The 56,357-nt window shown below is 72.1% G+C and carries 49 protein-coding genes (2 of these 49 only partly in view); 12 read left to right on the top strand and 37 right to left on the bottom strand.

The window, feature by feature from the left end:
* Positions 1-1,261, bottom strand: the 5' portion of a protein-coding gene (gene lnt / locus WMF44_RS20160) for an apolipoprotein N-acyltransferase (RefSeq protein ID WP_437300745.1). 455 nt of this gene lie to the left of the window's left edge; 1,261 of the gene's 1,716 nt are visible here — the first part of the coding sequence; its start codon is at positions 1,259-1,261; its stop codon lies beyond the left edge, outside the window.
* 294 nt (positions 1,262-1,555) lie between these two features.
* On the opposite strand from lnt, the gene WMF44_RS20155 reads away from it, so the two are divergent.
* Together WMF44_RS20155 and WMF44_RS20150 are read left to right on the top strand one after the other, a co-directional pair.
* On the top strand, positions 1,556-2,830 hold the full coding sequence (locus WMF44_RS20155) for a hybrid sensor histidine kinase/response regulator (RefSeq protein WP_437300744.1): 1,275 nt from the start codon (positions 1,556-1,558) through the stop codon (positions 2,828-2,830).
* Entirely contained in the window at positions 2,830-4,002 is a 1,173-nt protein-coding gene (locus tag WMF44_RS20150) for a cysteine desulfurase family protein (protein WP_437300743.1), read from the top strand. The genes WMF44_RS20155 and WMF44_RS20150 overlap by 1 nt, the downstream gene beginning before the upstream one ends.
* Positions 4,003-4,478: 476 nt before the next feature.
* Here WMF44_RS20150 and WMF44_RS20145 read toward each other — a convergent pair whose 3' ends face one another.
* Genes WMF44_RS20145 through WMF44_RS20135 form a run of 3 tightly spaced genes read right to left on the bottom strand, consistent with a single transcriptional unit; the run spans position 4,479 to position 6,788 of the window.
* The gene (locus WMF44_RS20145; protein WP_437300742.1) at positions 4,479-5,225 is read right to left on the bottom strand and encodes a TrmH family RNA methyltransferase; all 747 of its coding nucleotides are present in this window, start codon (positions 5,223-5,225) and stop codon (positions 4,479-4,481) included.
* Complete coding sequence (gene pyrF, locus WMF44_RS20140; RefSeq protein WP_437300741.1) at positions 5,222-6,004, bottom strand: orotidine-5'-phosphate decarboxylase; 783 nt, start codon at positions 6,002-6,004, stop codon at positions 5,222-5,224. The genes WMF44_RS20145 and pyrF overlap by 4 nt, the downstream gene beginning before the upstream one ends.
* A 19-nt stretch (positions 6,005-6,023) precedes the next feature.
* Positions 6,024-6,788, bottom strand: coding sequence for a hypothetical protein (locus WMF44_RS20135; RefSeq protein WP_437300740.1), 765 nt, complete (start codon positions 6,786-6,788; stop codon positions 6,024-6,026).
* Between the two features lie 526 nt (positions 6,789-7,314).
* On the opposite strand from WMF44_RS20135, the gene WMF44_RS20130 reads away from it, so the two are divergent.
* On the top strand, positions 7,315-7,530 hold the full coding sequence (locus tag WMF44_RS20130; RefSeq protein WP_437300739.1) for an acetyl-CoA carboxylase biotin carboxyl carrier protein subunit: 216 nt from the start codon (positions 7,315-7,317) through the stop codon (positions 7,528-7,530).
* A 129-nt stretch (positions 7,531-7,659) separates the two neighbouring features.
* Here WMF44_RS20130 and WMF44_RS20125 read toward each other — a convergent pair whose 3' ends face one another.
* The gene (locus WMF44_RS20125) at positions 7,660-8,682 is read right to left on the bottom strand and encodes an MlaD family protein (RefSeq protein WP_012236328.1); all 1,023 of its coding nucleotides are present in this window, start codon (positions 8,680-8,682) and stop codon (positions 7,660-7,662) included.
* A gap of 221 nt (positions 8,683-8,903) precedes the next feature.
* Here WMF44_RS20125 and WMF44_RS20120 point away from each other — a divergent pair, with 221 nt between their 5' ends.
* Positions 8,904-9,644: an ABC transporter ATP-binding protein gene (locus WMF44_RS20120; protein ID WP_437300738.1), complete on the top strand. Its 741-nt coding sequence runs from the start codon at positions 8,904-8,906 to the stop codon at positions 9,642-9,644.
* Positions 9,645-9,669: 25 nt separating this feature from the next.
* On the opposite strand, the gene WMF44_RS20115 is transcribed toward WMF44_RS20120, so the two are convergent.
* Positions 9,670-10,527, bottom strand: coding sequence for an MlaE family ABC transporter permease (locus tag WMF44_RS20115; RefSeq protein ID WP_437300737.1), 858 nt, complete (start codon positions 10,525-10,527; stop codon positions 9,670-9,672).
* Positions 10,528-10,542: 15 nt separating this feature from the next.
* Positions 10,543-11,433, bottom strand: a complete 891-nt coding sequence (locus WMF44_RS20110; protein ID WP_012236325.1) for an MlaE family ABC transporter permease — start codon at positions 11,431-11,433, stop codon at positions 10,543-10,545.
* A 290-nt stretch (positions 11,434-11,723) separates the two neighbouring features.
* Between WMF44_RS20110 and WMF44_RS20105 the strand changes: the two genes are divergently transcribed.
* The gene (locus WMF44_RS20105; protein ID WP_437300736.1) at positions 11,724-12,662 is read left to right on the top strand and encodes a DMT family transporter; all 939 of its coding nucleotides are present in this window, start codon (positions 11,724-11,726) and stop codon (positions 12,660-12,662) included.
* 59 nt (positions 12,663-12,721) lie between these two features.
* Here the strand turns inward: WMF44_RS20105 and WMF44_RS20100 are convergent, their stop codons facing one another.
* From WMF44_RS20100 to WMF44_RS20085, 4 genes are all read right to left on the bottom strand, one after another.
* Positions 12,722-14,467 (bottom strand): cation:proton antiporter, encoded by a 1,746-nt coding sequence (locus WMF44_RS20100; RefSeq protein WP_437300735.1) that lies wholly within the window; start codon positions 14,465-14,467, stop codon positions 12,722-12,724.
* Between the two features lie 127 nt (positions 14,468-14,594).
* Positions 14,595-15,269, bottom strand: coding sequence for a glutathione S-transferase family protein (locus WMF44_RS20095; RefSeq protein WP_437300734.1), 675 nt, complete (start codon positions 15,267-15,269; stop codon positions 14,595-14,597).
* A gap of 57 nt (positions 15,270-15,326) precedes the next feature.
* Positions 15,327-16,298, bottom strand: a complete 972-nt coding sequence (locus WMF44_RS20090; protein ID WP_437300733.1) for an NAD-dependent epimerase/dehydratase family protein — start codon at positions 16,296-16,298, stop codon at positions 15,327-15,329.
* Positions 16,295-16,954 (bottom strand): class I SAM-dependent methyltransferase, encoded by a 660-nt coding sequence (locus tag WMF44_RS20085; RefSeq protein ID WP_437300732.1) that lies wholly within the window; start codon positions 16,952-16,954, stop codon positions 16,295-16,297. Before WMF44_RS20085 ends, WMF44_RS20090 begins: the two co-directional genes overlap by 4 nt.
* 422 nt (positions 16,955-17,376) lie before the next feature.
* Between WMF44_RS20085 and WMF44_RS20080 the strand changes: the two genes are divergently transcribed.
* Positions 17,377-20,013 (top strand): S8 family serine peptidase, encoded by a 2,637-nt coding sequence (locus WMF44_RS20080; RefSeq protein WP_437300731.1) that lies wholly within the window; start codon positions 17,377-17,379, stop codon positions 20,011-20,013.
* 9 nt (positions 20,014-20,022) lie between these two features.
* Here the strand turns inward: WMF44_RS20080 and WMF44_RS20075 are convergent, their stop codons facing one another.
* The 13 genes from WMF44_RS20075 to WMF44_RS20015 form a co-directional block, all read right to left on the bottom strand.
* Complete coding sequence (locus WMF44_RS20075) at positions 20,023-21,150, bottom strand: RtcB family protein (protein ID WP_437300730.1); 1,128 nt, start codon at positions 21,148-21,150, stop codon at positions 20,023-20,025.
* The gene (locus WMF44_RS20070) at positions 21,147-21,470 is read right to left on the bottom strand and encodes a ribosome-binding factor A (RefSeq protein WP_437300729.1); all 324 of its coding nucleotides are present in this window, start codon (positions 21,468-21,470) and stop codon (positions 21,147-21,149) included. Before WMF44_RS20070 ends, WMF44_RS20075 begins: the two co-directional genes overlap by 4 nt.
* A gap of 325 nt (positions 21,471-21,795) precedes the next feature.
* Positions 21,796-22,512: a hypothetical protein gene (locus WMF44_RS20065; RefSeq protein ID WP_437300728.1), complete on the bottom strand. Its 717-nt coding sequence runs from the start codon at positions 22,510-22,512 to the stop codon at positions 21,796-21,798.
* A gap of 72 nt (positions 22,513-22,584) precedes the next feature.
* On the bottom strand, positions 22,585-23,958 hold the full coding sequence (locus tag WMF44_RS20060) for a 3-deoxy-7-phosphoheptulonate synthase class II (protein ID WP_437300727.1): 1,374 nt from the start codon (positions 23,956-23,958) through the stop codon (positions 22,585-22,587).
* 172 nt (positions 23,959-24,130) lie between these two features.
* Positions 24,131-25,033 carry a hypothetical protein gene (locus WMF44_RS20055; protein ID WP_437300726.1) on the bottom strand — a complete coding sequence of 301 codons (903 nt, stop codon included), beginning with the start codon at positions 25,031-25,033 and terminating at the stop codon, positions 24,131-24,133.
* Positions 25,034-25,183: 150 nt separating this feature from the next.
* Complete coding sequence (locus WMF44_RS20050) at positions 25,184-26,899, bottom strand: serine/threonine-protein kinase (protein ID WP_437300725.1); 1,716 nt, start codon at positions 26,897-26,899, stop codon at positions 25,184-25,186.
* Between the two features lie 317 nt (positions 26,900-27,216).
* Complete coding sequence (locus WMF44_RS20045; protein ID WP_012236312.1) at positions 27,217-27,387, bottom strand: hypothetical protein; 171 nt, start codon at positions 27,385-27,387, stop codon at positions 27,217-27,219.
* Positions 27,388-27,643: 256 nt separating this feature from the next.
* A complete protein-coding gene (locus WMF44_RS20040; protein ID WP_437300724.1) occupies positions 27,644-28,474 on the bottom strand; it encodes an RNA polymerase sigma factor in 831 nt (276 codons plus the stop codon).
* Positions 28,471-28,848 (bottom strand): hypothetical protein, encoded by a 378-nt coding sequence (locus WMF44_RS20035; RefSeq protein WP_437300723.1) that lies wholly within the window; start codon positions 28,846-28,848, stop codon positions 28,471-28,473. Before WMF44_RS20035 ends, WMF44_RS20040 begins: the two co-directional genes overlap by 4 nt.
* Positions 28,849-29,065: 217 nt before the next feature.
* Positions 29,066-29,383, bottom strand: a complete 318-nt coding sequence (locus tag WMF44_RS20030; protein ID WP_437300722.1) for a PEGA domain-containing protein — start codon at positions 29,381-29,383, stop codon at positions 29,066-29,068.
* Positions 29,384-29,385: 2 nt separating this feature from the next.
* Complete coding sequence (gene guaA, locus WMF44_RS20025) at positions 29,386-30,960, bottom strand: glutamine-hydrolyzing GMP synthase (protein ID WP_437300721.1); 1,575 nt, start codon at positions 30,958-30,960, stop codon at positions 29,386-29,388.
* Between the two features lie 69 nt (positions 30,961-31,029).
* Positions 31,030-31,308, bottom strand: coding sequence for a hypothetical protein (locus WMF44_RS20020; protein ID WP_437300720.1), 279 nt, complete (start codon positions 31,306-31,308; stop codon positions 31,030-31,032).
* On the bottom strand, positions 31,305-31,694 hold the full coding sequence (locus WMF44_RS20015; RefSeq protein ID WP_437300719.1) for a hypothetical protein: 390 nt from the start codon (positions 31,692-31,694) through the stop codon (positions 31,305-31,307). The genes WMF44_RS20020 and WMF44_RS20015 overlap by 4 nt, the downstream gene beginning before the upstream one ends.
* A 70-nt stretch (positions 31,695-31,764) precedes the next feature.
* Between WMF44_RS20015 and WMF44_RS20010 the strand changes: the two genes are divergently transcribed.
* The 3 genes from WMF44_RS20010 to WMF44_RS20000 are packed head-to-tail and all read left to right on the top strand — an operon-like array spanning position 31,765 to position 34,440.
* Positions 31,765-33,045 carry a glutamate-5-semialdehyde dehydrogenase gene (locus tag WMF44_RS20010; RefSeq protein ID WP_437300718.1) on the top strand — a complete coding sequence of 427 codons (1,281 nt, stop codon included), beginning with the start codon at positions 31,765-31,767 and terminating at the stop codon, positions 33,043-33,045.
* Positions 33,046-33,101: 56 nt separating this feature from the next.
* On the top strand, positions 33,102-33,995 hold the full coding sequence (rsfS, locus tag WMF44_RS20005) for a ribosome silencing factor (protein WP_437300717.1): 894 nt from the start codon (positions 33,102-33,104) through the stop codon (positions 33,993-33,995).
* A gap of 7 nt (positions 33,996-34,002) precedes the next feature.
* Positions 34,003-34,440, top strand: coding sequence for a 23S rRNA (pseudouridine(1915)-N(3))-methyltransferase RlmH (locus tag WMF44_RS20000; protein ID WP_437300716.1), 438 nt, complete (start codon positions 34,003-34,005; stop codon positions 34,438-34,440).
* Between the two features lie 306 nt (positions 34,441-34,746).
* Here WMF44_RS20000 and WMF44_RS19995 read toward each other — a convergent pair whose 3' ends face one another.
* Both WMF44_RS19995 and WMF44_RS19990 read right to left on the bottom strand, forming a co-directional pair.
* Entirely contained in the window at positions 34,747-35,706 is a 960-nt protein-coding gene (locus tag WMF44_RS19995; protein ID WP_437300715.1) for a lipase family protein, read from the bottom strand.
* A 1,214-nt stretch (positions 35,707-36,920) separates the two neighbouring features.
* Positions 36,921-37,874, bottom strand: a complete 954-nt coding sequence (locus WMF44_RS19990; protein WP_437300714.1) for an SDR family oxidoreductase — start codon at positions 37,872-37,874, stop codon at positions 36,921-36,923.
* A gap of 187 nt (positions 37,875-38,061) precedes the next feature.
* Between WMF44_RS19990 and WMF44_RS19985 the strand changes: the two genes are divergently transcribed.
* The gene (locus WMF44_RS19985) at positions 38,062-39,135 is read left to right on the top strand and encodes a helix-turn-helix transcriptional regulator (RefSeq protein WP_437300713.1); all 1,074 of its coding nucleotides are present in this window, start codon (positions 38,062-38,064) and stop codon (positions 39,133-39,135) included.
* 290 nt (positions 39,136-39,425) lie between these two features.
* On the opposite strand, the gene WMF44_RS19980 is transcribed toward WMF44_RS19985, so the two are convergent.
* The 9 genes from WMF44_RS19980 to WMF44_RS19940 all read right to left on the bottom strand — a co-directional run bounded on the left by WMF44_RS19980 (position 39,426) and on the right by WMF44_RS19940 (position 52,433).
* Positions 39,426-42,359: a tetratricopeptide repeat protein gene (locus WMF44_RS19980; RefSeq protein WP_437300712.1), complete on the bottom strand. Its 2,934-nt coding sequence runs from the start codon at positions 42,357-42,359 to the stop codon at positions 39,426-39,428.
* Complete coding sequence (locus WMF44_RS19975; protein WP_437300711.1) at positions 42,352-43,722, bottom strand: metallophosphoesterase; 1,371 nt, start codon at positions 43,720-43,722, stop codon at positions 42,352-42,354. Before WMF44_RS19975 ends, WMF44_RS19980 begins: the two co-directional genes overlap by 8 nt.
* 314 nt (positions 43,723-44,036) lie before the next feature.
* On the bottom strand, positions 44,037-44,714 hold the full coding sequence (locus WMF44_RS19970; protein ID WP_437300710.1) for a putative quinol monooxygenase: 678 nt from the start codon (positions 44,712-44,714) through the stop codon (positions 44,037-44,039).
* 411 nt (positions 44,715-45,125) lie between these two features.
* Positions 45,126-46,538 (bottom strand): hypothetical protein, encoded by a 1,413-nt coding sequence (locus WMF44_RS19965; RefSeq protein WP_437300709.1) that lies wholly within the window; start codon positions 46,536-46,538, stop codon positions 45,126-45,128.
* A gap of 82 nt (positions 46,539-46,620) precedes the next feature.
* Positions 46,621-48,627 carry a potassium transporter Kup gene (locus WMF44_RS19960; protein ID WP_437300708.1) on the bottom strand — a complete coding sequence of 669 codons (2,007 nt, stop codon included), beginning with the start codon at positions 48,625-48,627 and terminating at the stop codon, positions 46,621-46,623.
* Between the two features lie 191 nt (positions 48,628-48,818).
* Positions 48,819-49,319, bottom strand: coding sequence for a hypothetical protein (locus tag WMF44_RS19955; RefSeq protein WP_437300707.1), 501 nt, complete (start codon positions 49,317-49,319; stop codon positions 48,819-48,821).
* Positions 49,320-49,398: 79 nt separating this feature from the next.
* On the bottom strand, positions 49,399-50,541 hold the full coding sequence (locus tag WMF44_RS19950) for a hypothetical protein (protein WP_437300706.1): 1,143 nt from the start codon (positions 50,539-50,541) through the stop codon (positions 49,399-49,401).
* On the bottom strand, positions 50,542-51,813 hold the full coding sequence (locus tag WMF44_RS19945; RefSeq protein WP_437300705.1) for a tetratricopeptide repeat protein: 1,272 nt from the start codon (positions 51,811-51,813) through the stop codon (positions 50,542-50,544). It abuts the gene before it with no gap.
* Complete coding sequence (locus WMF44_RS19940; protein WP_437300704.1) at positions 51,810-52,433, bottom strand: RNA polymerase sigma factor; 624 nt, start codon at positions 52,431-52,433, stop codon at positions 51,810-51,812. The genes WMF44_RS19945 and WMF44_RS19940 overlap by 4 nt, the downstream gene beginning before the upstream one ends.
* Before the next feature lie 329 nt (positions 52,434-52,762).
* Between WMF44_RS19940 and WMF44_RS19935 the strand changes: the two genes are divergently transcribed.
* Positions 52,763-53,590 carry an SPOR domain-containing protein gene (locus WMF44_RS19935; RefSeq protein ID WP_437300703.1) on the top strand — a complete coding sequence of 276 codons (828 nt, stop codon included), beginning with the start codon at positions 52,763-52,765 and terminating at the stop codon, positions 53,588-53,590.
* A 57-nt stretch (positions 53,591-53,647) separates the two neighbouring features.
* Here the strand turns inward: WMF44_RS19935 and nikR are convergent, their stop codons facing one another.
* Positions 53,648-54,073, bottom strand: a complete 426-nt coding sequence (nikR, locus tag WMF44_RS19930) for a nickel-responsive transcriptional regulator NikR (protein ID WP_437300702.1) — start codon at positions 54,071-54,073, stop codon at positions 53,648-53,650.
* Positions 54,074-54,086: 13 nt separating this feature from the next.
* Positions 54,087-55,205, bottom strand: a complete 1,119-nt coding sequence (locus tag WMF44_RS19925; RefSeq protein ID WP_437300701.1) for a hypothetical protein — start codon at positions 55,203-55,205, stop codon at positions 54,087-54,089.
* 298 nt (positions 55,206-55,503) lie between these two features.
* Here WMF44_RS19925 and WMF44_RS19920 point away from each other — a divergent pair, with 298 nt between their 5' ends.
* A protein-coding gene (locus WMF44_RS19920) for an SPFH domain-containing protein (protein ID WP_437300700.1) crosses the window boundary here: on the top strand, positions 55,504-56,357 show its 5' portion. The gene runs 382 nt beyond the window's last position; 854 of the gene's 1,236 nt are visible here — the first part of the coding sequence; the start codon lies at positions 55,504-55,506; its stop codon lies off the right edge, out of view.

The raw sequence follows: 56,357 nt of genomic DNA, 5'->3' as shown, positions 1-56,357 counted from the left end.
GGCTGAAGCGGCCCGAGTTCGGCGACAGCTTGTAGAGGTACGGGACCAGCTCGCCGAAGGGGAGGTACTCGCCGAACGCGAGCAGGTACTGCTTGTCGTATCGACCGAGGATCTCGCCATCCTTGCCGGCCATGAGCGCGGTGTTGAAGCTCACGCCGCGCTCGTTCCGGTCGGCCGCCTGCCGGTGGATGACCGTGCCGACCACCGTGGGGACGCCGAGGCGGCCCGTGAGCGACCGCTGGACCTCGCGCTGGTAGGCCGACTCGCGGAACGCTTGCGGCACGCCCGCCTCGCTCCACACGACGAGCTCCGCGCCCTGCTGCGCGAGCTCCCGGGTCCGGCTCACGTGGATCTTGTGGGCGTTTCGCCGGTCGAAGAGCGCGAGGTTCGGCTGGACGATCCCGATCTTGATCGGCTCGGCCGCGGCGACGGCCGCGTCCACGGCGCGGATCCGGAGGACGCCATACACGGCGGCGAGGGCGGGGGCGGCGATCCCCACCGCGACGACCGCGCGGTTCAGCGGGCGACCGCGTCGCGGCGGGCCGGCGTCGCGGCCGGCTTCGCCCGGCGCGGGGCTCGCGCGATCCAGCCGGTGCGTCACGAGCTCGGCGATCGCGAGGTTCGCGGCGACAAGCACCAGGCCGACGAGGTAGGGGCCGCCGAGATCCGCGACCTGGCCCATCACCGGCGCGTTGTGGACCGATGCGCCGTAGTACCAGGGGAAGAGGAGCGGAAAGACGAGCTCGCTCGTCACGAACGCGAGCGCGAAGGCCACCGAGCCTGGCCATCCGCGCGCCTCGGCCCGCCCGTAGAGCCACCCGCACAGGGCGATCCTCCCGGCCTGGTAGCCGCAGAGGATGGCCATGAAGAGCGCGCAGAGGATCGTGGGGAATCCGCTGAACACGCGCAGCATCTCGAGCAGCCAGTAGAAGCCGGTCATCGTCATGACGAAGCCGGCGATCCAGCCGAGCAGCGCCGCGCGCCCGGGCGTCTGTCCGCGCAGCGCGACGATCAGCGGGGCGAGGCCGAAGAACGAGATCGGCCAGAGATCCATCCCAGGAAACCCGAGAAAGTAGAAGAGCCCGCTGAGGGCCGCGAGCGCATAGGCGAGGCGCGCGGGCAGCGCGCGCGCCGCGCTTGCTGCGCGCGCGGGGGGGTCGCCCGCGCTGCGCGGCGCGCCCGGCAGCGCGAGGCCGGCGGTCTCTCCACCCCCGGCGTCTGCGACGGCAGCCTCGCTCTCTTGCTGGTGCGCGGTCGTCATCGGGAGCGCCCGACGAAGGGAATGGAGCGCGCCGTCGTGACGGCGGCGCAGCGGAACCTGGAAGGGCCGAGCATGGCGGCCCCGTATTGAAGGGACGCTGTCCCTCCGTCAACCCGCTCGGCGCGAGCCTGGCGACCCGCACGGCGCGAGCCTGGCAACTTGCACCGCAAACGAGCGCTCCGAGCGGACGAGCCCGGCATTGGGCGCGCCCGCGCAGCCTGGCCAGGTGGTGGAAGTTCGCGCAGAACGTGCCTGAACCCCCACGATCGCGACTACTATGCGCACGCAGAGCCCATGTCGAAGATCCTTCACATCGAGGACGATCCCGCGAACCGCCTGCTCGTCCGCAAGCTGCTCCAGAACGCGGGCTACGAGGTCCTAGAGGCCGCCGACGGGCTCGAAGGGGTACGTCTCGCCTGTACGCAGCACCCCGACCTCGTCCTCGTCGACCTGAACATCCCGGGCCTCGATGGGTTCGAGGTCACCCTGCGCCTGCGCGGCGAGGCGTCGCTCGCCGGCGTCCCCATCGTGGCGATCACCGCGGAGGGCGACCGGGACACGAGCCTCGCCGTCGGCTGCGACGGCTTTCTCCAGAAGCCGATCGACGCGCGCTCCTTCCCGTCGATCATCGCCCGCTACCTCAGCGGCGCGCGCGAGGAGCTCCCCGCGTCCCAGGGGCCGCTCCGGCTGCGCGAGCAGAGCCAGCGCATCGTCGCCCACCTGGAGCAGAAGGTCGCCGAGCTCTCGCGCGCCAACGCCCGGCTCCGCGAGCTCGACGCCGCGCGCACCGAGTTCTACCGCAACATCTCCCACGAGCTCGCGACCCCGATGACCCCGATCGTCGGGTACGTGAAGCTGCTCGCCGACGAGGAGCTCGGCCCGCTCAACAAGGCGCAGAAGAAGGCGCTGCTCGCGATGGAGGACTGCGTCCGCAGGCTCCGCTCGCTCATCGACAACCTCCTCGACGTCACCGGCATCGAGACGGGCCGGATGCGCTTCATGCACTCCGAGTACGACTTCCTCGACACCACGCGGCGCGCCCTCGCCCAGGTCGCCGACCGCTTCGCCGAGGGGAAGGTCCAGCTCGTCGAGGATCTGCCGCGCGGCCCGCTCCCCGCGTGGGGCGACGCAGGCCGCCTGCAGCGGGCGATGATCCAGCTGTTCGAGAACGCGGCGAAGTTCACGCCGGCCGGCGGCACCGCGGGCGTGCGGGTCACCGTGCTCCAGTCGGGGCACTACGAGCTCTGCGTCGCCGACAGCGGGCCCGGGGTCAAGCCGGACCGCCAGTCGCGCATCTTCGAGCCGTTCTACCAGGTCGACGGCTCGGCCACGCGCGCCTACGGCGGCGTCGGCGTCGGGCTCGCGATCGCGCGGCGCACCGCCCGGGGGCTCGGCGGCGACGTGCGCGTCGCGTCTCCCAGCAACGAGATCATCGAGGGGGAGACGCTGACCGGGGCCGCGTTCTACCTGACGGTCGCCCGGCGAGCGCCCTTCCAGGACGACGGCAGCTCCCCCGGGCGGCTCGGCCCGCCCTCGTCGCCTCCCACCGATCCCTCGTCGTCCATCTGATGCACCCGGCCGCTCGCGCCATCTACCTCGACTGGAACGCCACGACGCCGCCGCACCCCGAGGTCCTGGCCGCGATGCAGTCCGCGGCGGAGGTGGCCTGGGCCAACCCCGCGAGCGTCCACGGACCCGGGCGTCGGGCGCGCGCGTTCATCGAGCAGGCGCGGGAGGCGGTCGCCCGGCTGACGGGCTTCGACGCGCGCGACGTGATCCTCACCTCGGGCGGCACCGAGGCCAACAACCTCGCGCTCTGCCACGCGTTCGACGATCGATCCGGGGCGCTCGTCGTCTCGCGGATCGAGCACCCGTCGGTGACCCGCGCCGCCGAGGCGCTCGCCGGCCGCGGCGTGCACGTCGCGTGGATCGAGCCCGAGCCATCCGGCCGCGTCGCGCCGGAGGCGATCGCGGCCGCCGTGGATCGCGCGGCGGCCGTCGCGCCCGTGCGGCTCGTGAGCCTCCAGGCGGTGAACCACGAGACGGGGGTCGTCCAGCCGATCGCCGAGGCGGCGGCGATCGTCCACGCCCGCGGGGCGCGCCTCCATGTGGACGCCGTCCAGGCGGTGGGACGCCTCCCGCCGGAGGCGTGGGCCGGGGCGGATCTCGCGTCGATCGCGGCCCACAAGATCCGCGGGCCGAAGGGGATCGGCGCCCTCGCGGTCCGGCCTGGCATCCGGCTCCGGCCCGTCCTGCTCGGAGGCGCCCAGGAGCGCGGGCTGCGGCCCGGGACGCAGGACCCGCTCGCCGCGGCCGGCTTCGCCGTGGCCGCCCGGCGCGCGATCGGCGGTCCTGCCCGCTACGCAGCGCTCGCCCCGCTCCGCGATCGCCTCGAGGCCGAGCTCGTCGAGATCGGGCGCGCGGCCGGCGCCGCGCCGATCCGCAACGGGGACGGCGACCGCGCCCCCCACATCACGAACCTCTCCTGGCCCGGCTGGCGCGGCGACGAGCTCTGCGCCGCGCTCGACCTGGAGGGGGTCGCCGTGTCCAGCGGATCGGCCTGCAGCGCCGGGACCGCCGAGCCTTCCCCGGTCCTCACGGCGATGCTCGGGCCAGAGCGCGCGGCGTCCGCCGTGCGCTTCTCGATCGGCGAGGACACGGCCGAGGCCGACCTCGTCGAGGCCACGCGCCGCGTGGCCCGCGTGCTCTCCCGCCTGCGATCGCTTCGAGCCGGAAGCTGAGCCGATCCCGTCGCTTACCGGGAACCCGTCGATTCTTGAACCATCCCTCGAGCCATTCCGGATAAGCGCGCAGAGAAGGGTGAGTCCACAGGGGTATCTCTTCGCAGCGATTGACCTTTTCGAGGGGGCTGTGGATTCTTTTGGTCGATCCATTGAATGGATCGATTCGGTCGTCTCGCTGTGAGCCTGTTCAGCGTTCGACGAGGTGCTCGACTTCGCTTCAGGTTTCGTTTGTATCCATTCGAATTTATTGTCAATTTTGTTGATGTAACGAGTCGTCCCGCGGCGCTGCCCGGCGATCTCGCGGCGCGCGATCACGCCGGCTCCGGACGCATCGATCGAGGGCTGTCCAGGCCAGCGCTCGGATGAGCTCACGCTCGACGTGCGGCGGTGCTGCCAGGCCACGTCGCGGCGCGCGCGCGTGCTGGTGACCGGGACATGGAGGCGCGCCGCGAGCGGCCGAGCGCGCTGTCCGGCTACGCGCTCGATGCGCGGCGCTGCCGGACGACTTCGTAGAGCGCGATCGCCCCTGCGACCGAGGCGTTCAGCGAGGCGATGGGGCCGGTCATGGGGAGCCGGGCGACGTGCTGGCAGACGCGGCGGACCGAGCGGCGCGTGCCCTTGTCCTCGGCGCCGATGACGATCGCGACAGGGCCGGTCAGGGGCAGCTCGCCGAGCTCCACCGGACCCTGGGCGTCGAGCGCTATCGCGGCGACGCCTCGGGCGGCGAGCGCCTCGAGGGCGTCGGGCAAGGAGGGGACGCGGCACAGCCTCGCGTGCTCGATCGCGCCCGCGGACGCCCGGAAGGTCGCCGGGGTGAGCGGCGCCGAGCTGTGCTCGGGCCACAGGATGGCCCGGGCGCCCAGGGCGACGGCGCTGCGGATCACCGCGCCGAAGTTCTGCGGGTCCATGACGCCGTCGAGCGCCACCGTGATCGTGCCGGCGCCGGGCTGGCCCTCCTCGACGACCGGGATCTCGTCGACCCCGACGATCTGGAGCTCGGGCGCCGAGGCCACGGCCCCCTGGTGGCGCCCGCCGGCGCTGCGGCGATCGAGCTCGTTGCGGGGCGCGCGCTCGGTCGGGATGCCCTGGCCCTCCGCGAGGCGCGCGAGCGCGTCGAGCTTCGGGCCGCCGTCGCGCTGGACGAGGACCCATCCGACGCGCGCGCCGTGCGCGCGGATCGCCTCACGAACCGGCTGGAGACCGTAGACGAGGCGGCTCACGGGCGCGGAGGGTGGAGCGTGTGCGCGATCTCCTGGACGATCGAGCGCGCCGTGGCGAGCGGATCGGCCGCGTCGCGGATCGGCCGGCCGACGACGAGGAGATCTGCGCCGGCCGAGATCGCGGCCGAGGGCGTGGCGATGCGCTTCTGATCATCGCCTTGTGTGCCGCCTGCGCCTGGACCGAGGCGGATGCCCGGCGTCACGATGAGCTCGCCCCGCCCGAGCGCCTCCCGCAGCGCGGGGACCTCGTGCGGCGAGGCGACGAACCCGTGGACGCCGGCGCCGCGCGCGAGCTGCGCCAGCCGGACCACGTGCTCGGACGCGCTCCCCTGCACGCCCTGCGCGGCGAGATCGCCGTCGTCGAGCGACGTGAGCACGGTGACGGCGAGCAGGATCATGTCCTGAGAGCGCGCCGCCTCGTGGGCCGCGCGCCTCAGCATCTCGGCGCCGCCGGCGGCGTGCACCGTCAGGTACCGGACCCCGAGCGCGGCGGCGCCCGCCACGGCCCGCGCCACCGTCTCGGGGATGTCGTGCAGCTTCAGATCGAGGAAGACGTCGAGCCCGAGCGACTTGCCGATCTCGACCGCCCTCGGCCCCTCGCGGACGAACAGCTCCAGGCCGACCTTGAGCACGCCGATCGAGGGGGCGATGCGGGTCGCCGCCGCCCTGGCCTCGTCGAGGTTCGCGTAGTCGAGCGGGAAGACGAGCCTGCGGCGCGCCTCGTCGAGCGAGCCGCCGCCGAGGCTCGTTCTCTGCCTGACGGAGCTGTGGTTCGCCATTCAGGGACCCCGTTCCGCGTCAGAGGCAGCTGCAGAGCGGATCGCCAGGGGCGCAGTTGCAGGGCGCCTTGGCGCCGCCGCCGCTCGCCGGCGCGCCGCCCGCGGCCGGGCGTCCGCCGCTTCCGCGGCGCAGCTGCTCCTGCTTCTGCTGCTCGGCCTCGAGCTGCTTCTGCAGGGCGAGGCGCGTCGCCTCGTCCTTGGCGGTCGCGAGCTGATCGCGCAGCCCGGCCATCTTGCCCTCGGACTCCTTGAACTGCGCCTCGAGGCGCTTGTTCGCCTCCTCGAGCTCGCGGGCCCTCGCGGCCTCGGCCTGGATGCGCGCCTCGTTCTTCTGCGCCGAGTCGACGGCGACGACCGTGACGATGCCGATCACCAGCACGCTGGCGATGGCGCCGCCGATGAGGAGCTTGCGCAGCTTCTTCTTCCCTTCGTCCTGCTGCAGCGCCGCGAGCGAGCGCTCGTGGTGCTGCTGCGCGGCCATCGCCTCGAGCCGCGCCTTCTGCTCGGCCTCGACGCGCGCCTTCTCGATCTCGGCCTGCCGGATCGCCTCGAGCCGCGCCGCCTCCTCGCGGGACCGGCGCTCCTCGTTGCGACGGCGCTCCTCCTCGGTGCGGATGCGCTGCTCCTCGGCATCACGCGCGGCGCGCTCGGCCTCGACGCGCGCCTTCTCGGCGGCGGCGGCGGCGGCGGCCTTCTGGGCCTCTTCGCTCTTGATGCGATCCTCCTCGAGGTTCATCAGCTCCTTGAGCGAGAACAGGACCGAGCTTTCCTTCTGTTCCGACATGACCTCGTGGCTCCTTCGATCGAGCGCGTGCGGTTGGGCTACCAAGGGGCGGTGCGGGGACCTGCAGGTCGCCCCCGGAGGGCCACCGAGCAGGACGATTCTGACCCGCAGAGCGGCTTTGACGCAATTATTCGCGAACGCCACGACCCTCGTGATGTCGAGGCGTCGCGGAGCCGCCAGCCAGAGTATCGCCGTGGTGCACCGCAGGTACCAGCGGAAATCGTTGCGCTCCGTCCCTTCCACCGCACCTCCACGTGTTCACCGCGGTCACCTCGGTCACCTCGGCCCTCTCGGTCAGCTCGCGCGCCCTCGGTTCTCCTTGGTCCTCCTTGGTCCTCCGTGATTCACCTCCGTTCCCCCCGGTTGTCAGCGCGCGCCTGCGCCGTCGCCGGACGAACTGGTCCGTCTGGTCCGTCGCGGAGGGCGCCCAGGGCATGACGGAGAAGGGGCCGCCCGAGGGCGGGCGCCCGTCGCTCACCACGGCCCCGTTGGATTCTCAGTGGCTCTCCGGTAGCGTCGCGCGCCCATGGCGAACGTCATCAAGGCGCACATCACCGGTACGGTCTGGAAGATCGAGGTCAAGCCGGGCGACAAGGTCGAAGAGGGGACCGTCGTCGTCATCCTCGAGTCCATGAAGATGGAGATGCCCGTCGAGGCCGAGGAAGAGGGGACAGTCGAGGAGATCCTCGTCACCGAGGGGGCCGCCGTCACGGAAGGCGCCCCGCTGGTCAAGCTGGCCTGAGCGGCCGTCAGGGCCGGCGGGGGCCCGACGGCCCACGGACGTACATCGCGCTCACGCCCGGGGCGCTCACGCCCGGGGCATCGGCCCGGCGCGCGGTCGCGCACCCTCACAGGACGCGCGCGGCGCCGCTCACTCGCGCCAGAAGAACTTCCAGGGGTTGTGCTTGAGGTCTCGCGCGAGCTCCTGCAGATCGTCGAACAGTTGCTCATCCATCACGAGCGCGCCGACCGTCCCCTTGCCGCGCTTCACGTGGGCGAGGACCTCCTGGGCGTCGGCGGTCGCAGCCCTCGCCCTGCCCGCGATCTCGGCGATGTCGTCGAGCGTCTTCCTGATCTTGACCTGCTCGGTCTCGCCGCCCACGGTCGTCGAGAGGCGGCGCGCGTTCGCCAGCGTCTCGCGCGCGTCCGCCATGAGCGGCGGCAGATCGCGCGCGGCCGTCCCGGTCAGCTGATCGGTGTTCGCGAGGATGCGGTCGATCTGCGGGTTGTTCACGTACCGCTGCCGGGCGTCCTTCACGAGATCCGTGCCGTCGACGCTCATCTGCTCGACGTTCTCGGCGATGCGATCGAGCCGATCCTGGTTTCGGTGCATGAACTCGCCGGTGCCCTTCAGCGTCTTCCGGAGCCCGTCGAACGCCTCCCCGACCTCTTCGCGGTGCTCGCGCATCGCCGAGACCGTCGCGTGCAGGAGCTCGTAGCCCTCGGCGAGCAGCATGTCGAGGCGCGGCGGATCGAGCCCCCGGACGACGGCGTTCGGCGGGATCACCGGCCGATCGGTCGAGCCGGGCTCGATCGCGAGGAACTGCTCGCCGAGCACGCCCTGCGTGGTGACGTAGAACGTGGCGTTGTCGTGGATGCTCTGCTGGTAGCGTTCCTCGAGGCGCAGCTGGATCCGCACGAGCGGCTCGCGCTTGCCGTCCTTGCCGAGCTTGCCGCCGCTGAAGTGGATCTCGCTCAGCTTGCCGATCTCCACGCCGGCGATCTTCACCGGCGCCCCGGTCTGGAGGCCGCCCGGGTTGTCGAAGTCGACGTAGATCGAGTACTTCGGCTGGAAGTTGACCCCGCCCATCACGAGGATGAACGTGGCGAGGAGCCCGAGCGCCGTCAGGATGAGGATCCCGACCTTGACCTCGATCGATCGCGGGCTTGCCATGAGTTCGTTATCTTCTCCGATCTGGCGGCGGCCGGGGGAGGGAAATAGGCCAGGATCCACCTGCCGCAGCGCGATATTCCAGCGGGCGGCGTGACGCTTCGCGCAGCCATTGCTTTGACGCAACCGCGCTTCTCGCTTCTTCTCTCGTTTCTTCCCTCGCTTCTGCCCTCGCTTCTGCCCTCGCTTCTTCTCTCGCTTCTTCCCGGAATTACCAGGTCCCGATGATTTCGTTCCGAAATGTCCGAAAGTCCTTTGGCCCCAAAGATGTCCTTAAGGATGTCTCGTTCGACGTCGAGGACGGCGAGGTGTTCTTCATCATCGGGCAATCGGGGGTCGGGAAGAGCGTGCTCATCAAGCACCTCGTGGGGTTGCTCTATCCGGACGGCGGGGAGATCTGGCTGGACGGCGAGGAGGTGAGCCGCTTCGACGAGGCCCGGATGTACCCGGTGAGGATGAAGTGCGCGATGGTGTTCCAGCACTCGACGCTGTTCGACTCGATGACGTGCGCCGAGAACGTCGCGCTCCCGCTCCGCAAGCACAAGGGGCTCAGGCCGAAGGAGGCGCTCGCGGAGGCGCAGCGGCGCCTCGAGCAGGTGCATATGCGCGAGTTCGGGGACCGCTTCCCGCCGGAGCTCGGCGACGGGATGCGCAAGCGCGTCGCCATCGCCCGCGCGCTCACGCTCGACCCGCGCTACGTGCTCTTCGACGAGCCGACCACGAGCCTCGACCCGGTGAGCGCGCGGCGCGTCGACAAGCTGATCCGCGAGCTCAGCGACACGCTCGGCGTGACGAGCATCGTCGTGAGCCACGACCTCGTGAGCATCTTCACGATCGCCGACCGCATCGTCATGCTCTACCAAGGTCTGGTGCGCCTGCTCGGGGATCGCGCGGCGTTCCAGGGCTCGCCGGATCCGGTCGTGCAGCAGTTCATCACCGGCAGCGCCGAGGGGCCGATCGAGTGAGGCGCGGCGCGGCGGGGCCGCCCGCCTAGCGGAAGATCAGGAAAGCAGCCGCCGAGATCAGCATGTTGAGCATGATGACCGCGAGCGAGGAGTTCACGACCGCGCGCGTCGTCGCCCAGCCCACGCCCTCGCTGCCGCCGAAGGTCGACAGCCCGGAGTGGCCGGAGACGACCGGGATCGCGGCGCCGTAGGCCACGCACTTCGCGAGGCCGGTCGCGAGATCACCCGCGTCGACGAGGCTGACGTTCATGAACGTCTCGGGGCTGACGTCGAACATGCTGTACGCGGTGACCATCCCGGTGGTGAAGGAGACCGCGGCGCTCCAGACGATGAGGCACGTCGTCATGAGGAGGCTCGCGATGAACCGCGGCTTGATGAGGTAGTCGATCGGATCGGCCGCGCACATGCGGAGCGCGTCGACCTGCTCGGTCACCACCATCGAGCCGATCTCGGCGGCGATGCCCGCGCCGACCCGCGTGGCGAGCATCAGCGCGGCGATCGACGCGGCGAGATCGCGGACGAGCAGCTCGAGGTACGTCGCGCCGAGCATGGTCAGATCCGGGATGACCCGCTTCGCCTGCTGGCCGGCCTGAAAGACCATGATCATCCCGATGAAGCCCATCACGACCGTCAGGAAGAACAGCGATTTGTTGCCGATCTCGTACATCTGCTGGAGCACCGCGCCCGGCTCGCGGCGCCCCTTCGCGCAGTAGTAAAGCGTCCTTACAAATACCGAGTAGAGCTCGTGCGCCGACCGGAAGAGGGACAGCGCGGCGGCGCCGATCGCGGCGACGCCGGACGCCTCCGGCGCGAGATCCCTGAGCTCGCTCGAGGGCGGGCCGGCGCTCGGGCGATCGGGGGAGCTCTTGTCCGGGGAGGGCATGCGCGGCGCGGCCGATCAGTCGAGCGTGAACGAGACGAAGTAGTCGAGGATGAAGATGCCGGCGGCCGAGGCGACGACGGTCGCGTTGACGGCGCGGCCGACGCCGGGCGCGCCGCCGGTCACGCCGAGGCCGTACTGGCAGCTCGAGAGCGCGAGCACGACGCCGAAGACGACGCTCTTGACGAGGCCGCTCATGACGTCGCCGATGTCGAGCAGCCCGCTCGTGAGGCCGTTGTAGAAGACGGCCGGGGCGACGCCGAGGAGGAGGTCGCCGGTCAGCGCGGCGCCGAGCAGGGCGAGCGCGTCGGCGAAGATCACCGAGAGGAGCAGCGTCAGCACCATCGCGAGGAAGCGCGGGGCGATGAGGAAGCTCACCGGGTCGATCGCGAGGACGCGGAGGGCGTCGATCTGCTCGGTGACGACCATGGTGCCGAGCTCGGCGGTGTTGTTGGCGCCGACGCGGCCGTTGATCATGAGCGCCGTGAGCAGCGGGGCGATCTCGCGGAGCGTGCCGAAGCCGGCGCCCCAGCCGAGCAGGCCGTGCGCGCCGAAGCGCTCGACCAGCGGCGCCGCCTGGATGACCATGATCGCGCCGGTGAAGAGGGCGGTCACGACGACGATGGGCATCGACTTGACGCCCATCCTGTAGAGGTTGCGCATGAACTCGGCGCCGTCGACGCGGAGCGTGGCCACGCGCGCCGCGATCTTGCCCGCGAGCACGGCCATGCCGCCCACCGTGGCGGCGATCTGGAGGAACGAGCCGCCGAGCTGGTGGACACCGGAGGGCTCCTGCGCGATCGGCGCGCGCGGCCGCTTCACGGGCGGCGCGGGCGGCGCGCCGGACGAGGCGAGCGCGCCGCCGCCGTGAGCGCGCGCGGCGGTGCCTGGGCCAGCAGGAGACGTCATGGGAGACGGGAGCTTAGCCCAAGGCTCCCGGGGAGCGCGGCGCGATCTGGCATCCCGAGAGGCTGGCGCCCGAGAGGTCGAGACCGCTACCCAAGCAGGAGATCGTCCTCTACCTGAAATGTGCCCGCCTCCCTTCGAGGCAGCCTCGTACGGTGGCAAACGCGCGCTCCTGCGCGCAATGCCGGCGCGCCTCCCGCCGGAGGAGCGCGCCGACCTGGAGGCGGGCTGTCGGCGACGATGTCCGGTCCCCTGGTGGAGCGAGCCTGGTGAAGAGCAGAGAAGCAGAGGTGATGTCCCCTCATGAGGGCGTGGGCGCGTTGACGGGCGAGATCCGGGCTGGCCTCCTCGACGACGGCCGGACGTTCGCCGTCCTGTCGGCGGCGACCTTCGCGCTGAAGGCGATCTTCGTGAAGCTCGCCTACGCCGCGCACCCCGTCGACGCCGTGACGCTGCTCGCGCTGCGCATGGGCATCGCGCTGCCGTTCTTCCTGTGGCTCGCCCGGCGGGAGCGCGGCGCGGCCGAAGGGCCGCTGACGGCTCGCCTCTGGGGAGGTGTGCTGATCGTCGGGTTCCTCGGATACTACCTCTCCAGCCTGTTCGACTTCATCGGGCTCACGTACATCAGCACCGGCCTCGAGCGGCTGATCCTGTTCGTGTATCCGACGCTCGTCCTCCTCATCGGCGCAGCGTGGCTGAAGCAGCCAGTGCACGGCAAGGCCTGGGGCGCGCTCGCCGTGTGTTATCTCGGGCTCGGGGCGGCCGTCTGGCACGATCTCGAGCAATCCGGGGACGCGCGGGCCGTCGCCATCGGCGGAGCGTGGGTGTTCGCGAGCTCGGTGACCTACGCGCTCTACTACATCGGCGTCGGCAAGCTCGCCTCCAGGGTCGGCTCGACGCGCCTCGCCGCGTACTGCGGGGCGGCCTCCTGCCTGATGGTGCTCGCGCACTACGCGGCGGCGGGGAGCCCGGTCAGGCTGGGCGAGCTCCCGGCGTCGGTGTGGGGGTACGCGGCGGCGATGGCGACGATCAGCACGGTGCTCCCCATCGTGCTGCTCGCCGCCGCCATCCGGCGGCTCGGCGCGGGCCGCGCGGCGACGTTCTCGACGCTGGGCCCGGTGCTCACGATCGCGTTCTCGTGGGTCATCCTGGGCGAGCCGGCCACGTGGCAGCAGGTCGTCGGGCTCACGCTGGTCGTGGGCGGGGTGAGCTGGCTCGGCAAGTCGAGGTGAACCTGCGCCCCGCTCGGGAGCGCCGGGGCCGCGGGGCGCGGCGCATGGCCGCCGCGAGGTCAGGCGTCGCGCACCGCGGGGCGAGGCCCTGGTGAGCCGCTGCCGAAGAGCTCGCTCCGGACGCGATCGCGCTCGCGTTCGAGCTGCTCGGACGTCGCGCCCAGCCGCACGAGGAGGCGCTCGGTCATCGAGAATGCGACCTCCGCCTCGCCGGTCACAACGACGTCCGCGCCCGCCTTCTTCAGCGCGGTCACCTCGCGCAGGTAGAAGGCGCGGGCGAGGACGAACAGCCTCGGATTCACGCCCTTCGCCTGCTCGATGACCCCGTCCCCGGGCGCGCCGGCCGCCGTGAACAGCAGGCTGTCCGCCGTCCCGACCCCGGCCCGCTCGAGGATCTCCCGCTGCGTGGCGTCGCCGTAGATCGCGCGGATGCCCTGGTCCTGCAGCTGCTTCACCGTGTCGAGGTTCAGCTCGACGACGGTCGGCGCGATGCCGTTCTCACGGAGCAGCCGCGTCAGCGTCTTCCCGACAGGGCCGTAGCCCACCACGACGGTGCGGTGGGCGTGCTCGTCCAGCGAAGCGGCCTCGGCCTCCGTGAGGGAGGCGTCGCGCTGCCGGAAGAGCGCGGACGTCCATCGCGCGAGGCGATCGCGGAAGCCGAAGAGCACCGGGTTCAGCGTGATCGACACGATGGCGGCGACGACGAGCGTCTGCTCGGCCTCGACCGGCAGGACGCCGAGCTTCTTGCCGAGCGCCGCGAGGATGAACGAAAACTCCCCGATCTGCGCGAGCGAGAGGGCCACGGCGAAGGCGGTCTGGAGGGGGCGGCGGAGCAGCACCGTCACCGCGAGCGCCGCGAGCGGCTTGCCGATCAGCACCACCGCGAGCGTCCCCGCGGCCAGCTGCCAGCCCACGGCGAGCTGCGCCGGGTCGAGGTGCATCCCCACCGAGACGAAGAACAGCACGGCGAACGCGTCGCGCATCGGGAGCGCCTCCGACGCGGCGCGCGAGCTGAAGTCGGACTGGCCGACGACCAGGCCGCCGAGGAAGGCGCCGAGCGCCATCGACGATCCGAAGAGGATGGCCGAGCCCACGGCGACGCCGAGCGCGACGACGAGCACCGTCAGCGTGAAGAGCTCCCGCGAGCCGGTCTTCGCCACGTACCCCAGCAGCGCGGGGATGAAGCGCTGTCCGACGATGAAGATGAACGCCACGAGCCCGGAGAGCTTCAGGACCGCGATCCCCACGGACACGGCGACGCCCGCCGCGCCCGCGCCCGCGGCCTCGCCCATCACGGCGGGGAGCAGCACGAGCACCAGCACGGTGAAGACGTCCTCGAGCACGAGCCAGCCGATGGCGAGGTGGCCTGCGGGGGTGTGCAGGACGTCGTTGTCGCTGAGGACCCGGGTGAGCACGACGGTGCTCGCCACCGAGATGGCGACGCCGAAGACGACCGCCGCGCCCCACGTCCAGCCCGCGGCGCGGCCGACCAGGGCGCCGAGCGCCGTGGCGACCGCGATCTGGATGAGGGCGCCGGGCACGGCGATCTTGCGCACGGCGAGGAGCTCGCGGACGTGGAACTGCAGGCCGACCCCGAACATCAGCAGGATGACCCCGATCTCCGCGAGCTGGTCCGCGAGCCGCTTGTCCGCCACGAACCCCGGGGTGAAGGGGCCGACGAGGATGCCGGCCAGCAGGTAGCCCACGATGGGGGACAGCCTCAGGCGCTGGGTGACGAAGCCGAGCGCCAGGGCTCCGGTGAGCCCGCCCGTGATCGTGAGGATAAGATCGAGTTCGTGCGGCATGTCCCCGTCTAGCGCTTTCCGTCGCCGGCCGCCGCCTCGCGGTGCGGCGCCGTCGGTGATCCCGGGCGCGGCGTGGGCCGCGCTCGCCTCTACCTATCTGTCTATCTGTTTACGTGTACATTACGTGTTACATGCCCACGACGCCGATGGCCTCGTACGCCTCGATGATGTGCGGCTCCTCCCTGGCCTTCGCGATCCACGCCTGCATCGCGGGCAGCGCGAGGATCGACGCCACGTAGCGCCGGGAGACCGCGTCGAGCTCGACGCCGTACGTGTCGAACCGCGTCGCGACCGGCGCGTACATGGCGTCCGCCACGCTGAAGCGCCCGAACAGGAACTCGCCTCCCTGGCCAAAGCGCGATCGGCAGTCGTTCCATATCGCCTGGACGCGCGCGATGTCCTGCGACGCCGCGTCGGTGATCGCCACGCCCTGGATCTTCCGCCGCACGTTCATCGGCAGCGCGGTGCGGAGCGCGGCGAAGCTGCTCGCCATCTCGGCGCTCACCGATCGCGCGACGGCGCGCGCGTCGCGCGCCTCCGGCCAGAGCTTCGCCGCGGGGAAGAGCTCCGCCGCGTACTCGGCGATCGCGAGCGACTCCCAGATCGTGAGCGCCCCGTGCTGCAAGGCCGGCACCTTGCCCGACGGAGAGTAACGCTGGATCTCCACGGTGCGCGTGCCGGGCGCCTGGAGAGGGATCACCACCTCTTCGAAGTCGGCGCCAGCCTGCTTCAGGACGAGCCAGGCCCGGAGCGACCACGATGAATAGGTCCTGTTCCCGAGGTAGAGGGTGAGCTCAGACATGCGCGGACTCTACCACCGCGGCCGACCCGCGCGGCGGCGGCCGCGTCGACGGCGCGCTCACTGCGCTCGTCGCGCCAGCTCGCCCCCGAACACCTCGCTCGCCAGCGCCTCCACCGCCATCCGGACCGCCTCGTCGCTCGTGTGGCGCACGCGGAAGCCCAGCGCCGCCAGCTTGCCAGGATCCATCCGCGATCGCGGCACGTCGCCAGGCCAGCCGCGCTCGCCCCCCTGATACCGGATCACCGCGTCCGGATAGGGCGACGCCGCCACGCACAGCTCCGCGATGCGCGAGACGCTCGTCGCGTCCTCGGGCGCGAGGTTGTGGATGTTGAGCCGCTCCCTGGCCTGGTCGAAGCCGAACAGCATCCCCTCCACGCAGTCCCGGACATCGAGGTACGGCTTCGACTGGCGCCCGTCGCCGAGCACCTCGAGCTCCGTCCGCCGATCGCGCAGCTTCTTCAGGAAATCGAGCGCCGCGCCGTGCGTCCCGCGCGGCCCGACGACGTTGCCGAAGCGGTAGATCCACGCCGTGAGGCCGAAGCACTCGACGTAGGCGCTGATGAGCGCCTCGCCCGCGAGCTTGCTCGCGCCGTAGAGCGAGATGGGCAGGGCGCCGAGATCGCCCTCCGCGCACCGGCGCGCGGTGTCGCCGTAGACCGTCCCCGAGGACGAGAAGATCAGCCGGCTGACGGCCGTCCGCCGCATCGCCTCGAGCACGTTGTACGTCGCGATGGTGCCCTGATCGAGGTCGAGCCGCGTCCGCGCGAGCCCCCAGCGCGCCTCGGGGTTCGCCGCGAGGTGCACGACGAGGTCGTGGCCCGCCATGGCCTCGGTGAGCCGCTCCAGATCGAGGGCGTCGGCCTCGACGAGCGTCGCGCGCCCGGAGGCGAGGTGCGACGCCACGAACGCGCGGCGCCCGACAGAGAGGTTATCGTAGATCGTCACGGGGCCGCGCTCGACCAGGCGATCGGTAAGGTGGCTCCCGATGAACCCGGCGCCGCCGACGACGAACGACCTGAGCTCCGTCATCGCGCGCCTCCCGTGATTCCCGCGGCTCCCGCGGCTCCCGTGGTCAGGCGCTCGATCCGCGCCGCGAACTGGAGGCGATCCTGGGTCACGAGGCGGAACGGCAGATCGTGGATCCGGAGCGGCCACTCGAGGCCGGTGACGCGGCCACCCGCGCCGCGCACGAGCGCGACGAGCTCGCCCGGCGTGAAGTACGTGCCCCGCACCTCGACGCCGGGCGCGGCGTTGCCGGCGCGATCCATCCAGAGCAGCACGCGCTCCGAGACCGGGCCGAACCGGAAGTGATCCTTGAGCGCGACGACGCGCGACGCGACCCGGAGCGCCTCGGCGAGCAGCGCGCCGGGGCGCGCGGCGTGGTGCAGCACGTCGGAGAGGAGCACCGCCTCGAACGCCGCGTCGGGGAAGGGGAGGCGCTCGCCGTCATAGCCGATGACCGGCAGCGCCGCCCCGGGACGCGCCTTCACGTCCACGCCGACGACGCGGCGCGCCCCGACCAGGCGCGCGACCTCCAGCGCGACCGTGCCGTCGCCCGCGCCCACGTCGAGCAGCGACGCCGCAGGGCCCACCTGCGCGGCGAGCGCCCGCGCGACGCGGCCCACGCGCGGCACGTGGACCAGGCGATGGTGCAAGGAGAACAGGGCGCGCTCGAGGACCGTCATCGTGCATCCGAGCCCCGGCGCCGCCCGCGCCGGAGAGCCGCGCCACGCTAGTCGAGCGCTCGAGGACCGGCAACGTCCGGCGCCGTCCCCGCGCCGCGCGTCGCTGGAGGCCGAGGCGGCCTCGTGAGCGCGACGAGCTCGTACGCCGCGGCATGGCAGGACAGCGACGACATCACGAGATAACGCCCTCTCGAGGGCGCCCCTCATGGCGCCCTGGGCTCCGTGACCGCCGCACCGCCGCGCCGCCGCGCGTGGCAGGGCCGCACAGCGCAGCTCTCGTTACGCCCGACCCGAAAGGGCGGCTGCTCTGAAACAACCACTCTTCCATGGTCTGCGACAATGACGGTCCGTGGCGCGCGCCTCCCTCCGTTCTCGCACCGCTCACGCTTGACCGATTCGCGTCATCGAACATAGCTGAATCGATGATCGGAGCGCGCGGGAAGGGGCGTGTGAGGTGCGGTGGTTGTCGGCTCGTTCTGGCATCTCTCTGGTTCGCGCTTTCAGGGTGCAGCGGAGAGACCGGAGACAAGGAGGCGGGCCGGGACACTGTCCCTCCGGACGACTCGGAGCCAGGCGAAGCGACGTTCGCGCCGGAGGAGGCCACGGAGCTCTGGTTCGTGGAGTTCGAGCGAGCGCCGGTCGCGAGGGCCAGCGGGGGCGCCCGCGTCAAGGGCCTTGTCGAGGAGGAGCGGGAGCTCTTCCGGCGAGCCGCCGTGGCCCGCGGGCTCCGGTACAAACAACGCTTCTCGTTCGAGGAGCTCTGGAACGGCCTCTCCGTCTGGGTCGCGCGGGAGAGCTCGGCCGCGCTCGTGGACATGCCCGGGGTCAAGGCCGTCTACCCCGTGGTGCCGGTGGAGCTCGACACAACGCGCGCCGCGCCGGCGGTCGACCCGGACCTCGCCGTCGCAGGCGAGATGTCGGGCGCGGACATCGTGCGCCGAGAGCTCGGCGTGACCGGCGAGGACATCCGCGTCGGCGTGATCGACAGCGGCATCGATTACCATCACCCCGATCTCGGAGGCTGCTTCGGCCCGGGCTGCCGCGTGGCGTTCGGCTATGATTTCGTCGGCGACGATTTCGTCGCCAGTGACGCGACCAAGCCGCCCGTGCCCGACGGAGAGCCGGACGATTGCCTGGGCCATGGCACGCACGTCGCCGGCATCATCGGGGCGAGCGGGGTCGTGCAGGGCGTGGCCCCGGACGTGACCTTCGGCGCTTACCGCGTGTTCGGCTGCCGCGGCGGCTCGCGCGCCGACATCATCCTCAAGGCGATGGAGCGGGCTGCCAGCGACGGCATGCACGTCATCAACATCAGCATCGGAACGCCGTTCCAGTGGCCTGACTATCCGACGGCGACGGCGGCGAGCGCGCTCGTCGGGCGCGGCGTCGCGGTCGTCGCGTCGATCGGCAACAACGGCGAGAGGGGGCTCTGGGCCGCGGGCGCGCCCGGCGTGGGTGAGGCGGTCATCGGCACCGCGTCCGTCGACAGCACGCGCGTCACCACCCTGTCGTTCACCGTCGCGCCGGGCAACGCCGTGATCGGCTACACCCGCGGCGCCGGGAGCCCGCCCGCGCCGCTCTCGGGGAGCGCCGCCCTCGCGCGCACGGGGACGACCACCAGCGCCCGCGACGCGTGCGCCGAGCTCCCCGCCGGCAGCCTCGCGCGCCAGATCGCGCTCGTCCGGCGCGGCGGCTGCTCTTTCCACCAGAAGGCCGCGCGCGCGCAGGCCGCGGGCGCCATAGGCGTCCTGTTCTACAACGATCGGTCCGGGGCGATGAGCCCGTCCGTGGAGGGCGACCCGCCGATCACCATCCCGGTCGTGGGGATCGCGCAGGCCGACGGCGAGCTGCTCGACGCGCGCCTCGACGCCGGGCCCGTGACCCACAGCTGGACCCATCGGGCCGTGGCCGCGCGGAACAGCACCGCGGGCCTCGTCTCCCGCTTCAGCTCGCACGGCCTGAGCGCGGCGCTGTCCTTCAAGCCCGATCTCGCCGCGCCCGGCGGCACGATCTACTCGACGGTGCCGATCGAGCAAGGCTCGTACGACACGCTCAGCGGGACGTCGATGGCGGCGCCGCACGTGGCCGGGGCCGTCGCGCTCCTGCTCGCCGCGCGCCCGGAGCTGTCCGCGGCGCGCGTGCGCGACGTCCTCCAGAACACCGCGGTCCCCGCGCCGTGGGGCGGCGATCTGGGCGCCGGCGTGCCGGAGAGCGCGCACCGGCAGGGCGCAGGGGTGATCCGCGTCGACCGGGCGATCCGCGCGACCACCTTGATCAGCCCTGGAAAGCTCTCGCTGGGAGAGAGCGAGGCCGGCCCCGCCCTGCGCACGCTGACGCTCGAGAACTCGAGCGGGCGCGACGTCACCTACGACCTGTCGCACGCGCCCGCGGCGTGCGCGACAGGGGGCGACCACTGGGCGCCGGCGAGCGCCACGACCGGCGCCGCGCGCGTCGATTTCAGCGCCGCGAGCGTGACCGTGCCCGCCGCCGGGAGCGCGACCGTCGCCGTCACCGTCACGGCGAGCGACGCGCTCGCGGAAGGCGGCCTGTTCGGCGGCTACCTCGTGTTCACGCCGCGGGGCGGGGCGGCCGACGGCCTGCTGCGGGTGCCGTATGCGGGCTTCAAGGGCGATTACCAGAGCCTGCCCCTCCTCAAGCGGTCGGGTCCCGGGGCTCCGTGGCTCGGCAAGCTGAGCGGGACACGCCTGACCAAGCAGCCGCGCGGCGCGGCCTACACGCTGGCGTCGGACGACATGCCCTACGTGGTCGTCCACCTCGATCACGGCGCGGAGCTCCTGACGCTGGACATCGTCGACGCCGCCACGGCGAAGCCGTGGGGGCGCGCGCTGATGCTGTCCCACGTCGGTCAGAGCGCCTCCGCGACGGCGGTCACGCGGTATGGATGGAAGGGCACGACGAAGCTCGACGGGAGGCACACCGTCGTCCCGGACGGGGATTACCTGATCGAGCTCCGCGCGCTCCGGGCGCTCGGCGATCCGGACAACGAGGCGCACTGGGAGACATGGACGTCGCCCGTCGTCACCCTCGACCGGCCGTGACGGGTCCGCTCATGGCGCCTTGTAGACGAGCACCGGCCAGAGCCGGCGGACGACGCGCACGAGGTCGCGTTGCGCCCGCATGACCGCGCCGATGTCCTTGTAGGCCGAGGGCGCCTCCTCGCGCAGCCGGTCCGCGAGGCGGTGATCGAACCACACGCCCTCGGCCTCGCGCAGCAGCTGCCGCGCGCCGATGCGGCGGCGCGCCTCGCCCCGCGGCAGCGCGCGCCCGGCGCCGTGCGCTGACGAGCCGAGCGCCTCGGGGTGGCCGCGCCCCTCGACGTGGAAGCTCGGGCTCCCCATCGACCCGGGCACGACGCCGGGCTCCCCGTCGGCGAGCCCCATGGCGCCCTTGCGGTGCACCCAGAGCGCGCGTCCGCCGTGCTCCTCGCGCCGGACGTGGTTGTGATCGATCTCGATGCGCGACGACGCGTCGGCGTCCACGCCGAACAGCTCGGCGAAGAGCGAGAGGGCCTCGGTGACCATCCGCGCGCGGCTCGCCCGCGCGTACCTCGCTGCCCAGGCCGCGTCATCGAGGTACGCGCGCCCGGCCTCGCTGTCCGCGTCGAGGAAGCGGACGCCCGACGGGTCGCGCGCCGCGAGCGCCTCGTGGTGCTGCCGGATCGCCGGGCCCATGGCGCGCGAGCCGCTGTGGAGGAGCAGCCACAGCGCGCCCTCCTCGTCGCGTTGCACCTCCAGGAAATGGTTGCCCCGGCCGAGCGTGCCCAGCTCCATCCGGCCCTCGCGGTGCTTCATCGCCTCGAGGCGAGGCGCGCCGAGCCGCGCCTCGGCGAGATCGCCGGGCAGCGGCGGGGCGCCGGCGGCCGGGCGCAACAGGTGCGGGACGCGGCGGCGCAGCGCGGAGAGGAGCTGCGCCGCGCGATCGCGATCCGCGAGCAGATCGGCGTCCGCGCGGAGCCGCAGCGCGACCATACCGCAGCCGATGTCGCCGCCGACCGCCGCCGGCAAGAGGCGACAGGTCGTGGCGGTCACCGTGCCGACGCACACGTCGTCGGCCACGTGCGCGTCGGGCATGACCGCGATGTGCGCGACGTCGTCGGTGCGCGCGAGCCGCGAGAGCGACGCGCTGAGCGCCGCGCTCGCGCCGTCCGGGAGCCACGCGGAGACGCGCGCGCTCACGGCTCTCCCTCCGGCGGCAGCACCTGAAACGCGAGCGTCGGCGCGCGCTTGCGGGTGATCGCCCCCGCGACCTCCGCGCGCACGTAGCCCGCCACCTTCTCCAGCCGCGCCGCCGCCACCTCCGGCGGCGTGCCAGGCCTGACCTGCACGATCACCGCGAGCCGGCTGGCGTCCGGCGCCGGCTCCACACCCATCACCCAGACGTCCTGGAGGACGTCGTCGCGGAGCGCGGCGAGCGCGTCGCTCACCGCCTCCTGCACCTGACGGCAGAGCTGGCGCTCCTTGCGCTGCGCGCTCCGCGCCGCCGTCCCACCGAACAACGAACCTGCATCCACGACGGAGCGCGCGCGTTCGCGGCTCCGCGATCGATCTTTGCCCATGCCATGCTCCCGAGGGCGCGGCGACGCACCTACGCGTCGGCCGCGCTGTTCCAGCGACACGCGAGATGAGCTCGGGGATGTGAGCCTCGCCGGCGCGCTCAGGGGCGCGTCAGGCAGAGGCTCGTCGATGCAATGGGGTGCACGGCGGGCCTCCTTCGCCGCGTAGGGTGCACGAGCGAGGGCCGCGGCGCAAGGCGCGCCCGGATGGCGAACTGCCCCCGCGGTGATTCATCGGTGGAGTCGCGACGGATCGCCAGTGATCGCGCTACATGGCCTGCTGGCGATGATGATGATGCGCCGGCGCCGCGCACTGGTACTTGGCGACCCTGGCGACGACGCGGAGCATCCGGCGCATGACGAGCCTCCCGAGCGGCGCCGTCAGCGCGTCCAGGAGGAACAGCCGCCGCCTCGTCCGCGTGTCGGTCGCGCGGATGCGCGACTCGTACGCGAGCAGCGTCCGGCGCTGTCCGTAGGGCATCACGACGAAGCTCGCCGCCGCCTTGAAGTGACCCGCGCAGTCGAACGACTTGAACTCGGCGGCGGTCCGCCTCGTGAACAGGCTCTCCACGCTGAACAGGCGCGCGATCGAGCCGATGACGATCTCGGAACCCTCCTTTTCGGCCAGCTTCGACTGGCCGTGATCCTCGATGTTCTGGAGCGACATCCGCACGCGCGCCGGGAGCGGCGCGAGGCGGAGCCTGCGCCGGGCGCGCCGCACGGCGGCCAGGCGGAGCGCGAAGACCGCGCGCAGCAGGAGAGAGCGGCTCCTCGCGAAATCCACCCTCTTCAGCGTGGCGTACGTCACCTCCGGCGGCGCCATCACCACGACAGCGTGGTTCATGACGATATCGGCCTCCGGCAGCAAATGTTCGAGCAGCGTGGGGCTGGCGCCGGAGCGCTGCGGGCACTCGTGCGAGGTATCCGTCGCGGCTTGCTCTCCGCCCTGTCGGCTCTCACCCTGTTCCGTCGAGATGGTCTGCATGGCGAACTACCCCCTGCGGGTGTTCATTGGGCAGCCTCGACGGAACGCCAGCAGGAGACTCCTGCCCTCGACTCAGCCCTTCGCGCGCCGGGAGGCCTCCGCCATGCGGTGGGCGATGCGGAACGCCATCTCGAGCGACTGGCGGTAGTTCAGCCTCGGATCGCACAGGCTGGCGTAGCGCTGGTCGAGATCGGACTCCGTGAGCCCCGCCCCGACGCACTCGGTGACATCGTCGCCCGTGAGCTCGAAGTGGACGCCGCCGAGGTGGGATCCCATGGATTCGTGCACCTCGAAGCTCGCCTCGATCTCGGTGAGGATATCCTCGAAATTCCGTGTCTTGATCCCGCTGGACGTCGTCTGGGTATTGCCGTGCATCGGGTCGGACATCCAGAGCACCTTGCGCCCCGCGGACCGCACCGCCTCGATGAGCGGCGGGAGCCCGTCGCGCACGCGGCCCGCGCCCATGCGCACGATGAGCACGATCTTGCCCGGCTCGTCCGCCGGGTTGAGCCGGTCGAGGAGGCGGATCACGTCGTCGCGGAGCGTCTTCGGGCCGAGCTTGATGCCCAGCGGGTTCTCCACGCCGCTGAAGAACTCGACGTGCGCGCCGTCCGGCTGCCGCGTGCGCTCGCCGATCCAGGGCAGGTGGGTCGTCAGGTCGTAGAAGCCAGGCCGGCGCGCGACCTTCCGCGTCTGCGCGGACTCGTAGTGCAGGTTGAGCCCTTCATGGCTCGTGAAGAACTCGACCCGAGAGAGCTCCCCGACCGGCACCTCCGCGAGCGCCTCCATGAACCGAAGGGCCTCCCCGACCTGCTCTGTCATCCGCTGGTATCGCTCGCGCAGCTCCCCGGGCAGATCCGCCCGCTCGAGGAAGCTCAGGTCCCAGTACTCCGGGTGATGCAGATCGGCGAAGCCGCCCTCCGACAGGGAACGGATGAAGTTCAGGGTGATCGCCGCGTGCTGGTATCCCGCGATCATCAGGTTTGGATCGGGGCGCCGGGCGGAGGCGTCGAAGGGAGCGCGATTGATGAGATCCCCGAAATAGCTGGGCAGGCTCACGCCATCGCGCGTCTCGACGGGGCTGGAGCGCGGCTTGGCGTACTGCCCGGCGAAGCGCCCGAGGCGCACCACCGGCCGGCGGGCGCCGTGCACCAGCACGAGCGACATCTGGAGCAGGATCTTGAGCTTGTTCGTGACGATGTTCGGCCGGCAGTCGTCGAGCGTCTCCGCGCAGTCTCCCCCCTGGAGCACGAACCGGCGGCCGAGCTGCGCTTCGGCCAGATAGCCTTTGAGCCGCTCGACCTCCCACGAGGTCACGAGCGGCGGCAGCGCCCGGAGCTTCTCGACGGACACCTGGACGGCATCGGGATCGTCATAGGGGAGCGGCGCGGCGTTGAACCGTTCACGCCATGAGTCCGGCGACCAGGGTTGAGCAGGAACGTACATGAGTTGAGCCCTATTATGGCAAGGCTCCCACCTGCGCAACCCTCGGTCAACGTCATCGATTCGCGCGTGAGACGATGGGCGCGCGGGCGCGGTCATCGGCTCGCAGGCGCGGTCATCGGCTCGCGAGCGTGGTCATCGGCTCGCGGGCGCGGTCATCGGCTCGCAGGCGCGGTCATCGGCTCGCAGGCGCGTCGGCCGCCCGGGGCGATGGCCCGGTGCGCCCCTCGATCGCCTGGATCGCCGCCTTGATCTCTCCCGCGATCGAGGCGCACGCCGCCGCGCACCGGCTCATGCCCAGAAAGCCGCACCCCTTGCCCTTGCTGGTGATGAGCGGCGCGAGCACATCGACGGCGCGCCGATCGCCATCGGTCGTCGCGCGCGCCAGCAGGGCCTGCCTCGCCTTGCAGGAGGGCGCGATCCGGAGCTCGTGGGCGATGCGCAGCGCGGGCGTCGCTCGCCCCAGGACCGCGGCCTCCGCGAGCCGCTTCGCGGCGCGCTCCTTCAGCGCGGAGCTGCCCACCGCGAGCTCGTAGAGCAGATCCGCCCCGTGGCTCCCCATGCCGCTCGCCATGAGGTCGAGCGCGCCCGAGGCCGCCTCGGGCGGTCCGCCGGCGATGCTCGAGACGATGCGCTTCACGTCGTCGTCGGCCGCCGCCCCCGGATCGAGCTCCAGCAGCCGCTTCGCCGCGGCGAGCGCGGCGGCGTGGTAAGGCGGCGGGAGCGCGTGGCGCAGCATCAGCGCGCGGAAGATCGCCGGATCCTTCGGGTAGCGCGAGGCGAGCGCCTCCAGCGCGAGCACGCCGCCCGCGGTCGCCGTGGCGAGCTCGTCGGCGGGGACGGCATCGGAAGGTCGCGGCGCGATCGGACGCCGGAGGCCGGAGCTCGACGGCGGCGCGCGCTCTGCGCGCGAGGCCGCCTCGAGCCGGGAGAGCGAGACGCCGTCGCGCAGCAGCGCCGCGGCGAACACGACGGCCACGAGCGCAGCCGCGCCCGTGGCGAGCCAGCGCGCCGCGGGCGGCGTCCGCGCCAGCAGGGAGGCGCGCGAGCCCGAGGCGTTGCCGCCTGCGCCGATCACGGTGGTTGTTCCCGCCTGTGTGCCCGGTCTATCGGGGGTGCTGGCCTGGCGGGCGCTCGTCCCAGGTGCCTGCGCTGGCATGGCTTGCTCCCCCCTAACACACGCCCGGACAGCGGCCCATGGCCCGCGTCCTGCGGCCCGGCCGCGAGCTCATCGCCGCTGTCCTCGCCACTGGAACAGGGCGGCGGCGCCCGCGGCGAGCACGCTGATGAGGAAGAGCAACGCGTCCCAGACCGGCCACGCGATGCCGATGGCGCGCTGCAGGAGCACGGCCTCGACGAGCCGCACGAGCAGCGACGCGGAACCGTAGGCCACGAGGGCGATCACGACGGGCGTCGTGAGCCGCGGCGCGAGCGCGCTCATCCGGGCGTCGTCCCGCCAGACACGCCGGAAGACATAGAAGCCGCCGAGAAGCCCGACGCCGAACAGGGCGCACAGGATCCCGAGCGTGAGCAGGGTGGCGCCCTGGCCCGACAGGGCCGCGGCGTCACTGCTCGCCGCGCGCGCGAAGCCGGCGAGGCAGCTGACGAGGCCCGCGCCGAGCCACCCAAGGCCGAGGCTCACCACGAGGAAGACCATCTGCCGCGTCAGGTACGCCTCCGACGACGCCGAGCCGGGAAGGCCGAAGGCGTGCGAGAGCGCGTAAGGCCGCCCGAGCACGACGGACGCGCGCGCGAGCGACGCGCGAGCGCTGGGCGGCCCGGGCGCGGCCGCTTCCTCGTAGGGCGCGAGCTCGCTGGCGAGCTCGCCCATCGAGGCGTGGCGGCCCTCTCTCTGCTTCGCCATGGCGCGCTGGACGATGGCCTCCAGGCCCGGCGGGATCTCCGGGTTCAGCGATCGCGGCGGCGGCGGCTCCTCCGTCATGACCGCGAGGAGTACTGCCGTCGGGTCGCTGCGCTCGAAGGGGCGCTGCCCGGTGAGCGCGTGGTAGAGGACCGCCCCCACGGCGTAGATGTCGGCCCGAGGATCGATCTCCTCCCCCTTCGCCTGCTCCGGGGCCATGTACGCCGGCGTTCCGAGCACCATGCCGGTCCTCGTGAGCGTGGACGGCGCGGAGGTCTTCGAGATGCCGAAATCGAGGACCTTCACGGTCGGACACGCAGGGTCGCCCGTGAGGAAGATGTTCTCCGGCTTGATGTCCCGGTGCACGATGCCCGCGGCGTGCGCGGCCGCGATGCCGTCGCACACCTCGCGCGCGATCCGCACCGCGGCGCCGGCCGGAAGCCGCCCTCCCGACCCTGCGAGGAGCTCGTCGAGGCCCTTGCCATCCAGGTACTCGGCGATGATGCACGGACGGCCGTCGCTCAGCCGGTTCACGTCGAAGATCTCGACGATGTGCGGGCTCCGGATCGACGCTGCGGCCTCGGCCTCGCGCTGGAACCGCGCGAGGACGGTGGGCTGCTGGGAGAGCTCGGGGTGGAGCGTCTTCAGCGCGAACCGCTTGCCCGGGATGCGGGTGTGGTGCGTCTCGTAGACGCGGCCCATGCCGCCTTCGCCGAGCAGGCGGATGACGTGGTACGCGCCCGCCACCGTGGTGCCGACGAGGGGGTCCGCCTCCGCCGGCTCGCTCTCCGCAAGGCTCGCCGCGCTCCCCGTGGGAGGAGCGGGTGGACGGACCGTGTCGGCGGTCGCGTCGTGCGCAGCCGCCGCTGCGAGCCCCTTGGGGAGCGCAGCGGGGCGGACCGTCTCGGCGGCCAGCTCGTGCGCCGCCGCGCCCGACCCGGAGGGAGGGGGAGCCCCCGCGGGAGGAGGCGGCGGCGGAGGGCGAACCGTCTCCGCGGTCGTGGAGGTGACCGCAGCGGCGGCGGCCGCGGCCTGCGCTCCGCGCACGGCGGCAAGCGCGGCCTGCCGCTCCGTGTCGCTCATGACGCGGGTGGGGCCATCGCCCTCCTCGCCCCCTGCAGAGCGAGACGAAGGCACGGCAGGAGTGCCCGAGCGACCGGGCGAAAAGCTCGAATCCGACACGCTCAGGGCCTCGCTCCCATGGATCCGGGTCGAACCTCACCAGAGGCGAGGATCGACGAGTCGTCGCCAACGCGCGGGCGAACACCGCGAGGCGACGCTACCACGGATCGCGCCGCGCGAGGGCGCCGACCTGCGGAACCGCGATCGGCACGTGATGTCGAGGTGTTCGCGCGGCCGGACTGGCAAGTGTCGCGCGGTGCGTAACGGTGGTCAGCCGGTCAGCTCGCGGGCTGCTCGACCTGGACGGGCTTCTGCTTGGCAGCCTTGCGCTGCTCCGCATCGAGCAGGCCGATCCGCGCCTTCTGGCAGCGCTTCAGGCGCTTCTTCTTGAGCGGGGTGGCGAGCCATTCGTGACGCAGACGGACATTCCACTTCGGAGTATTGGCCATGATCGTAGGACTTTCTCTGCGAGGGCGGCGGAGACTACACAAACGTGCGGGGGCGTCAAGCTGTCAGTGGGGTCGCCCGCTTCGTATTTTTCGCTCTCGGCTTGTTGTTTGTGCCGGTTGTGCCGTTCGCGCCGTTCGTGCGGATCGCGCCGTCTGTGCCGTCTGACGTCGCGTGGTCGCGTGGGTGTGTGCGGCGCCGTGCGTGTTGCGTTCTGTCCCTGTCGTCCGTGTGTTGGTGGCGCTGGCTCGCTGGTCCTTACCACGGCGCCGGCGGGGCGGTCCTGGCAATGGCAGCGCGATCGTCGATCCGCTGCTGGAGGCGGCGCCAGAGCGCGCGTGCAGCGGGCGCGGGGACGGGCGGGAACGCGCGCACGGTGTGGAGCATGGTCGCGGCGCTCGTGTGGAGGGGGCGCTCCGACGCGGTGAGGGCGCACAGGGCGCTGCGGCGCTCGGCCGACTGGCGCGCGACGGCGGCGCGGAAGTCCGCGCGGGCGAGGCGCAGGCGGGAGCGGACCGTGTTCTCGTTGAGCGAGAGCTGGCCGGCGATGTCGGCCACCGCGACGCCAAGGAGATCGTACATGACGAGGATCACGCGCCGCTCGGGCGCGATCTTCAGCAGCAGCGCCGTCACGATCTCGGCGCGGTCCGCGCCCGCGAGCGACTGCTCGGGCGTCGGCGTCGGGGCGCGCCCGTCGAACGGCCAGGACACGCCGGCCCCGGAGGGGATCTCGCGACGCCGGTGAGCGCGCGCGTGGTAGTGGCTCGTCTTTCTCCATGCGATGCCGAACAGCCATCGATGCAGCGCCGCCTCGGGCGTGATGCGAAGGGGCGGCGGTCCTGCCGCGGCGAGCACGCCCGCAGGGGCCGCGTGGAAACGCCATGGCTCGTAGCTCGACAGGCCGCGATAGGCCGCGAGAAAGACCTCCTGGAGCATGTCGTCCAGATCGTTCACCGAGACACCCAGCCAGCGGAGCGCGTGATGAAGGAACGGCAAGCCCACGGCATAGACCGTCTCGAACGACGGGCGCGTCGGCGCGGACGGCGGCGCCGACGGCGGCGCGGACTGCGAGGAACGCGGCGGCGTCATCCGGAGCCTCGTGGCGCCGGGAGCTCCGCGCCGGCGCAGGTGGGGTAGGGGCGCGGCGCAGGCCGCCCGGATGGCACGTCGAACGCCGGCTGCGGCCGGAGCCAGCGCTCGACCGGCTCGAGCTCGACGAGCATGTCCAGGGAGGTCCGGAGAGAGAGGCGAAAGTCGTCGTCCTCGGCGGCTCGAGCGCTGTGGAACGCCACATAAAACAGCACGGTGCCCAGCTGCATCGCCCGCGGATCTCCCCGGCGTTGCAGGAAGCGATCGGCGAGATCGCACAGGGCGTGAAACAGGCGGCCTCCCGGACGACAGCTCTCGGGGCCGCACACCTCGAGGGTGGCGCACCGGCGGGCGCGCCGAGCTGATTTGTTCATGGAAGGCGCGCGCGTCTTCGTCACGCGCGCCTTCGGACTGCTCCGATTCGGCATGATTCGGTCCCCCGTGAAGTGGAGATCGGGATGGATGCCGCGTGCATCCACCCCATGGATTACGGAGACCGCGTGGAGATGATTTCGTCCTGTGCTCTCGCGCGTGCGCCCCGGTGAGGGGGCGGCTGCGTCAGGGCCGGCCGGTGCCGGCCCCGCGAGATCGTCAATCCGGCACGGGCGTGAGCTGCACCTGGAGGTGGATCGGCGGGGCGCCGCTCCTGGCCTCGACGAGGCGGTCCCAGGCGAAGTAGCCGGCCTTCTCCACGGTGATCCGGTGCGCGCCGGGCGGCAGCGCGACGCCGTGGGCGGCGACGTAAGCGAGCGCGCCGATGTACTGGTCGTCGATGGTGACCGACGCGTCGGGCACGTTCCCCTTCACCCGCAGCGAGACCGTCGCCGGAGCGCGCGCGACGCACGCCGACAGCCCGAGCATCAGGAGCGCCGCCGTGGCGCGCGTCCGCTTCGCGCTCGCGCTGGCCATCGTCACTCCCACTCGATCGTCGAGGGCGGCTTCGAGGACACGTCGAGCACCACGCGGTTCACGCCGCGCACCTCGTTGATGATGCGCGAGCTCACCCGGGCGATGAGGTCGTAGGGCAGCCGCGCCCAGTCGGCCGTCATCCCGTCGGTCGAGTGCACCGCGCGGAGCGCGATCGCCTCGTCGTAGGTGCGCTCGTCGCCCATCACGCCCACGGAGCGCACCGGGAGGAGCACGCAGAAGCTCTGCCAGAGCGACTCGTAGAGCCCGGCGGCGCGGATCTCCTGGTCGAAGATGGCGTCGGCCTCCCTGAGCACGCGGAGCTTCTCCGGCGTCACCTCGCCGAGGCACCGCACCGCGAGCCCCGGGCCGGGGAACGGCTGGCGGTACAGGATGTCCCGCGGCATGCCCATCGCCTCGCCGGCGGCCCGCACCTCGTCCTTGAAGAGCTCCCGCAGGGGCTCGATCAGGCCGAGGTTCATCCGCTCGGGCAGGCCGCCGACGTTGTGGTGGCTCTTGATGACGGCGCTCGGCCCCTTGAACGAGACGCTCTCGATCACGTCGGGGTAGAGCGTGCCCTGGACGAGCCACTTGGCGCCCTGGACCCGCTTCGCCTCCTCCTCGAACACCTCGATGAAGAGGCGGCCGATCACCTTGCGCTTCTGCTCGGGATCCACGACGCCGCGCAGCCCCTCGAGGAACCGCGCCGACGCGTCGACGGCGTCGAGGTTCATGTGGAAGTGGCCGCGGAAGGTCCGCTCGACGCTCTCCGCCTCACCCTCGCGGAGCAGGCCGTTGTCGACGAAGATGCACGTCAGCCGGTCGCCGAGGGCGCGCTGGCAGAGCACGGCGGCGACCGACGAGTCGACCCCGCCCGAGAGGCCCAGGATGACGCGGTCGCTCGGCCCGGCCTTCTCGCGGACCGCGGCGATCGCCTCCTCCACGAACGACGCGGGCGTCCAGGTCGGCGAGAGGCCGGCGACGTCGAACAGGAACGACTGGAGGATCTCCTTGCCGCGCGGCGTGTGGACGACCTCGGGGTGGAACTGGAGGCCGTAGAGCTTGTCGTGCTCGCGGGCGACGGCGCAGAGCGGGCTGCCGGTCGTGGTGCCGAGCGACACGAACCCCTCCGGCATCGCGGTGAGCCGATCGCCGTGGCTCATCCAGACGTCGATCGCGTCGCCCTCGGCGAAGCGCGAGAAGATGCCCGTCGGGCGCTCGACGCGCACCGTCGCGGGGCCGTACTCGCCCCCCGTGTGCGCGCGCTCGACCTTGCCGCCGAGGTGATACGCCATGAGCTGGAGCCCGTAGCAGATGCCCAGCGTCGGGACGCCGAGCTCCAGCACCTCACGGGAACAGCGAGGCGCGTTGTCTCCGTACACGCTGGCGGGGCCGCCCGAGAGGATGAGCGCCCGCGGGGCGAGCCGGCGCAGCTCGGCGATGGGCACGTCGAAGCGGTGGATCTCGCAGTAGACGCCAGACTCGCGCACGCGCCGGGCGATGAGCTGCGTGTACTGAGAGCCGAAATCGAGGATGACGACGAAGTCCCGCCGGGGTGAGAGCATGGCTGCCGCTAGCATGGCGGGGCTGGATCCGCCAGAGTCGCGCGGCCGAGGCGCTCGCCGCACGCCCGCTCGCGGCGCACGGCGCTACGGCTGCGTGGGCGGCGGCGGCGGCGTGGTGGGCGGCGGCTGCGTGGACGCGGGCGGCGCGTCGGTCGCGTCGGTCGCGTCGGTTGCATCCGGCTCGTCCGGCGGCGCGGCCGGCGCGTCGCCGACGCCGCCGTCGTACACGCGCGGGCGCTCGTACTCGGGCGGCGGACCGGGCGGGAGCGGCTTCGGCGCGGCGGAGGAGCACGCCGCGGCGAGGTGCGCGGCGAGGATCGCGGCGAGCGCGGCGATCGGCGAGGCGTGGCGGGCGCGAGTCATAGCTCCACTCCGCTCCCCCCGGTGTTCCCGGGAGGAGCACGATACGGCGGTATTTCGGGAGGGCCGGCCGGATCGGGCGGGACCTGGAGCCCCTCCGGATCGGCGAACGGCAAGGAGGGGACGGAGGGGGCCGCCGGCGGCGCGTCGAGCGGCGCCCCCAGCGCGCCCGGCGCCGCGAGGGGGATGCCGGTGCTCGCCGTGGCGGGCGCGTCCGCGCCTGCGTCCGAGCCCCCGCACGCCGGCGCGATCACGGCGAGGAGCGCCCCCGCGAGGAGCGCCGCGCCGCGCCGCGGGCGGGCAGCGGCGCTCCTCGTGGGGGCGCGGCGGGCGTCTCGGGAGCGGGGTGCGAACGACGCCTGGCTCGAGCTTCGGAGATCGCCGGACACGGCGGGTACGCTAGCATGGATGCGCAGGAGAACGGTTGGCCCGCGCAGGGAGGCGAGCTAGGTTCCCGCTGTGGAACAGAGCAACATCGATCTAGAGGGCGCGCTTCGCGCGCTCTGCCAGCGCGCCCGGACGGCTGCCCGCGCCCTCGCCCCGCTGGACAGGGCCCAGAAGGACCGCGCGCTGCGCGCCATCGCCGAGCGGCTGCGCGCCGAGGCCGGCGAGGGCAAGCGCTCCCCGGTGCTGGCCGCGAACGCCGAGGACGTGGCCGCTGCGCGCGCCGCCGGCGTCTCCGAGGCGCTCGTCGACCGGCTCGTGCTCGACGAGGCGCGGCTCGCGGCGATCGCCGGCGCGGTGCTCGAGGTCGCCGCCGCCAGCGATCCGGTCGGGCAGGTCGTCGGGATGGAGCGGCGGCCGAACGGGCTCCTCGTCGGGCAGGTGCGCGTCCCGCTCGGCGTGATCGCGATGATCTACGAGTCGCGCCCCAACGTGACGGTCGACGCCGCCGTGCTCTGCCTGAAGAGCGGCAACGCCGCGATCCTCCGGGGCGGCAAGGAGGCGGCGCGCTCGAACGCGGCCCTCGGCGAGCTGATCTCGGACGCGCTGCGCTCTGTCGGTCTGCCCGCTGACGCGGTGCAGAGGGTCCCCTCGCTCGACCGCGAGGCCACGCGGATCCTGCTCGGCCTGACCGGCATGATCGATCTGGCCATCCCGCGCGGCGGCGAGGGGCTCATCCGGTTCGTGGCCGAGAACGCGCGCGTCCCCGTGATCCAGCATTACAAGGGCGTGAACCATCTCTACGCCGACGCCGGCTGTGACGTCGAGATGGCCTGCCGCCTCGTCGAGAACGGCAAGCTCCAGCGCCCCGGCGTCTGCAACGCGCTGGAGTGCCTGCTCGTCCACGAGGACGTCGCGGCGCCGCTGCTCGGGCGCGTGGCCGCCCTCTCCGAGCGCGGGCTCGAGCTGCGCGGCGACGCCGCCACCTGCGCGCTCGTGCCGTCGGCGCGCAAGGCCGCGGAGGACGACTACGGGCGGGAGTTCCTCGCGCCCATCCTCGCGGTGCGGGTGGTGCCGTCGCTCGACGAGGCGATCGAGCACATCGGCCGCTACGGGTCGATGCACACCGAGGTGATCTGCACGCCCCGCTACGACCACGCGCAGCGGTTCCTGCGCGAGGTCGACGCGAGCTGCGTGCTCGTGAACGCGTCGTCCCGGTTCAACGACGGCGGCGAGCTCGGCCTCGGCGCGGAGATCGGCATCTCCACGACGAAGCTCCACGCCTACGGCCCGATGGGGCTCGCGAGCCTGACGACGCTCAAGTGGATCGCGTACGGCGAGGGCCAGACCCGCTGACGCGGGCGAGACGAGTGGCGCCGGTCATCGACCGGGCGCAAGAAAGCGAGAGAACGTTGGCGAGCAAGAAGGACGCAGGCGAGGGGAGCGGCAAGCCGCGGGCGAAGTCGGGGTCTTCGGCGGGCGAGGGCGCGGAGCCGCGCGCGCCGGCGCGGAAGAAGGCGACCACGGCCAAGGCGGGCGCGGCCGGTCGGGCGTCGTCCGCGGCGAAGCCGAAGCGGCCCGCGTCGCCCCGGATCCGCGCCTCCCACGCGGGCGTCGGCGAGCCCGGCGCGAAGAAGGTGGTCCGCGCGCGCCGCGCGGGCGGCGAGGCGGAGCCGCTGGAGCGCGCGGCGCGGCCGATCCCGGCGGATCGGCCGGCTCCGAGGGCGCGGCGTCCGGCGCGCGACGACGTCGACGCGCCGGCCCCGCGGGCCGCGCGTGGCGGCGGCGAGGGCGGCGCGAAGGCGGCGCTGCCGCTCGCGGGGCGGTCGCCCGCGCGGAGCAAGTCGCCGCTCGCGGGCCCGAAGCGCGCCGGCTCGCGCCGGAGCACGCCGCCGCCCGTCCCCGAGCCGTCGGCCCCCGCGCGCGAGCTCGCGCTGACGCTGGCCGCGGCGGGGCTCGACAAGAAGGCGATCGGCGTCGAGATCCTGGAGGTCGTGGGGCGCGTCGACTACGCGGACTACCTCGTGATCATGACCGGCCGCTCCGACAGGCACGTCCACGCGATCGCGACGGGGCTGGAGGAGGCGGTGCGCAAGCAGAAGCTCGCGCCGCTCTCGATGGAGGGCCTCGCCGCGGCGACGTGGGTGCTCATCGATTTCGGCGACGTGGTGGTGCACGTGTTCCAGGAGGATACGCGCCGCCTCTACGACATCGAGGGGCTCTGGATCGACGCGGGGCGCGTCCCGGTCCCGGAGGAGAGCCTGCCGCCGGGGGCGCAGCCCGCCCCGCGGTTCGATCCGAGCTGAGCGCGCCGTGCGACTCGTCGTCGCCGCCGTCGGGCGCGTGAAGGACAGGCCGCTGCGCGCGGCGATGGACGAGTACCTCGGCCGCATCCGCCGCTACGTGGCGTGCGACGAGATCGAGATCCAGGACGGCCCGCCGGCGAAGGTCGGGCCGCTCCTTGCGCGCGCGTCGGCGGGGGCGAACGTCATCGCCATGGAGGTGGGCGGCAAGGCGCTCGGCAGCGAGGCGTTCGCGGCCGGCGTCGAGCGCTGGGGCTCGCGCGGCAAGGGGGTGGTCGCGTTCCTGATCGGGGGCGCGGACGGGCTGCCGCCCGACGTGTCCGCCGCGGCGGACGACCGGTGGAGCCTGTCGCCGCTCACGTTCCCGCACCGCCTCGCGCGGCTCGTGCTGATCGAGCAGCTCTACCGCGCGATGACCCTGCTTCGCGGCGAGCCGTACGCGCACTGATGCGCGTCGGATGGTGTACACGGAAACGCCGATGCTCATCCGCGTCTCCAGAACATCGCGGAGCAGCGACGCGGTCCAGCCGACGGCCGCGTAGCCCCGGGGGCTGCTTCAGGCGCCAGACCAGCAGCGCTCGCATGGACCCGGACGGCTTCGGCGGCCGCCCCCGTCGTACGCGGTCGCGGAGTGCGCGCAGTCCTCCGCCCCCATCGAGATTGTGACGATGCGCGCTTCCGCGAGCATGTTCACGTCGACTCTGCTGTTGGCAGGCTTCACGATATCGTGTGTCCGGCTGCCCGAGGCACCATCTCACATGAACTCGGTGCCGGGAGCGGCGATGAGTGATGTGCGCAGGTAGTTGATCGGAGAATGATCGCCGAGGGAGGAGAACGGTGAAAACACCCACCTCAACCACGGAAGGCCCCCGAGCTGATCCAGGATCGGGGACACCAAGCCGAAGAGCAGGCTGGCCGAGACCGAGAAGGCCTGGTTCACAGTATTTCGCTGGAGGAGCCAGCCCCCCTCGGTCGAGTGGAACTCCGTGCCAATATGCGAGAAACTGCCCGTCGACCAAGGCGGCAGGCTCGGAACGATGTCTCGCTTGTAAACGTGCCGAAACACCTTGCTCCCGATGGGCTTCTCGAGCTGCGCAGCAAAATCTCTATGGACGGCCCTCGGCTGTCCATAGGTGTAAATCGCGCGAAGCTTGTCCCAGATGGGTTTGGCTTCAGGATCATGGTAGATAAGCGCTGCGGTGATCACCGCGAGCGCGCCGCCCAGGCTATGACCAGTGATGTACAGCCCTGGCTTCGACTCTTCCTCTGCGCCAGGGGGCGCTGGCTCGTCGTCTCCGGCGTGCCGATCTGCAGCTGGCGCATTATCGCAACGCGGGGCCAGAGTCCCGCAGAGATCCTTCAGCGTCTTGTCTCGCTCCGATGCGGCAGCTTCGCAGAGCGAGCTGCCGTCGAGCGCGAAATGAAGCAACTGCTTGAGCGTGGGCCACGCCACCAGGGCCGAGCGATAGAACCCCCCATGGACTTGTCCCGTGGTGCTGAATTGATCCATGCGGGTGCTCACGTCTGCCATCATGTGAACGATATTTCGGTAATCGGTCCCCCCGAAGGCGAGGATCACAAGATTCTTGTTCTTGCTCTGGACGACATGCGCGGTCGTGTCCACCAGGAGTGCTGGATTCGCCGACTTGATAACGACGGCCTCATTGTTGGGAACTCCGCCCTGGCGATGCATCATCCTGGAGAAGGTGTCCACGTCGGAGTATGCCCATGCCGACGCGACGCCGAGGCATCTCGCAACGAGCCGATCGTGCACCTCGGTCCGCGCGTTCAGCAGATAGCCTACATGGTCTGGCGCACCTTCTGATGTTTCACCATAGGCGGTGGCCCCTCGCTCGCGCTCGATCCTTCTGGCTGTCCGTATATGCATACCTCACCCCCTCCGGATTCGTCCATGATCAAGGCATCGAATTGTCGAATCCGCGGTCGGTGCGTTCTCCTTCCATGAATGCACCTGAAGCACTCGGGCAAGGGAACCATGGCCAATCCGCGGCATCCTCCCTGCTCCGCGCGGCAAGCCGCGCATCGCCATGCGGTCGCGAGGTGTACGTAGCTGAGATCTGGCGATGAGCGCCCTGTTCGACAGGACGCGATCGCAGCGCGCGACGACGCGATGCGGGCCTCATGAGCGCCGTTACCAGCACTTTCCGTATCGCTTCTGGCAGCCCTCTCCACAATAGTCTTTGGAGGTTCCGCAGTAGCCGTGGAGGCTGCAGCAATAGCCGCGTTTGCAACGACCGTAGTCCTTCTCGGGGTGAGGGCCGCACTGCCCCATCGGCCCTACCGCGATCACGGACGATGACTCTGAAGAGAGGTCCATGCTCGCGTGCAGCTCCCCGACCGCGGCGTCCGGATCCGGCTGGCGCGGCCCTATAGACGGCGATGTCGTCACCTGTTCTGGCGACAGGGCAGGTGCGCCGCCGCATCGGATCAACACGCACATCGATGCGATGGCCATGACGCTCCTCAGTAACTTGCTCAACGCTTTCATCGTATTCTCGTTCTCCCGCGCGCATGGATCGTGTCTCTGATAGGTCGCCGCCAGGGGAGCTTTGCGACTGAATCGACGGAACGTGTACATTCAATGCGCTGCACGGACCATGCCAGTTTACATGTAAGGAGCACGCCCATGCTGGTTGGACCAGCTAGGCGATGTGCTCGGAACCGCATGCGGGCTGGTTGCAGGGAGAAGGTGAACCCTTCGGTGCGTCGACTGAACATCGACATGGCGTCGGCTTTCTAGATCTTTGCCAGAGGTTAGGCCGGAGGATGCGCGCGGCTACGCTGAATTATGCCGACAAGCTGACGAAATCATCGCTGATGAGGGAGGCATCAACTGAGGTCTGGACGTGACGCGACGGGAGGGGCTCAGGGAGCCGGCCGCCGCTCACGCGGCGGCCGCCGCGCCGTTCACTCCTTGGGCCAGTCGGGGCACGCGAGCTCCATCGGGCCGTTGAACCAGCTCGCATAGGCCGCCTCGCCGGCCCTGTTGTACCGGCCGAGGTGCCGCTCGAAGTACTCGCCCCAGTGGGGCTTCCGGCCGTCGGCGTCGGTGAACCCGTACTCCCGCGCGAGATCCCACGAGCTGAACACGCGGCCGGCCTTCGTCGCGACGTGGGGATCGGCGGCGAGCGCCGCGACGGCGCGGCCCACGTAGTACGGGGTCTCCGATTCGATGAAGTGCGGGTCCTTCTCGGCGGCGTCTCGCCAGTTCGCCTCCGTGACGCCGAAGTGGTCGAGCATGGCCTCCGAGCGCAGGAAGCCGGGCGTCACCGCGAGCGCCGTCATGGCGGGGTGGCGGCGCAGCTCCCAGGCCATGGCGAAGGCCAGGCGGATGACCGACATCTTCGCCAGGTCGTAGAAGAGGTTGCCGCGGTAGCCGAAGTGGTCGCCGTCGGTGATCTCGACGATGAGGCCGCGATCGCGCTCGAGCATGAGCGGCACCGCGTGGCGGCTCGTGATGATATGCGAGGTGACGGCCCGCTCGAGCAGGACCTTCCCGCTGGGCAGGGAGAGCTTCCAGAACGGCTGGCCGAACTCGGTGAGCTCATCGCCGCCCCACACATCGTTGACCAGGACGTCGAGCCTCCCGTGCTCCTGCCGGATCCGGGCGCAGAGCGCCTCGACCTGCTCGTCGACGGTGTGGTCGACCTGCGCGGCGACGCCGCGCCCTCCCGCCGCGCCCACGAGCTCGGCGGTCTCCTCGATGGTCTCGGGGCGCTGGCCCGTGGCGGGCCGGCCGCGGACGCTGCGTCCTGTGCAATAGACCGTGGCGCCGGCCTCGCCGAGCGAGCATGCGATGGCGCGCCCCGCGCCGCGCGTGGCTCCGGCGACGAGGGCGATCTGTCCTTCGAGCGGTCTCATACGTGTCTCCTCCTTGGGGACCGGCGGCTCGGCGGGCGCGCGGGCTCCTGCGTCGCGCGCGCGCCCTTGCGTTCCGGCCTGCTCCGGTCGTCGTGCGACGCTACGGGCGAATTCCTGACACCTCCTGTCATGAATCGCGCGTAGCCTCTCGGGCAGGTCATTTCGGGGACGGGAGCCACGGACGGTCATGCGCGCGGATCGGCTGCTCAGCTTGATGTTGCTCTTGCAGCGGGCGAAGAGCCGTCAGCTGACGGCCGAGGACTTGGCGCGCCGCCTGGAGGTCTCGGCGCGGACGATCTACCGGGACCTCGACGCGCTGTCGTCCGCGGGCGTGCCCGTGTATGCGCAGCGCGGCCCGAGCGGCGGGATCGCGCTGGCGGAGGGGTGGCAGACGAGCCTGACCGGGCTGACGCAGCCCGAGGTGCAGGCGCTCGCGGCGGTCGCCGCGCCCGGGGCGCTGGCCGACATCGGGCTCTCGGCGGCGCTGGAGAGCGGGCTGATCAAGCTGTCGGCGGCGCTGCCGGCCGTGCACCGGTCGCTGGCCGAGCACGCGCGGCAGCGGCTCCACGTGGACGCGTCGGGGTGGTTCCAGGGCAGGGAGGTGGTGCCGCACCTCGACGTCCTGCGGGTGGGGGTCTGGCAGGATCGCAAGGTGTGGCTCGCGTACAGGGACTTCGACGGCGAAGCGAGCGAGCGGGTGGTGGAGCCGTATGGGCTCGTCATCAAGGCCGACCGCTGGTACCTCGTCGCCGGCACCGAGCGGGGGCCGAGCATCTTCCGTGGAGCGCGGGTGGCGGGAGCGCGGCTCCTCGAAGCGACGTTTGCGCGGCCGGAGGCGTTCGATCTGGCGGCGTGCTGGAAGGCCTTGAGCCGGCGGTTCGCGGAGCAGAGGGCGAGCTACGTTGTGACGTTGCGCGTGACCGGGGAGGGGGAAGCGGCGCTCCGGCGGGTCCGGCCCGGCGGCGAGCACGAGCGGTGGGGGCGGGGAACGTGCGGGCGCGAGGGGACGAGCGTCGTGACGGTCGACTTCGAGCGGGAGTCGATCGCGGTCTCGCAGATCGTCGGGCTGGGCAGGGGCGTCGAGGTCGTCGAGCCGGCGGCGCTGCGGGCGCGGCTCCGGGCGATCGCGAAGGATCTACGAGCGGTTTACGGGGCGCGCGGCGCGGCGGCGACCCCGTGCGCGGGCGCGGCTCCGCGCGCGGCGGCGACTCCATGCGCGGGCGCGGCTGCGTGCGCGGGCAGGAAGAAGAAGAAGCGGTGATCCGACGCCGGAGAGAGCGCGAATGTGTCCCGGCTCCATCCGTGTTGGACACGAATACCCGATCTCCGAGCCCTGCGCCTCTGGCTTGACTTCGATAAGGCAGGCGGAGGAGAACCGTCGGCAGGGGCGCTGATGGACTGTTCGCGATGAGGTGCACACTCCCCCGGAGCAGCATGAGCTAAGATGTCCGGCTCGCTGGCGTCGCCTCAGCCGCGCCGACCTCTTCGACGTCGAGGTTCTGGCCATCGGGGGTGGCTTGCACTCCGCAGCGCTCCTGTCCGCATCGTGCGTCAATCTTGCTGGTTCGAGAGGTACGCGAGGACGGCGTTGGCGAGCTTCAGGGCGAAGTTGTTCTGGGCACGCTCAGCGAAGGGCAGCGCCTGCTCGGCAGCCGCGCGCGCCTCTTCCGGACGGTCCGCCGAGGCGTGTGCACGGGCAATCTCGGCGAGGACGCTGGAGAGCGCAGCCGCATCCCCAACTAGCTCGTATAGCCGAAGCGCTTGCAGGTAGAGCGGTAGGGCAGCCTCAATGTCGCCCTGTTCCCTGAACATATCACCGCGCGCTTTGAAGACGTGGGCCTGTCCGAGTCGGTCCTCGACGGCCACGAAGAGGTCCAGAGCGCACTGGTAATCCTCCTCTGCGCCGGCGAGATCGTTCTGCCGGCGCCGCAGGTCGCCGCGCGCTTTGAGGACGTGGGCCTGTCCGAGCCCGGAATCGACGGCCACGAAGAGCTCCAGAGCGCGCTGGTAGTCCTGCGCTGCGCCTGCGAGGTCGTCCTGCCTGCTCCGCACGTCGCCGCGCCTTCCGAGAACCAAGGCGCGCACTGCGTCTGCGCCGAAAGCCGCCATCCGCTCGGCGGTATCGAGAACCTGTCGCCGGGCTCCCACGGTCCAGTCGAACTGCCGGAACTGATCCACGGACGCCACCGCCCCGGCAAGCGTATCCGCACCGTGCTCCCCGTCTGCCCACGCCTCGACCTCGATCGCATCGAACAGATCGCGCTCCGCCCGCCATCGCTCGAGCACTCGCTCGACGGAACCGATCACGTTTGGATCCATCCCCGCCGCAACCGTCCCCATCGCCCTCGCAACCCCTCGCAGGAGCGCATCCCACCACGCTGCGTCGGCCCTCGCCTCCGCGCGCATCGCCTCGCGCATCAGCGGGTGCAGCCGGTACCGCCCCGTCTCCGGCGCGAAGCTCGCCAGGTGCCGCCGCACCAGGCGGTCGAGCCGCCGCGCGACCGCCGGCTCCAGCTCCCCGAGCGCCGTCGCCAGCATCTCCAGCCGCGCCCCCGGCGCCGGCAGCACCGCCAGCGCTTGCAGCGTCCGCCGCGCATCGTCACCGAGCGCCTCCAGCGATCGCGTGCTCACCGCCTCGACGTGCGCCAGGTCGGTCGCCGCGGGCCCCACGCGCCCCCGCAGGTCCTCGAGGTAGGCCGTCGCGCTCAGCGCCTCGCCGCGCAGCGTCCCGCCGGCCACCTCGATCGCGAGCGGCAGCCGCCCGAGCCGCTCCACCAGCGCCCCCGCCGCCTCGGCTTCGCCCTCGGGCGGCATTTCTTCGCCCCACGCCACCCGCGAGAGCAGCCGCACCGCATCTCGCGTCTCCAGCGGCTGCAGCGCGATCTCCGCCACGCCCGCGAGCAGGCCAGAGCTCCGCGTCGTCAGCAGCACGTTCCACCCGCCGCCCGGCACCAGCAGGTTCGCGTCGCGGCCGCTGGTCACGTCGTCCAGCACGAGGAGGCCGTGGTGCGGCCGGAGCTGCTCGCGAGCGCGCGCGAGCAGCTGCTCCGTGGACATCTCGGGGCTGGCGCGGAACGCCGGATCGACCGCCTCGATCAGCACGATGGCCGAGACGCGGAGATCCCGGTCCGGGCGCTCCAGCCAGAGCACGGGCAGATCCGCCTTCGCGGCGCGGTGAGCCAGGCACGTGGCGAGCTCGGTCTTGCCGATCCCGCCCTCGCCGGTCACCGCGGTGATCACCGCCCGGCCCGGCGCGCGCAGCCAGGTCTCGAGCTGGCGCAGCTCCTCCTCGCGCGCCGTGAAGTACGGCCGCGGAGCGCGAGGCGGCAGGCGCGACGTGATCGGCGCCTTCGCTTCGTGCGTGAAGGCCATCGCTTCGAGCTGGACCGAGGCCGGCCCGCCCTCCCACCGGCGCGCGAACAGGAGCGGCAACGGCCATTGCGGCTCCTCGTTGGGCTGCCGCGCGCGCGCCTCCGCGAACGCCTCCTCGAGCGAGGCGCCGTCCGCCAGCGCCTCGAACATCCGCTCCGTGAACGACAGCGCCCAGACCACCTGCACGGGCGCCCGGTAGCCCATGGTCGCGAGCACCTGGCCGCGCCGGAGGAGCCAGTGAGCCATGCCGATATTGCCCGGGTCCGCGCCCGGGCTGGCCGAGGAGCAGGCGCAGAGGATCGACGCCTTCACCGGGCGCACCCGCGAGGCGTGGTCGGCCAGCCACTCGGCGAGCTGGGTGCCTGCGACGTCGCCGCCACGGAGCGCCAGCCGGCCGCGGTGATCGTGATCCTCGCGGCCGTGGCAGGCGACGTAGAGGGCATCCACCGGCGGCGCGCCGCGCGCGGTGAGCGCCTGCTCGAGGGCCTCCGGCGTGGCGTCCTCGATCCAGTCGGTGCGGAGCCCGGCGCGCGCCGCGGCCTCCTGGACGGCCTGCGCATGGGTGCGCAGCTCGTCGCTCGTGGGCGAGCGCTGGTCCTCGTGCGCCGTGACGACGAGCAACCGGTCGCCTGGGGCGAGCCCCACGCCGGAGACCCACGGGAGGCTGGGGTCGCAGCGCACGGCCGGGAAGCGGCGGTTCTTGAAGAGAAAGGCAGTGCCGTCGAAGGCGATCTCCAGCGGGATATCGCCAAGTCCAGGCGCGCTCTCGTCCAGATCGATCACGAACCGGAGCAGCCTGCCCTGATCGCGCGCCTTCTTCTCCATCTGCAGGAGCCAGGCGGACGCGCCGTCCCAGCCGAAGAGGCGATCGCGGATCAGGCGCCCGATCTGCTCGATCGCGCGGAGCCCGACGCGCCACGGCGCGCCCGGGTTCGGAGGCAGCCGCTGCACCAGGCCCGTCCAGGTGCGGGCGGCGGGGATGAGATCCTCCACGGCGGCGAGATCGGCGTCCACGAGCGGCGGCACGGCCTTGCTGCGGCGGCCTACAGGACCGTCGAGCTCCACGCGCCACGACGGGCCCGAGGCCTCGATCCGGATCTCGGCCTCAAGCATGCGGCGCCGCGTCGACAGGTGATGGCGTGCCGTCCTTGTCGCAGCGCCAGAGCGCGACCTGCGGAGGCCCATCGTCGCAGGTGATCATCACCCACGTGCACGGCGCGTCGGCTTCCCAGCGCCCCGCCTCGATCTCGTCGATGGAGCGCGTCATCTCGTGCTCCGGCAGGCGCCCGACGGGGATCCAGGTGCCGGTGTTGAAGTAGGCGGGCGCGCCGGCGGCGCTGCGGCGGGGTCCGTGCGTGTGCCCGGCGACGAGCGCGATGAGGCCTTCGGGGAGCCACCGGCGCGCGGGCTCCAGCACGCCATCGTCCGCCTCCAGCGACGCAGGGGACCACCGGAGCAGACCGCGGATCCCGATGAGCCACGCGCGAAGCAGCGCACGACCCACGCCTCCGTGCGCGGCGAGCATGCCGCCCGCCGCCGGGGCGGCGCCGTTGCGGAGGTGAGTGCGGAGATCCGCGAGCTGCGCGCCGGGATCGTCCGGGGCCTCGCCGAGCAAGCCCTCGGCGAGCAGCGCGGAGAGGACCTGGGGCACGTCGTCTGCCGGCGGCGGGGCCGCGCTGGCCTCAGGGCCCATGAGCGGGCCCAGACGCAGGCGCCCGTCGACGAAGCCGGACAGGAGCCGCTCGCTGAGGCCCCAGTGCTCCTGGAGAAAGGGGAGCGTCACGCGCGGGTCGAGGTAGAGCAGCAGGGGGAAGACGACGGGGAGCTCCGGCTTGAGCTCGGGGATCCAGCGGTTCTCCGGCTGCAACGTGTTGAGCACGCGGTAGACGAGCTGCGAGCCGACGGGCAGCTCGACCGGACGGCCCGCGGCGACGGCGTGGCGGAGCGCGTCGCGGTGCACGGCGTTGTGCGGGTCCCAGCGGTCGCCATGGACGATCCACACCGAGCCCGCGTCGTTGCCGACCGCGTGGCCCCACACGGGCCAGCGGTCGCCGAGGCCCGCAGCGAGCGGCGCATCGTCCGGGTAGCGGACCGAGCCTTCGCGGCCGATGGCCTTCTCGAACCCGGCGCGCACGTCCGGCAGGAGGGTCTCGGGATCGTGATTGCCGGCGAGGAGGCTGATGCCGCTGTCCGCTCGTGCGGCGAAGCGCCGGAGGGCCGCGATCACAGGAGCGGTCCGCGGGCCTTCGAGGATCGTCGTGAGGCGGTCGGCGGCGAGCTCCGCGCGGAAGCCGTCGTAGCCAGGGATCTGGAGGAAGTCGAAGACGTCGCCGGCGAGGACGATCTCCGTGGGCGGTTCGGCGGGCGCACCGAGGCGGTCGAGGAGGCCAGCGAGCGCTCGATCGTCACGGAAGGTGGCGAGGGGGCCGGCGGGGCCGAGGTGCAGATCCGAGAGGACGACAGTGCGGCGGAGCATGGCGAGCTGAGATACTATACGTGAAACGGTCAGCCAGGGCACCGGACGGAGGGAACCGCTCGGTCGAGGCCGGGATTTACCGCAGCTCGAGCCGACGCTCCCAGCAGGGGGCTTCCTGCGATCCATGGGTTCCTGGCCCCGACCGTGGAAGACCTACGGCAGTGAGCCGGCGGGCTCGCCAGCTCGGTCCAAGCGCGCTCGCCAGCTCGGTCCAAGCGCGCTCGCCAGCCTAGTTTAAGCGCGTTCGCCAGCTCGGTCCAAGCGCGCTCGTCAGCTCGGTCCAAGCGCGCTCGTCAGCTCGGTCCAAGTAGTCTCTAAGACCCCTCGACCAGATCTCGCAGCTGAGTCAGCTCCTGATCTACCCATTCTCTCTGCTCGCCGAACGCCGCCTCGGAACACGCCGGCGGCCGCTGTATGGTGAAGAGGAGCAGGCTCCCGGGGCCGTGCCGCACGATGCGCATGGGCATCCGCAGCTCTCCGCTGCCTGGATCCACGCAGTGCCAGACGACGCCCGCGGACGGGTCTGTCTCGTAGCGGAAGCGCACCTCTCCCTGGGGGGAGCTCACGATCCAGCGCTCCCCCTCCTGTCGCAGTTCCTGGCAGAAGCGCGTGCCCCAGCAGGGCAGGAGGCGGATGTCCGCGGCCAGACGGAACGCCGTGTCCAGGGGAGCGCGCGTCAGGGCGAGGGCCGTATATCGCGTGTCCCCGGGCTCGTGTCCCGGATAGTAGCTCACCTCCAGGCGCTCCAGCAGCGCACGCATGCGCGGAAACAAGGCGGCTCCATGGGGCGAGCCGCAGTGGGCCGCCAGCGCCTCTCCGTCTTGATAGCGGTCCAGGACCACATAGCGCCCGGGCGCGCCGTCCCTGAACAGGTCGTAGCTGAGCGTACCCGGCTCCTGGGCCCGGACCGCAGCCGCGTGGGTCCTGAAGATCGTCTCGAACTCCGCCTCGGAACCTGCCTTGGCCTGCGCGCGCTTGATACCACCGATCATGAGTCCTCCTTCCGACTTCGCGGAAGTTACGCGCCGGCATGCCGGCCGACTTGGAGGATCTTGCGATCGGTCGGCGGCTGTTCTCGGAGGCGCCGGACGGCCAACGGGCTGCACCCGATCTCCCGGTGAAATCCATCGGTGAAATGGCTGCAAAAAAACAAGGACCGCCGAGGTGGCAGCCAGCCCGCTCACGGTCAGCCACCGCGGCCCAGGGCCGGCCGAGCAGGCCGTGGGCGATGGTCGGGCGGGGCGCGCCGCTTCCGGCGCAGCGCGCGTCGTGCCCAGGGAATTCAACCCGGAGGCTGTCGACAGCCTCCGGGGAGAGAAAAAACTTAACCCGGAGGCTGTCGACAGCCTCCGGGGAGAGAAAAAACTTAACCCGGAGGCTGTCGACAGCCTCCGGCGGACCGCTCACTCCGGGAAGAACGTCTCGATCGTCAGCGCCGGCGTCCCGTCCGCGTGGACCCCGCCGAGCACGGCGAGCGTCCCGTTCGGCGCGGGCACCACGGCCGCGCCGCGCCGCGGCTCCCGCAGCGGCAGCTCCTCGACCTGCGCCGCCGCGACGTCGACGATGAAGCTCCGCGTGAGCCCGTCCTCGCCCGCCTCGGAGCCCACCGCGAGGACGCGCCCGCCGGGCAGCGCGAACGCGGCGACGTCCCCGACGGCCGCGGGCAGCGCGGCGCCCTCGACCTCCACGGCCTCGCAGGTCACGGCGCTCGCGACGCACCCCGGCGCGAGCCGCCGGGTCGGCGCCACGGCGCCGCCCTGGACCCCGCCGACGAGCGCGATCTCCCCGGGACCGGTCACCGCGGCGCCCGCCCCCTCGGAGGCGTCCGGCGGAAACGGCCTCGGCGAGAACTCGGTCGCGCCGTCGCCGAGCACCTCCAGCCCCGCGCCGTCCGCGCTCCCGCCCGCGACGACAAGGCCCAGCCCCTCCAGCCACACGGCCGCGGCGCCGGCCCGCGCATGGCGGAGCTTCGCCACCGAGAGCGCCCCGTCCGCGCCGACGACGAGCACCTTGTCCGAAGGCGCGCCCGGCGCCCCCGCGGCCGCGCCCGCGCGCGTCGCGCCGACCACGAACGAGCGCCCGTCCGAGGCCTCGACCGTCCGGCCGCCCGCCACCTCCGCGAACGAGCCGAGCCCCTCGGGCAGCGACGCCTCGGCGCTCTGCCCCGCCGCGACGTCGGTCCAGCTTGCGCCCTCGTCGTCCAGGGTGAGCAGCAGGTCTCCCCGCACCAGGAGCGACCGCGCCGCCCGCGGGAGCGCGCCGCTGGAGGCGCTCCCGCCCCACGCGGCGAGGTCGTACGCGTCGAGCCGCGCCGGGTCGACGCTGCCCGCCGCGGCGCCCCCGGCCGCGGCCCCGCCGGTGAGGATCAGGTAGCGCTCCGCGAGCGCCGCCCCGGGCGCGCCGACGCGCGACGCCGCGAGCTCGCCCGGCGGCCGCGCCCACCGGCCGGTCCGCTGGGCGAAGAGCGGCAGCACGTCGCCCGTCACCGCGGCGAGGTAGATGCCCGCCGCGGAGCGCCCCCGCACCACGGTCGCGCCGCCCGCGTCGAGGCCGCGCACATCGAACGTGTACGCCCGCTCCGCCGGGATCTCGCCGAAATCGAGCTCGCCGCCCGGCGCCGCCGCCGCCGACACGGTGACGTCTCCCTCGGCCGCCGTCGCGGTCACCTCGATCCGGGCGACAGGCGGGTCGTCCTGGAACGCGGTCGCCTCGTGCCCTGGCACGACCTCGACCGTGAGCGTCCGCGGCCCTTCCGCGCAGCCGAGGAGCGACAGGCCGAGCGCGGGAAGGACACGGCCCAGGAGCGGGATCTTCATGAGGGCCGAGTCATAGCGCCTCGAGCGCGCGAAAGCCCAGCGGAGGTGGCCGATCGCGCCGCGCGCCGATCTCCACCGCCCGCTACAGGTCGACCTGCACGCCGATCTCCACCACCCGCTCCGGCGGCAGCCTGAAGTAGTCGGACACGGCGCCGGCGTTCCGCGCCATCACCGCGAAGATCGTCTCCGTGATCCTGCCCATCCGGCCCCTGTCGGTGGCGAGGATCGTCTCGCGGCCGAGGTAATACGCCACGTCCGCGAAATCGATGGGCAGCGCGTGCGCCGCCGCGGCCCGCCGCAAGAGGGCCGGCACGTCGGTCGACTGCATGAAGCCCGATCGGATGACGACCTGGTGAACACCCTTGTCGAGGCTCGTCACGTCGAGGCGATCCCTGTCGGCGACCCGCGGGACGTGCTCCGTCACGACGGTCAAGATCACCACCGTCTCGTGGAGCACCTTGTTGTGCTTGAGGTGGTGCGTCAGCGCGTAAGGTGTCTTGCCCGCGCGCGCGCTCAGGAATACCGCCGTGCCGGGGACCCGCGCGCGGCACTTCGCGTCGAGATCGCGCACGAAGGCAGAGGCCGAGGGGGCCGCCCGCGTGAAGCGCTCGGCGAGGATCGCGCGGCCTCGCTTCCAGATCACCATCATGGCGAACAGGACCGCGGCGATGACCGCCGGCACGTACCCGCCGTCGAGGAACTTGATCAGGTTGGCCCCGAAGAACGGCAGATCGAACGAGAGGAACAGGATCAGCAGCGGCAGCGCCTTCGCGAGCGGGGCTCGCCACGTGTGCCGCATCACGACGAAGAAGACGATCGACGTGATCCCCATCGTGCCGGTCACCGCGATGCCGTACGCCGCGGCCAGCCGGCTCGACTGCTGGAAGATCAGCACGAGCGCGAGGCACCCGGCCGCGAGGGCCCAGTTCGTCAGGGGGATGTAGATCTGCCCCGCGGCCTCGCTCGAGGTGTGGCGCACCTGGGTCCGCGGCAGGTACCCGAGCTGGATCGCCTGGTGCGTGAGCGAGTAGGCGCCCGAGATCAGCGCCTGCGACGCGATCACGGTGGCCATGGCGGCGAGCGCGACCAGCGCGTAGGTGAAGGGACCCTTCGGCACCATCGCGAAGAACGGGTTCGCGGCGGCCTCGGGCGCTTGCAGCAGGAGCGCCCCCTGGCCGAAGTAGTTGAGCACGAGCGCCGGCAGCGCGATCGCGTACCAGGCGAGCCGGATCGGGCCGCGCCCGAAGTGCCCCATGTCCGCGTAGAGCGCCTCGCCCCCCGTGATGACGAGGACGACCGACCCCAGGATCGCGACCCCGTGGAAACCGTGGGCGGCGAAGAAGCGCGCCGCGTACACGGGGTTCAGGGCGGCGAGCACCGCCGGGTTCCTGGCGATGAACACGAGCCCGAGCACGGCGAGCGCGGTGAACCAGAGGACCATGATGGGGCCGAAGACCTTGCCGACGCGCGCCGTCCCCCAGCGCTGCACGCTGAAGAGCCCGACGAGGATCGCGCAGGTGAGCGGCACGACGAACGGCCTGAGCCCGCTCGTCGCCACCTCGAGCCCCTCCATGGCGCTCAGCACCGAGATGGCGGGCGTGATGACCCCGTCGCCGTAGAGGAGCGCGGCGCCGAGCACCACGAGCCCGGCGAGCCACCCGACGCCCTGCGTCCCGCTGGCGCGCAGCCGCTCCGGCACCAGCGCGAGCAGGGCGAGGATGCCGCCCTCACCGTCGTTGTCGGCCCGCGTGATGAAGGTGACGTACTTGACCGTGACCACCATCATCAGCGACCAGAAGAGGAGCGAGAGCAGCCCGAGGACGTTGTCGGGCGTCGGCGGGACGCCGTGCGTCGCGCTCACGCACTCCTTGAGCGCATAGAGCGGGCTCGTGCCGATATCGCCGAAGACGACCCCCAGCGCGGCCAGGGCGAGCGCGGCCTTGCCGCCGTGCTGGCCGTGCGCCGCGTCCGCGGCCCGTCGAGCCGCGCCGGCCTGCGACGAGCCGTCGCGGGGCGCCGCAGGATCCGTCGCGCCGCGGAGAGCAGGCCGAGCGTCGGGAGGGCGCGCCGGGGTGTCGGGGTGGTCCATGAGGCGGAGTCATAGCGCGTCGGTGGCGCGCCGATGGATCGAATCCTCCGCGGCGGCTCGCGGGGGCCGGCGCATGATGCGTCGAGGGGAAGCTCTCGTCGCGAGACCGAAGCCGTCATCGCGGTTGCATGTCGTCGCGCGGGTCCGCGGGCAGACCGAGGTGGACTGGCCAGGTTCGTCGACCTCGACCTTCAGTCACATTCGTACTTCCACATGCAGAAGCCCTGTTCGTCCCGGAGGCCAGGCCCGTGGAACATGTGCCAGCACTCCATGCCGCTCGGGCACGTGGTGTTCTCGTCGCAGGGCAACTCGCAGACCGAGTTGCACACCGGCGTGGCGGTGCCGCTCGGCGGCCGCGGGCAGTCCTCCGCCGTTTCGCACTCGTAGTTGCATTGCGCCGCCACATCGCACCACGTCGATCCATCGTCTTGTCGCTCGGCGACGTACGCCACCCTGCACCTGCGCTCTTCACCGCTCGGTTCGGGATCCGGACAGACGTGGGGGAGGGCGAAGTTGCCCTCGTCCCCGGAGGAAACGCAGGCAGCCCACGGCCCTTCGGTGGCCCCCTCGACGGTGGTCGCCAGGTGGACTTGCACGATCGGATCGACATGGCGGTCGCCGCACGCCGCCTGAGCGGACGCGAAGGCCGCCGACAAGCCCAGAGCCCAGCGCTTCGTAGCCGTGATCTTCATTGGGTCCTCCACGCCGCGCGCCGACGCGCCCGGCGTCAAGATGGTCTGCGCTGAGGTCACGGAAGCTGCCCATTTCGGCTCACGGCAACACGACCTCCACCCCGAGAGACGCGCCCAGGAACGGGCGACCCCACGCGTCCGTCGCGCGGCCTGCGGCGTCGAGCACGATGCGCGGCACCGCGATCCCGGCGAGCAGGTGCTCGCTGATCCGCAGGTGTGGAGTCGGCGCAAACGAGAGCCCTGCGCGCAGGTACGTCGCGACCGCGTACGCGTCCTCCGACCTGCCGGCGTACCGGGGCGAGCGGCCTTCGCCCTCGACGTGCAGCCAGGCGGCGGCGAGCCCTGCGCCGGCCGATGGCAGCCACGCGGCGTCCGTGGGGCCGAGCGGGACGCGCACCCCCAGGGCGGCGAGCGCTATGCGCGTGTGCCGCGTACCCTCTTTGCCTTCACGGCTCGCGCTGGCGAGCGGGATCTGGACGAAGGTGGAGAGCCCCAGACGAGACCAGATCATCGCGTACCCGGACACGTCCACCATCGGGGTGGCAGGCACGCCGCCTGCGCTCCACAGGATCGCTGGCGCCGCCCCGACGCCGAACGTCATCGGTGCTCTTCGGGTTGCGCCTGGCCTTGCGGCCGGGGAAGGGGGCACGCGGGAGGCGCCGTCGGCTCGCGGGCGCGCGGCGGCGACGGGCGCGGGCCTGGCCGGCGGTGGCTCTTGCATGTCGACGACGGCGCGAGCCTCGGGATCGGCTTCGACCTCGCCCTGCGACGGACGGGGCGAGCGCACATCCAGGAGGCTCGCGCGCAGGAGCTCCACCGCGCGAACCGCGACCGTGGCTGGATCATCGGCCATCACGGCGCTGTGGACCGATTGATCCGTCGCACCATGGGCGATCGAGACCTCGACGCCACCTGGCACCTCCGTCACCCGGATCTCCGCCGCCGCTCCGGCCTCGCGCGCGCTCGTCTCGATCGGCCCCTGGGAGGGCGGCTCGGCGCCGCCCCTCACGACAACCACGGTGAATCCGAGCGTGGCGAGCTCGGCATAGACCCGGGCCATGATGGGGTCGGACCGGCGATCGGCGATCAGGACGACCTTCGGGCGTGGAGGCTCCGGCGGTGGCTCCGGCGGCGCCGCGCGCGCTTCGGGTGCGATGAGGAGGCAGAGCCCGAGCGCCCAGGCTCCGCCGTGCGCCGCGCGAGCCGGCCTTCGAGACGGCATTCACTCCCCCTCGAGGAGATCCCTGGCGTGCGCGGCGTGGGGCCCCGCCGGATAACGCGCCAGGTAGCGGCGTGCGGCCTCACGGGCCTCGCTGGCCGAGCCCATCAGCGCCCGGCATTCGATGACCCTCCCGAGCGCCTCCTGCGCAAAGGATCCGCCCGGTTGCTCTTCGAGGTACACGAGGAACCAGCGCTCGGCCTCGGCGTACGATCGCCGCTGGTCGAACGCCATCCGGCCGAGGTGGAAGGCGGCCTTCGCCGCCTCGCCCGAGCCCGCGAACCGGCGCCGCGCCGCGGTGAGCGCCGCCGCGGCGCGATCCGGCTTCCCGGAGAAGCGCGCGACGTCCGCGAGCGCCAGCAGATCCGCCGCGCTCGCGCGGGCGACGAGCCCGTCGAAGCCCTCGGCTTCGGCCGCCGTCATGGCCTCCTGGTACCTGTCGCTGGCCACGAGATCGCGCCAGCTCGGCCGGCGCGGGGAGGCGTCCGTGGCCTTCTCGACCATCGCTCGTTCGCCGGCGCCGGCCGCTGCGGGGGCCGGCTCGGAAGCCGCCGGAGCGATGGGCGCGGGAGGCGGCGGTGGCAGGGCGGCGGCGCGCAGCTCCCCGCGCGTGAGCTCGAAGCGCTGCTCTTTGCAGAAGACCTCGAGCGTCTCTCCCGCAGCGACGGCGCGCCGCCCGCCCACGAGCGGCCCCGACACGGCGACCGATCCTTCCCGCAGCACCAGCTTGAGCCGCTCGCTCGCCGGGGACCAGCTCAGCTCGAAGCGCGTGCCGGTGACCAGCACGTCGAACGGGCCGACGTCGAAGCTCCACGCGCTCGTCGCGGTGTGGGTCACCGTCGCCGTGAGCCGGCCGCCTTCCAGCAGCACGCGCGCGCCATGTGCGTCGGCGGCCACCACGCGCGCCCGGGCGTTCGCGTCCAGCGCCAGGGACGTGCCGTCCGAGAAGGCGACCGCCAGAGGTGCATCCGCGCTGGCGGCGATCCACGCCCCGACCTGACCTTGCGCCGAGCCGACCGCGAACGAGAGCGACCGCGAGGACGGGAGCAGCACGAGGACCAGCGCCGCACAGACCCCCGCCAGCGCCACGAGGGCCGCGGGCGCGATCCACCGAGGACGCGGGGGGCCGAGGCGCGCAGCCCCGGGACGGGAGGATCCGCCGGCCGCGATCTCCAGGAACCGCCGGCGCGCACTGTCGAGATCCTGCGCCGCGAGCTCTTCATCCTGGGCCCGGCGGAGCTCACGGAGGCGATCGAGCGAGGGGCGATCGCTCATGACGCGCCTCCCTTCAGCCACTCCGCGAGGGCGGGTTGGTCCCGCGCCGCCTCGAGGAAGCTGGCCTCCGCGCGGGCCAGCCTTCGCTTGATGGTCGCGAGCGAGACGCCGCACGCGCCGGCGACCTCCTGGAGATCCATGCCCTCGATGCGCCGCAGCGCGAATGCGATGCGCTCGTCGGCCGGGAGCCGCTCCAGCGCGCGGTAGGTCGCGCGCAGCGCCTCGCGGGCCTCACCTTCGTACGGGGGCTCCACGAGGGGTGGGAGCTCGTCGGGGGCGAAGAACAGGAGCCATTTCCTGCGCGCGCGCCGCTGGATGCAGGTCCGCGCCGTGAACACGGCGACCGAGGTGATCCACGCCTTCAGCGCCGCCGGATCGCGCAGGGTGTCGAGGGAGGACAGCGCGCGGACGAAGGCGTCGTGATGCGCGTCGGAGAGGTCGCGGCTGCCGCCGAGCAGGCGGCCGAGGACGCGGAGCACGTGCCCGGAGAAGCGCTCGTGGAAGGCGGAGAGCGCGGCAGGATGCCTCGCGCGGAGGCCCTCCACGAGCGCCTCGTCGCTCGCATAGGCGACAACGCCCAGCCGTCGCGGGGGCGCGAGCGCGCCGGCGCGCATCACCATGATCGTGGGGCTCCGCTGGGAATGACCGAACGCCTCCTGCCGCCTCGTGACCCGATCGGCCCCCTTGAGTCACGGCAGCGCCGCGGGACGGCTCACCGCGGACGAAGCCCGCGGAGATCGGCCGGCCCCAGCGCGCGCCCGGCGTCAGCCGAGAACTTTCTCCGCGCGCGCCGCGCATGCGAGGCTGCCCGGCCCCGCCGACGCCGAAGCGCGCGCTCACCCGAGAGCGCTCGTTGCGCGACCGGACTTCTCCGGAAGATGTAGGATAAAGTAGCACACGAAAGTTGTGGGTCACCGGACGGGCAGGGTAGACGGGGCGAGGAGGACGCATGAGGCGCAGCAAGGGCGAGAGCATGGACACCGGGGCTGTGCGGAACCTCGAGGAGATCCAGGAAGAGGATCCCGGGGCTCGCCCGTCGCGCGCGGGCGCGCTGGTGCTGGCCTCGCTCGGCGGGGCGTGCATCGTCTTCGCGGCGGTGGCGCTCCTGCGCGCCCCGCACCGCGAGCGGCCGGTCACCGCCGATCCGCTCGGCGATCTGGTCGCGCGCGCCCACCCGGCCGGCGTGAAGCCGGCCCCGCGCCCTGCCACGATCGGGGAGGACGTGACCTTCCCCGCGGTCCTCTCGGACGCGGAGCACCCGACGACCGCGCTCGAGGCCGTGCGCGATCCGCGGGCGGCCAAGGCGGCCGCCTCCGCCGAGGCGCCCGCCGCGGAGCCCGCCCCGCCGCCTGCGGCGGACCGGCTGCCCGTGGTCCCGCTGCCGGCGCAGCACGTGCTCGGGCGTTCCGGAGGTGAGGTCGCCCCGAACGACACGCTCACCGCGATGGCTCGCCACGTGTCGCGCGAGGAGGGGCCCGAGACCGAGCGGGGAGGGCCTGGCAACTACCAGCTCCAGGTGAGCTCGTTCAAGGACCCCACCGACGCCGAGAACTTCGCGGCGGCCCTGCGCCGGCGCGGGCACAAGGCGTACGTCGAGCCGGCGTACGTCAAGGGCCGCGGCCTCTGGCACCGGGTGCGCGTGGGCCCGTTCAAGTACAAGCGCTCCGCCGTGATCTACCGGCAGGAGTTCGAGGCCAAGGAGCGCCTCGTGACGTTCATCGTCGACCCGCCCAAGACCACGGTCAAGGTGGCCGCCAGCCCCGGCGACGACGCGTAGATCAGGAGCGCTGGAGAGCGCTCATCCGTCGGCATGTGCGCGTGTGCGCCGCCCCCGCTACCGGCGGCGCGCCGCCCCCGGGAGCGCCGCGGCCGGCGTGAGCGCGCAGGACAGGACCCCCTTGGCCCCGGCGAGCTGCCCGGCGAGCTCGGACAGCTCCTCCCCGCGGCCCTTCAGCACCATCACCTGGAGCAGCCGGGCCGCGTCGAGGCGGACCAGCAGGCTGGAGACCAGAGATCCCGCGCGCCGCTCCTCCAGCTCGGAGATCCGCAGCACGAGCTCCCGCACCTCGGGCTCGTAGACGAGCGTCAGCGTGGCCGCGACCTCGGCCCCCTCGTCCAGCGCGGCGCGCGTCAGGTCCGCGCGGACGAGATCCCGCAGCGCCTCCGAGCGGTTCTCGTAGCCCTGCGCGGTGATGCGCCGATCGAACTCGGCCAGCAGCGCGCGATCCATCGCCACGCCGAAGCGGACCAGGTCGCTCATGGCTCGCCCCCGTTCAGCTCTTGCGCCGCTCGAGGTGCCGCCTCGCGGCGTCCTTCACCGGCGACGTCACGTTCTTGCTCTTCGCGATGCCCCGGAGATCGGACTCGCGCAGGTGCTGGACCAGCCGCGTCGCGACGAGCACCGGCGTCCTCGGGTTCTCGACGAGGTTCCGCTTCACCGTGTAGCTCTTCAGCCACTCGGGCGTCGTCGAGATGATCCGCAGCACCTCGTCCGAGATGTTCCGGTTGCGGCTGATGAGGACGACCTCCTCCTCCTGCATCTGCGGGCTGCGCACGGCGGCGCTGGCCACGAGGCGGTTCGAGTCGCGCACGAGCAGCATGCGCTCCTCGCGCGAGCCGAGCATCGCCCGCCGGATCCGCTGCGACATGGTCATGTCGGCGAGCCGCTTGTAGAGCGGGACGTACTGCTCCTTGATCGCCTCCTTGCCCTCCTCGTCCTCGACGTGGGTGTCGACCGGCTCGTCCGCGGCGAGCGCCTCCGCGAGCGCCTGCGTCTCGCTGAACAGCACGTCGTCCGGCGTGGGCTCGGGCGACGGCTCCGCGATGAGCTCGTCCTTGATCGCGACGCTGACCTCGCGCCACGCCGGGATGCCCGTGAGCTCGACGCCGTTGCGGGACGCGAGATCGACGAGGCGGTCGGCGGTCGACATCCGCGTGTTCTTGTTGAGGTAGAGCTTCTCGATGACGCGCGGGTTCTTGAGCAGCCGCTCCTCGTTGACGGCGATGAGCTCCGTCACCGCCTCGCCCCCGGTCCGCGCGAGCTCCTCGAGCGTCTCCGCGGCGACGCCCGGCATCGCGAGGAGCCTCTCGACGACCGGGAGGCGGTCCGCGTACGCGCGGGCCAGCCGATCGATGACCGGCGGCTGCAGATCCGCGCCGAGCGCCCCCTGGAGCAGCGGCTCGGGGAGCGCCGCCAGCGTCTTCTCCGCGGCCTCGCGGGCCGGCTCGTCCTCGCGCGACGCGAGCAGCACGAGCACCGTCACGACGTCGCCCGGCTTCAGCCCGGGGGCGATGCCGCGCGCCGCCATCTCCCTGAGCTTCTGCGGCGCGCCCGGCTGCGCCAGCTTCTGCGCGGGCGCCGAGAGGGCGCCGACGTCGATCGGCGCGGTCATCGAGGCGCCCTCGCCAGCGCGGCCCCATGTGGCGCCAGCGGCTCGAGCAGAGCAAGCAGAGCTAGCAGAGCTGGGAGAGCAAGCGGAGCAACGGGCATACGGTCCTCCCGGCGGGCATTGCTGCCCTGCGATCTGCGGACTATCCTGAGGCCGCTGTGTGCCTGAAAGGCGCGGCGATCGTCAACGGAGAACGAACGGCGCGGGCCCTGCGCGCCGTCTGCCGGAATGAAGCCCGAGGTCCCGGGGGGCAGGGGACCGGCAGATCCGTCACACCCAGCACACCGAAGAGGAGCGCGACATGGGGATTTTCGATTTCGTGAAGAGCGGCGTCCGCGAGATGATGATCGCGCGCCCGGACGCGGCGAAGCATCTCATCGTTTACAAGCACCCGGACCAGAACATCCCCTTCTGGTCGCAGCTGACGGTCGACAGCGATGAGTGTGCCCTCTTCTTCAAGGACGGCAGGTACATGGGTTACCTGCCCACAGGGCGCCACACCCTCCAGACCCAGAACATCCCGTTCCTGAACAACCTCGTCAACAAGTTCACGGGCGGGGACGTCTTCATCGCCGAGATCTTCTTCGTCAAGACGCAGCCGGTCCGCGGCGTGCCGTTCGGCGGGCCGCTGGAGTCGATGGAGGACCCCGTCCTCTACGAGTTCGTGACGCCGCGCATCTTCGGTGAGTTCTCGCTGGTGGTGGTCGATCCGGTGCGGTTCGTCGTCGGGTACCACGGGCAGTGCGGCGGCAGCGGCGACAACGACGTCGTCCTGAGCTGGATCAAGGGCAAGTTCTTCATGAGCGTGAAGACCGTGATCGGCCAGGTCTGCGCGCAGCAGCAGAAGAGCCTGCTCAACCTCGGCGGCATGAGCATGGAGCTCGGCGCCCGCATCGTGCAGTCCGCGCCGAACCTCGAGGAGATCGGCTGCAAGATCCTCGAGATCGGCAACTTCAACATCAACTTCTCGGCCGAGGAGCAGAAGCTCCTCCGCGAGGCGAACAAGGAGCGCGGCGATGCGCGCCGCGGCATCGGCATCGCGCAGGACGCCGCCCGCGCGAAGCAGTTCGAGCTCGATCAGCGGTTCCAGCAGGACGCGCGGTACGTGCAGCAGCTGGCGGGCAACTGGCAGAACTACGCCGCCGGCCAGGCGAT

Source organism: Sorangium sp. So ce426 (assembly GCF_051475585.1).
GTDB lineage: Bacteria > Myxococcota_A > Polyangia > Polyangiales > Polyangiaceae > Sorangium > Sorangium cellulosum_B.
Note: the sequence above shows the minus strand (reverse complement) of the source record. Positions and strands in the feature narration are given on the sequence as shown.

What these genes read in the sequence shown, in the direction of transcription:
- WMF44_RS20110 (WP_012236325.1), bottom strand. Translation starts at nt 11,433, where the DNA reads ATGACGTCTCCTGCTGGCCCAGGCACCGCCGCGCGCGCTCACGGCGGC.
- WMF44_RS20100 (WP_437300735.1), bottom strand. Translation starts at nt 14,467, where the DNA reads ATGCCGCACGAACTCGATCTTATCCTCACGATCACGGGCGGGCTCACC.
- WMF44_RS20155 (WP_437300744.1), top strand. Translation starts at nt 1,556, where the DNA reads ATGTCGAAGATCCTTCACATCGAGGACGATCCCGCGAACCGCCTGCTC.
- guaA (WP_437300721.1), bottom strand. Translation starts at nt 30,960, where the DNA reads ATGCTAGCGGCAGCCATGCTCTCACCCCGGCGGGACTTCGTCGTCATC.
- pyrF (WP_437300741.1), bottom strand. Translation starts at nt 6,004, where the DNA reads ATGGCGAACCACAGCTCCGTCAGGCAGAGAACGAGCCTCGGCGGCGGC.
- WMF44_RS20130 (WP_437300739.1), top strand. Translation starts at nt 7,315, where the DNA reads ATGGCGAACGTCATCAAGGCGCACATCACCGGTACGGTCTGGAAGATC.
- WMF44_RS20030 (WP_437300722.1), bottom strand. Translation starts at nt 29,383, where the DNA reads ATGGCCAGCGCGAGCGCGAAGCGGACGCGCGCCACGGCGGCGCTCCTG.
- WMF44_RS20120 (WP_437300738.1), top strand. Translation starts at nt 8,904, where the DNA reads ATGATTTCGTTCCGAAATGTCCGAAAGTCCTTTGGCCCCAAAGATGTC.
- WMF44_RS20080 (WP_437300731.1), top strand. Translation starts at nt 17,377, where the DNA reads ATGATCGGAGCGCGCGGGAAGGGGCGTGTGAGGTGCGGTGGTTGTCGG.
- WMF44_RS20035 (WP_437300723.1), bottom strand. Translation starts at nt 28,848, where the DNA reads ATGAACAAATCAGCTCGGCGCGCCCGCCGGTGCGCCACCCTCGAGGTG.
- WMF44_RS20040 (WP_437300724.1), bottom strand. Translation starts at nt 28,474, where the DNA reads ATGACGCCGCCGCGTTCCTCGCAGTCCGCGCCGCCGTCGGCGCCGCCG.
- WMF44_RS19960 (WP_437300708.1), bottom strand. Translation starts at nt 48,627, where the DNA reads ATGGACCACCCCGACACCCCGGCGCGCCCTCCCGACGCTCGGCCTGCT.
- WMF44_RS20020 (WP_437300720.1), bottom strand. Translation starts at nt 31,308, where the DNA reads ATGACTCGCGCCCGCCACGCCTCGCCGATCGCCGCGCTCGCCGCGATC.
- WMF44_RS19980 (WP_437300712.1), bottom strand. Translation starts at nt 42,359, where the DNA reads ATGCTTGAGGCCGAGATCCGGATCGAGGCCTCGGGCCCGTCGTGGCGC.
- WMF44_RS19965 (WP_437300709.1), bottom strand. Translation starts at nt 46,538, where the DNA reads ATGAAGATCCCGCTCCTGGGCCGTGTCCTTCCCGCGCTCGGCCTGTCG.
- WMF44_RS20090 (WP_437300733.1), bottom strand. Translation starts at nt 16,298, where the DNA reads ATGACGGAGCTCAGGTCGTTCGTCGTCGGCGGCGCCGGGTTCATCGGG.
- WMF44_RS19955 (WP_437300707.1), bottom strand. Translation starts at nt 49,319, where the DNA reads ATGAAGATCACGGCTACGAAGCGCTGGGCTCTGGGCTTGTCGGCGGCC.
- WMF44_RS19935 (WP_437300703.1), top strand. Translation starts at nt 52,763, where the DNA reads ATGAGGCGCAGCAAGGGCGAGAGCATGGACACCGGGGCTGTGCGGAAC.
- WMF44_RS20150 (WP_437300743.1), top strand. Translation starts at nt 2,830, where the DNA reads ATGCACCCGGCCGCTCGCGCCATCTACCTCGACTGGAACGCCACGACG.
- WMF44_RS19950 (WP_437300706.1), bottom strand. Translation starts at nt 50,541, where the DNA reads ATGCCGTCTCGAAGGCCGGCTCGCGCGGCGCACGGCGGAGCCTGGGCG.
- WMF44_RS19945 (WP_437300705.1), bottom strand. Translation starts at nt 51,813, where the DNA reads ATGAGCGATCGCCCCTCGCTCGATCGCCTCCGTGAGCTCCGCCGGGCC.
- WMF44_RS20050 (WP_437300725.1), bottom strand. Translation starts at nt 26,899, where the DNA reads ATGAGCGACACGGAGCGGCAGGCCGCGCTTGCCGCCGTGCGCGGAGCG.
- WMF44_RS19985 (WP_437300713.1), top strand. Translation starts at nt 38,062, where the DNA reads ATGCGCGCGGATCGGCTGCTCAGCTTGATGTTGCTCTTGCAGCGGGCG.
- WMF44_RS19925 (WP_437300701.1), bottom strand. Translation starts at nt 55,205, where the DNA reads ATGACCGCGCCGATCGACGTCGGCGCCCTCTCGGCGCCCGCGCAGAAG.
- WMF44_RS19940 (WP_437300704.1), bottom strand. Translation starts at nt 52,433, where the DNA reads ATGGTGATGCGCGCCGGCGCGCTCGCGCCCCCGCGACGGCTGGGCGTT.
- nikR (WP_437300702.1), bottom strand. Translation starts at nt 54,073, where the DNA reads ATGAGCGACCTGGTCCGCTTCGGCGTGGCGATGGATCGCGCGCTGCTG.
- WMF44_RS20125 (WP_012236328.1), bottom strand. Translation starts at nt 8,682, where the DNA reads ATGGCAAGCCCGCGATCGATCGAGGTCAAGGTCGGGATCCTCATCCTG.
- WMF44_RS20045 (WP_012236312.1), bottom strand. Translation starts at nt 27,387, where the DNA reads ATGGCCAATACTCCGAAGTGGAATGTCCGTCTGCGTCACGAATGGCTC.
- WMF44_RS20115 (WP_437300737.1), bottom strand. Translation starts at nt 10,527, where the DNA reads ATGCCCTCCCCGGACAAGAGCTCCCCCGATCGCCCGAGCGCCGGCCCG.
- WMF44_RS19990 (WP_437300714.1), bottom strand. Translation starts at nt 37,874, where the DNA reads ATGAGACCGCTCGAAGGACAGATCGCCCTCGTCGCCGGAGCCACGCGC.
- WMF44_RS20135 (WP_437300740.1), bottom strand. Translation starts at nt 6,788, where the DNA reads ATGTCGGAACAGAAGGAAAGCTCGGTCCTGTTCTCGCTCAAGGAGCTG.
- WMF44_RS19975 (WP_437300711.1), bottom strand. Translation starts at nt 43,722, where the DNA reads ATGCTCCGCCGCACTGTCGTCCTCTCGGATCTGCACCTCGGCCCCGCC.
- WMF44_RS19970 (WP_437300710.1), bottom strand. Translation starts at nt 44,714, where the DNA reads ATGATCGGTGGTATCAAGCGCGCGCAGGCCAAGGCAGGTTCCGAGGCG.
- WMF44_RS20065 (WP_437300728.1), bottom strand. Translation starts at nt 22,512, where the DNA reads ATGCAGACCATCTCGACGGAACAGGGTGAGAGCCGACAGGGCGGAGAG.
- WMF44_RS20105 (WP_437300736.1), top strand. Translation starts at nt 11,724, where the DNA reads ATGTCCCCTCATGAGGGCGTGGGCGCGTTGACGGGCGAGATCCGGGCT.
- WMF44_RS20095 (WP_437300734.1), bottom strand. Translation starts at nt 15,269, where the DNA reads ATGTCTGAGCTCACCCTCTACCTCGGGAACAGGACCTATTCATCGTGG.
- WMF44_RS20060 (WP_437300727.1), bottom strand. Translation starts at nt 23,958, where the DNA reads ATGTACGTTCCTGCTCAACCCTGGTCGCCGGACTCATGGCGTGAACGG.
- WMF44_RS20085 (WP_437300732.1), bottom strand. Translation starts at nt 16,954, where the DNA reads ATGACGGTCCTCGAGCGCGCCCTGTTCTCCTTGCACCATCGCCTGGTC.